Here is a 55,444-nt window from a genome sequence, read left to right as displayed (position 1 = left end):
CAGTCACCTTGTGGGTAATGCTCAGCGCAAGCGGGAGAGGGTCGGTCGGCATCACGCCGCGCGCGACTCAGTTAAGTCTGGATCGCATCACGAGGCTGAACCGCCTGTCGGAACCCCGCGGCTATTCCGTGCGCGAACCTTCGTAGCGCAGACAATAGCCGTAGGTGTTCCAGTCCGGTTCGCTGTTTTCGCTGTTGCGGAACACTTCATTGCGGGACAGGTTGGCTTCGAAGTTCGGACGCTTGCAATTCGCCGCCGAATCCACGCCGATCAGGTAGCCGAAGCCGTTGTCCTGAAACACATTGTGCTCGAAACGATTGCCGTGGCTCATGCTGTTGTCCCAGCACAGCACCGGATCGCGATAGCGGATCGAGCAGGTGAGGTAGATGCCGGCGCCGGCATTGTCCTCGAAACGATTGTTGCGGAAGGTGTTGCTGTTGGCATCGGCCAGATAGACGCCGTGAGAGCCGTTGCCGATGAAGCGGTTATCCTCGATCACGCTGTTTTCGAGAAACTCGGTGGTGATGCCGGCAGCCACATTGTCCTGCAACAGGTTGCCGCGAATCACGGTCCTGCCGCCGCGGTTGAGCGAGATGCCATCCCAGGCCGCGTGGCTCACCACATTGTCGACGATCGTGATCTGACTGCTGTGATATTCGGTGAGGATGCAGGCGCTGCGGCAATCGCTGACCTGCAACTCGCGCACGGTGACCCGTTCGCCGGCGCGCACCACCACCACGCTGTTGCGCAGATACGGGTATTCGGCGTGCAGCTCGCTGCCGTCAGAACCACTGCCGATCAGGCGCATCCTTTCCAGGGTCACGTCATGAATCCGGCGCCCCGGCGTCTCCTTGCGATAGTCGCCCACCACGATCGCCGGAGTCTCCGCGCCGTCGGGCAGACGAATCACCGTTTCGGCGCCCTGCCCGCGCAGCGTGAATCCGTCGCGCGTGATATTGACGAAATTATCCAGCAGGTATTCGCCGGCGGCCAGGCACAGCGTGGCCGGGTCGGCCTGCTTGCCTGCGCGGTCGATGGCGGCCTGTAGATCATCGCCAGGCGCGGCGTTGGCCGTGCACGCGCCGGCCTGCATCGATTGCGCCCAACTCGGCATCACTGCGATGAGGCTGAACAGCAGCAGGCAATGCCAGGCAGGCTTAGCAAGGTGTCTCACTTGGATGTCTTGAATGCCGAGCGCGTCGAAGTTGACGCCACCTCTTGATACCAACTGAAAACTGAAGGCTGCCTGAGCGCTTTCAAGCTCACAAGAGGAAGGGGGCCTGCGCCCCCTTCCCGACCACACATTTCACGCTACCGACTCAATCGAGTCATTGCTGATAGGTGAAGCCGAAGCCACGCTGCGTTTCCGGAGCCGGCTGCTGCTTCAGAGCAGGCGTGCCGCCAATGGCAATGGTCTTGACGATGGCGCCATCGAACGGCGTGGCAGCGAGCGCATGGCCGACCTCGACACGAGGCTGTTCCAGAAACGCGGCCATGTCGATCATCAGGATGGCCGGAGCGCTCGACAGCAGGAACCCGTAACTCTGACTATCGGCAATCGCCTGAACCACGCCGACGGCGTGCGGATCGCGCGAATAGCTGTATTCGCTGCCCGTCGGCGAGTACACCGCCCAGTCGGTCATGCCGGCCCAGGTATCGCCGGCCGGATTCATCGGATCGTCGAGTTCGCCAACCATGATGGTGGTCGAATACCCGGCCATGAACAGTGCGAGATGGGTCTGGGAGTCCACCGCCGCACCACTGAGAACCGGATAGGCGCTCTCATCCTGGGTGTCGAGCACCACCGTTAGCGTCGCGTCGCTGATACTGAAGGTCTCCGTGTCGTCATCAAACACAAAACTGGCGGGGTCGCTCATGTCCAGAAATGCGACGTACGAGGTGTCCTCGCCGGTCAGAATGCCGACATTGAACGTGCTGTCGACCGCACCGGCATCGACGATGCCGAACGGGTAGCCTTCGCCGCCGTTGGGTACCGCGAATTGTTCCTGGAACTGATCGTCGTCCATGGCGTAGGCACGCTTCTCCACGAGATTGACCAACTGCAGCCCGCCGCCGCTGCCGGCGCCGTAATTCGGGGAGAACAGCAAATCCGCGCCTGCGTTGCCGCCGATATTCTCTGCGATCAGCTGCTCACCGACGAGGTCGATCGGCGTGCCCAGTTCGAAGGTGGAATAGTCGAACGGATAGTAACCATCACCCGTGGCCAGCCACACCACACCGCGGGTCGGGTCCGGAATGCCGCTGGAAATATAGGCGCTGCCCCCCGAGAACCCCGTGATGGTCTCCAAGGAATCGGCCAAGTTGACGTCCGCCAGCACAGTCTCGCCGGCCACGTCGGCGAGCACGACTCGCGCCTGACTGTAGTCGTACAGCACCAACTGTGGCGTCGCCGCGCCAGGAACCGCGATCACACCACCGATATTGGTGAGTGGCGTATCGAGTGCCGCCAGGGACTCGTTGAGCTCGGTCAGCGGCAGCAGAACCGGATTCTCCGGATCGGTCATGTCGATCGCCTTGATCCCGTTTTCGCGAGCGGCAATATAGACAATCTGTGTCCCCGCCGAGGTGATCACCGTAACGGCGCCCGAGGAGCCGATCTGCAGTGCAGCCGATTCGGGCGCCGCCTCGACGATCGCACCGCGGACGTCCTCGACCACCGCTGGATCGAGTTCAACATCGTTGGCCGCCAGAATCGTCGCCAGATTGGCCGGATCGATGTAGGACGACAAGGCACCCAGGAAATCCGAGGTTGCGAGCGTGATCGGTGCGGGATCTTCCTCGCCGAACAAAACCGGCGCCTCGTGATCGCGCCCGTCGGGCTCGCCATCGCGCAGATCCTGCGCAATCGCTCTGAGGATTTCACCCGGGTCGCGCGCCGAGCGGCGGCCAAGTTCCTGAAACGAGCCAATCACCAGGCCAAGGTGCGCGCCGTTTCCGGCACCGCTCAGAAAGTCCGGGCGGAGGCCGGAAAACGCAGGGGCATCACCCGAGAATCCGTACAAGGATTTGATTTCGTCTTCGGCCTGGCCCGAAGCTTCGGAGAACGCCTTGGCCGAGCTGGCTTCGGACAGCAGCGCGCTGGCACGACTGTCCACCAGCGTGGTCAGGGGCGTGATCACGATGTCACTTAGGCCCGCTTCCGGAACCTCGTCCAGCATCACGCTCAGTAACTGGCTGGAGTAGGTCTTGGTGATTTCAGCTTCGCTGGTATAGGTGCCGCCCGTGGATTTGAGGCGTACCGCGCCGGTCGGAACGGCATCCAGTTCAAGAGAGAACGTGCCGTCAGCGGACGTGCTGGCCGTTCCGAGTTCGGCGCCGTCGCCACCGCCGCTTTCCACGGAATAGGCGACGACCGTCGCACCATCGACCGGACCATCCACGACCGTGCCCGAAATCGTGACACCTTCGTCGGGCGGTGGCGGCTCGTCCATACCGCCACCGTTGCTGCCCCCATCACATGCCGCAAGAATCAGGCACAAAGACAGACCCCCAAAAACCCTGCTGAAATGCTTATTCACTGCAATCTCCTTCACTGCAATCTCTCTGCGATATCCACGATTGAATCGCGGACTGACATTCCGCCGTCGCAATCAACAGCGGTTACCCCTTCTGCTGCTTCATGGGCTTAGGCTCATGGATTTACGGCGATTTCCTTCGAATCCGGACAGGATCCGGGAGATCCACACCAATTCAGCCAAAGCCGGCCATCGCGATAGACACGTCCGGTGCGGTTCAGATCGGTTTCCTCGTTTTCGATCCTGCGATGAACGTTCTGGATATCACCAAGAGCGAAATCGCGGCCCAGTTCAAAGTCCTGCAATAGCACCAAGGCGCGATAGGCCTTGTTCAGTTCGAGCGCCCGCTGCCGGGACGGAACGATCAGATCGCGGATGTCTCCATGGCCTTCGCGGCCAGCGGCGCGAAGGCGCGCCATGTCGAGATCGCCACCGGAGAAGAATCTCGCCAGCAATTCGTCGTTGGCTCTGAATTCGTCGCCGCCGCGCACGCGCTCGAAATAGGTCCGATATTCCCCGTGAGGCAGGCGTACCTGGGGAACATCCTGTATTCCGGCCAGGTTCTGGTGCGCCCATCCGTCCGCCCCTGGCACCTTGCGCGGAAATCCGAAGGTCTGATCCACCGTTACACCAAGCGTCGAATGGCAGCCCATGCAGTACATGTGCTCTTCGCGCGTCTGCAGCCGCAGCAGTCCGTCGCTGTCCTCGATGTAGCCTTGCAGCAACCAACCAAAGCTGTTGATAAGCCCGGTCTGCGCATTGCCGCCGAAGCGAGGCGGTGCACCGACATCCTTTTCGCGCTGTTCGGCCTCGTAGCGAATGCGCGTGATGGCCTCGCCGATCTCGTAACGCTTGGATGCGTAGCGCAGTTCCTTGAGCCGGGCACTCAACAGTGATCCTTCATCGGGATCAATGTAACGAACCGTATGTACGAACTCGGTTCCCAGCGGATATTGGTAGCGGCGCACTTTCACGTCGCCTGCGGCTCCCACGTATGCGGCAGGCAGTCCGTGCAAACGGGTGACCCGGGTTTCGAGGGTGCCGTCGCCGTCGAGATCCAGGCCGGCAACCACTTCGTTCAGCGGCTCGACGGTTCGCTGAACCGCGGCATTGCCGATACGCTCGTCCTGCGTCATCGCGAGTTCGAGAATCGCAAGGTTGATCTTGTAGATCTCTCGCGAATCAGTGCCTGACGCGGTCTGCCGAAACCGCTGCGGCAAGCGGATCAGAATGTCGTCGGTCGAGCCGTTGGTGGGCCAGAACGTACCCGGAAAGGGCTTGAACCGAAATGCGCGCCACTGAGTTCCGTCGACCGCGAAGCCCTCAGCATCGAATCCCTGAGCCAAGTCGATATCGGGGCGCCATCCCAAATACTTCGACCGCTCCGCGAGTGCTTCGCGCAATGGGCTGTAGTTGTCCTGCCTGATGTAGTCGAGGATCTCGCGATCGCTTATCGCATCGACGAGCTCGTGGCGACGGTCCGAGCCGAAAAGGTTGCTCCAGTGATTGGTCATGCCGGCCTCGCTGAATGCATAGGCCTCCTGTAGGCCGGCATCGGCCATGAAATTCTGACCGTTCGCATCGGTGTGGCAGGTCCAGCACGGATTCGAGACGCCCTCCGTCTTGGTGTAGCACTGCGGCGGAATCACGGCCTCGATATTGTCGATCTTGCGGTCACGCAGGCGCATGCGTTCGAGTGGGTCGTAGCGCACATCACGCAGTTCCGCACTCTCCATGGCCGCGACACGCGGCGTCGGCCAAAGCAGCGCGGATGCGATGCTGACCGCCAGCCCGGCCGACAACGACCAAGGAACGAATGCGGCACTCAGACGAAATTTCCTCACGCTCACAAAAATCCCCCTCGCCCTGCGGGACCGTCGAGTCGCAGGAAAGGGGTATTCTGGACACGAACGATTTCTTTGTATATCCCGTAGAAAGGGTAGCTCAATCGGTTTTTGTGACCTGAATCTCGAAAAATCGAGCCGCTCCTTGCGATGACACAATCAGCAGCTCGGGAAAACGGTGATCGTGAGCCCGTTCGAGACTCAGCTCACAACAAGCCCGGTCTGGTATTCGGGGCGCCGCCATATTTCCTGTCGCATCACACGGCTCAGTGCAGCCGCCGCGTCCCAAACGTCGCAATAGCGGGTGTACAGCGGCGTGAATCCGAATCGCAATACGTCCGGCGCGCGAAAATCGCCGACCACGCCCTGGTCGCCGGCGCGCTGCGGGATATCGACCCAGCCATTGCGGTTCCAGCTGCCGATCAGGTCCTGTCCCCATTCGCGACGGCTCACATCGGCCAGACGCGCGGCGGTAGCCTTGGGCAGCGCGCCCAGGGAGTTTCCGTCCAGGTAGATCAGCCCGGCCGGCAGTTCGAATCGGTCCCGAAACGGGCGGAGCGGGTCTTCCCGATCCAAGGCCTCGCAATCCTCGCGATTCATAGCTGCGTCCGCACTTCCCACAGTTCGGGAAACAGTACGGTATCGAGTGCACTCTTGAGATAGCCGACGCCGGCGGTGCCACCGGTGCCGCGCTTGAAACCGATGATGCGGCGCACGGTGTTCATGTGGCGGAAGCGCCATTGCTGGAACCAGTCTTCGAGGTCCACCAGTTTCTCGGCCAGTTCGTACAAGTCCCAGTAGCGCTTTGAATCCTGATAGATCGCCAGCCAGGCGGCCAAGACGGTGGCGTCGCTGCGGTGCGGCTCACGCAGATTCCGCTTCAGGAGTGCGCCGTCGATTTCGAAGCCGCGCCGGACCAACAGGCGAATCGCCTCGTCATACAGACTGGGGGCGACCAGCTCCGCATCCAGTCGCGCCGCCAGATCGGCGCGGTGCCGGTGCGGTTCGATCAGCTGCGCCAGCTTGTTGCCGAGCATGAATTCCAGCTCGCGGTACTGTGCAGACTGGAAGCCCGAGGACTGCCCCAATGCTTCGCGGAAGCTGCTGTAGTCGGCCGGCGTCATCGTCGACAGCACATCCCAAGACTGGATCATCTGCGCCTGGATGCGCGACACCCGTGAAAGGTTCTTGAAGGCCGGTTCCAGCTTGTCGGTGCGGATCGCCTCGCGCGCGGCGCGCAGTTCGTGCAGTGCCAGCTTGAGCCACAGTTCCGTGGCCTGATGAATGATCACGAACAGCAGTTCGTCGTGACGATCGCTCAGCGGCTTTTGCGCCGCCAGCAGCGTATCCAGCTGCAGGTAATCGCCATAGCTCATCGCCTGGCTGAAGTCGGTGTGAGCGCCGGCGCCTCGATCCGGGCCTATCGTGTCTGAAGTCATGTCAGCGCGTTCAATGGAATTGCGCCGAGGATACGCCAGCGGCATGTTGTGCTCGTAGGCTGTTGCGGAACCTTTTTCTGGTTTCGCGCGAAGACGCAAAGGGGCCAAGAAAAAGAGTTTGAACGATGAATGCTTTTGACTTTACTTTGCGTCTTTGCGTGAAACCCAAAAACCCTCTCGATCCGGCGCAAAATGGCCTACTGCAAACCCGCCTCGCGCAACCAGCGCCATAGAGTCGTGCGCGAGATGCCGAACTGCGCGGCCAGGTGGGCGCGATCGTCGGCGCTGCGTTGCAGCGCCTGTTGCAGTTGTGTGCGGTCCGGGCGCCGCGCGGAGCCCCGCGTCAGGCGGGCCGGCGCCGGCCGCGCAGTCAGCTCCGGCGCATGCCGTTGCAGCAGGCCGGCGTCGATCATGAGCTGGCCGCTGGCGCGCGTGATGACCGCCAGACGTTCCATGAGATTGCGCAACTCACGCACATTGCCGGGCCAGTCGTGCGCTTGGAGCAAGGCCAGCGCGGAGGCGTCCAGCTCCGGCATGACCTCGCCGGCCTGCTGAGCGCCGGCCTGCAGGAAGTGTTCGGCCAGCATCGCCACGTCCTGACGGCGCCGGGCCAGGCCCGGCAAGGCGATACGCAGCACATTGAGCCGGTAGTAGAGATCGCGGCGAAAGCCGCCCTCCTCCACCATCGCCTCGATAGGGCGATGCGTGGCCGCGATCACGCGCACGTCCACCGGCACCGGTCGCGATGATCCCACACGCAGCACCTCGCGCTCTTCGAGCACGCGCAGCAGGCGCGTCTGCAAGGGCAGCGGCATTTCGCCGACTTCGTCCAGGAACAGCGTGCCGTGGTGCGCGGACTCGATCAGGCCGATGCGCCCGCCGCGACGCGAGCCGGTGAACGCGCCCTCCTCGTAGCCGAACAGTTCGGCCTCCAGCAGCGATTCGGCGACGGCGCCGCAGTTGACGGCAACGAAGGCGTTGGCCGCTCGGCCGCTGGCCTGGTGCAGAGCCTGGGCCACCAGTTCCTTGCCGGTCCCGGTGTCGCCTTCGATCAGTACCGTGGCATCCGTGTCGGCGTAGATCGCCACCGCCTCGCGCACCTGGACCGCGACTTCGCTGTGTCCGAGGAAGCCGTCTGCCGCAGGCTTGGGTCCGCCGCCACGCCTTGGCGCGCGGCGCGGCGCCGGACGTTCGCGGCTGTCGATGCCGCGGACCAAGCCGGCGATGTCCAGCGCGGTCTCGAAGGCGGTGCGAATCGAATCCGCCGAATACAACAGCAGGCCGGAAACGCCGGCCTGCTCGGCCAACTCCACCACCAGCCCTGTGCCGACGATCGCCTTGACGCCGCGATTGACCAGTTCGGCGACGCGGTTGCGCGCGTCCTCGGCGGTGACGAAGGCGCGTTGCTCGATCGGCAGTTCGAACATGCGACGGAATTCGGCGAAGGGCGGCATGTCGGTTTCGTGCGTGACCACGCCGATACGGTCGGACAGCGAACGCGCGCGCGACAGCGCCTGCATCAGGTCGAAGCCACTGGCGCGGATCAACACCACAGGCTTGTCGACGCGGTGTTTCAGATAGGCGCCGTTGGAACCGGCCGAAATCAGCACGTCGCATTCCTCGCCGGCGCGACGGCGCACCTGGCGCACGGCGTCCTCGAAACCGAGATTGATCATCTCGATGCGCGCGCGGTCACCGAATTCCGGCACCACGTCGCCGATCAGCGTCGACAGGCGCGACACGCTGACGGCCCACAACACCGGATCGCGCGAGACCTCATCGGCACTACGCAGACGTTTACTGCTCTTGCTTGCGGCCACGGAAAGTCCTGAAACAGTGGAACACGCATGTTACACATGAAACATCAATGAAACGTCGACACCTCATCAATGAATCTCGAAAGCAACATGATCCGACTTCATATAGTTTCTTCATCCAATTGTTTTTGAACAATTTCACACTTCATGGAATCGCGCCTGATGACCCAAGCCCGCGCTGGCACGCTGCTTGACACTGTTAGGCGACAAACTCATTTCCGTCCTCCAGGAGCATTCCATGAGCGACATGACGTCCCCCGGCGCGCGTTTCCGCCAAGCGGTGGAAATCGAACAACCGCTGCAGGTTGTCGGCGCGATCACGGCCTACGCCGCCAAGCTCGCCGAGGCCACCGGCTTCAAGGCGGTCTACCTCTCCGGCGGCGGCGTGGCGGCGAACTCGCTCGGCGTGCCGGACCTCGGCATCAGCTCGATGGAAGACGTGCTCACCGACGCCGGCCGCATCACCGACGCCTGCTCGCTGCCACTGTTGATCGACATCGATACCGGCTGGGGCGGCGCCTTCAATATTGCGCGCACGATCAAGGCCTGCATCAAGACCGGCGTGGCGGCGGTGCATATCGAGGACCAGGTCGGCCAGAAGCGCTGCGGCCACCGCCCCGGCAAGGAAGTCGTGACCAAGGCCGAGATGGTGGACCGCGTGAAGGCCGCAGTGGATGCCAGGACCGATGCCGATTTCGTGGTGATGGCACGCACCGACGCCGCCGCCGTCGAAGGCATCGATTCGGCAATCGAACGCGCCATCGCCTATGTCGAAGCCGGCGCGGACATGATCTTCCCGGAAGCGATGAAGACCCTGGACGATTACAAGCGCTTCAAGGCAGCGGTTAAAGTACCGATCCTGGCCAACCTCACGGAGTTCGGTTCCACCCCGTTCTTCACCACCGACGAACTGCGCTCGGTGAACGTGGATATCGCGCTGTACTGCTGCGGCGCCTATCGCGCGATGAACGCGGCGGCTCTGAATTTCTACGAGACCTTGCGTCGCGAAGGCACGCAGAAAAACGTGGTCGACACCATGCAGTCCCGTGCGGACCTGTACAAGTATCTTGGCTATCACGCCTACGAGGACAAGCTCGACGAGCTGTTTTCGCAGGCCAAGAACAAGTAAAGGAGACATCTGATGAGCGATACCCCCGCCCCGAGCTTCAAGCCGAAGAAATCCGTTGCCCTGTCCGGTACCGCCGCGGGCAATACCGCGCTGTGCACCGTGGGCCGCAGCGGCAACGACCTGCACTACCGCGGCTACGACATACTCGACGTCGCCGAAGCCTGCGAGTTCGAGGAAATTGCCTACCTGCTGGTTCACGGCAAGCTGCCGACCGTCGCCGAACTGCGTGGATACAAGACCAAGCTCAAGGCCTATCGCGGCCTGCCGATCGCGGTGAAGACCGCGCTGGAACAGCTGCCGCCGTCGGCGCACCCGATGGACGTGATGCGCACCGGCGTCTCCGTGCTCGGCTGCGTGCTGCCGGAGAAGGACGATCACAACCATCCCGGCGCGCGTGACATCGCCGACCGCCTGATGGCCAGCCTCGGCTCGATGCTGCTGTACTGGTATCACTACGCCGTCAACGGCAAGCGCATCGAAGTGGAAACCGACGACGATTCCATCGGCGGGCACTTCCTGCACCTGCTGCACGGCGAGAAGCCCAGGGAGTCCTGGGTGCGCGCGATGCACACCTCGCTGGTGCTCTACACCGAGCATGAGTTCAACGCCTCCACCTTCACCTCGCGCGTGGTCGCGGGCACGGGTTCGGACATGTACTCCGCGATCTGTGGCGGCATCGGCGCGCTGCGCGGACCCAAGCACGGCGGCGCCAACGAAGTGGCCTTCGAGATCCAGAAGCGCTACGACAATCCGGACGAAGCCGAGGCCGACATCAAGGCTCGCGTCGAGAAAAAGGAAGTCGTGATCGGCTTCGGCCACCCGGTCTACACGGTGTCCGATCCGCGCAACAAGGTCATCAAGAAGGTCGCCAAGCAACTCTCCGAGGAAGAAGGCGCGATGAAGATGTACAACATCGCCGAGCGCCTGGAAACCGTGATGTGGGACATCAAGAAGATGTTCCCCAACCTGGACTGGTTCAGCGCCGTCAGCTACCACATGATGGGCGTGCCCACCAACATGTTCACGCCGCTGTTCGTGATTGCCCGCACCGCCGGCTGGAGCGCGCACATCATCGAGCAGCGCATCGACGGCAAGATCATCCGCCCGTCCGCGAACTACACGGGGCCGGAAGATCAGAAGTTCGTGCCGATTGGCGAGCGCGTTTAAGTCACGCCAAGCGCTTCCCTTCACCCCAAGGGAGAAGGTGTCCCGAAGGGACGGATGAGGGCGCTGTTTCTTCGTATGGCCAACCACCGTTGTGACGAAAAGCGCCCTCACCCCCAGCCCCTCTCCCGGTGGGAGAGGGGAGATTTTTATTAAGACGTCCACCCGGATGCGCCCATGAATACAAAGTTTCGAAAACCCCTCCCCGGCACCCAGCTGGACTATTTCGATACCCGCGCCGCAATCGACGCGATCGAGCCAGGCGCCTACGACAAGCTGCCCTACACCTCGCGCGTGCACGCCGAGAACCTGGTGCGCCGCGCCGATCCCGAAATGCTGGACGCCTATCTGGGCCAGCTGATCGGCCGCAAGCGCGACCTCGATTTCCCGTGGTTTCCGGCCCGCGTGGTGTGCCACGACATTCTCGGCCAGACCGCGCTGGTGGACCTGGCCGGCCTGCGCGACGCGATCGCGGACATGGGCGGCGACCCCGCCAAGGTGAACCCGGTGGTGCCGACGCAGCTGATCGTGGACCACTCGCTGGCCGTGGAGCATGCCGGCTTCGACAAGGACGCGTTCGAGAAGAACCGCGCCGTCGAGGACCGCCGCAACGAGGATCGCTTCCACTTCATCAACTGGACCAAGAAGGCGTTCAAGAACGTCGACGTGATTCCGCCCGGCAACGGCATCATGCACCAGATCAATCTGGAGAAAATGTCGCCGGTCGTGCACGCGCGCGACGGCGTCGCCTTCCCGGATACCCTGGTCGGCACCGACAGCCACACCCCGCATGTGGACGCCCTGGGCGTGATCGCCGTCGGCGTAGGCGGCCTGGAAGCCGAAAGCGTGATGCTCGGCCGTGCCTCGTGGATGCGCCTGCCGGAGATCTTTGGTGTGGAACTCACCGGCAAACCGCAGCCGGGCATCACCGCCACCGACATCGTGCTGGCGATCACCGAATTCCTGCGCAAGGAAAAGGTCGTCGGCGCCTATCTGGAGTTCTACGGCGAAGGCGCTTCCGCACTGACCCTGGGCGACCGCGCCACCATCTCCAACATGACGCCGGAATTCGGCGCCACCGCGGCGATGTTCTCGATCGACGACAAGACGCTGGACTACCTCAAGCTCACCGGGCGCGAGGACGAGAACGTCCGGCTGGTCGAGATCTACGCCAAGCAGGCCGGCCTGTGGTCGGACAGCCTCAAGACCGCCGAATACGAGCGCGTGCTGAGGTTCGATCTTTCGAGCGTGGTGCGCAACATGGCCGGCCCATCCAACCCGCACAAGCGCCTGCCAACCTCGGCGCTGAGCGAACGCGGCATCGCCGCCAAGTGGGAAGAAGTGCCGGGTGAAATGCCGGACGGCGCCGTGATCATCGCCGCCATCACCAGCTGCACCAACACTTCCAACCCGCGCAACGTCATCGCCGCGGGCCTGCTGGCGCGCAATGCCAATGCCAAGGGACTGAGCCGCAAGCCCTGGGTAAAATCCTCGCTGGCGCCCGGCTCCAAGGCCGTGCAGCTGTACCTGGAAGAGGCCAGGCTCTTGTCCGAGCTGGAGAATCTCGGCTTCGGCATCGTCGCCTTCGCCTGCACGACGTGCAACGGTATGAGCGGCGCGCTGGACCCGAAGATCCAGCAGGAAATCATCGACCGCGACCTCTACGCCACCGCCGTGCTCTCCGGCAACCGCAACTTCGACGGTCGCATCCACCCCTACGCCAAACAGGCCTTCCTCGCCTCCCCGCCCCTGGTCATCGCCTACGCGATCGCCGGCACCATCCGCTTCGACATCGAAAAGGACGCGCTGGGCACGGACACCGATGGCAAGCCGGTCTATCTGGCGGACATCTGGCCCGACGATGCGGAAATCGATTCCATCATCGAACAGAGCGTCAAGCCCGAGCATTTCCGCTCGGTCTACGACCCAATGTTCAACTTCAAGTTCGTCGAGGACGAAGGGCTGAGTCCGCTCTACGACTGGCGCCCGCAGAGCACCTACATTCGCCGCCCGCCGTACTGGGAAGGCGCGCTGGCCGGCGAACGCTCGCTGACCGGCATGCGGCCGCTGGCGGTGCTGCCGGACAACATCACCACCGACCACCTGTCGCCCTCGAATGCGATCCTGCTCGACAGCGCCGCCGGCGAGTACCTGCACAAGATGGGCTTGCCGGAGGAGGACTTCAATTCCTACGCCACCCATCGCGGCGATCACCTCACCGCGCAGCGCGCCACCTTCGCCAACCCCAAGCTCATCAACGAAATGGCGGTGGTGGACGGCCAGGTCAAGCAGGGTTCGCTGACCCGCATCGAGCCGGAAGGCCAGGTCGTGCGCATGTGGGAAGCCATCGAAACCTACATGCAGCGCAAGCAACCGCTGATCATCATCGCCGGCGCCGACTACGGCCAGGGCTCCTCACGCGACTGGGCCGCCAAGGGCGTGCGTCTGGCCGGGGTGGAGGCCATTGCCGCCGAAGGCTTCGAGCGCATTCACCGCACCAACCTGATCGGCATGGGCGTGCTGCCACTGGAATTCCAGCCCGGCACCACGCGCAAGACCCTGGGCCTGGACGGCACCGAAACCTACGACGTGGTCGGCGCACGTACCCCGCGCGCCACGCTCACGCTGGTGGTGCATCGCAAGAACGGCGAGACCGTGGAAGTGCCCGTCACCTGCCGTCTGGATACCGGCGAAGAAGTCTCGATCTACGAAGCCGGCGGCGTGCTGCAACGATTTGCCCAGGATTTCCTGGCCTCGTCGAAAGCGGCTTAGTCGCCCCCATCGGGTCATTCCCGCGAAAGCGGGAATGACCCGATTCGGCGATCGATCAAACGAAGCGCTGGCCGCACGCTTGCGCCGGGTCAGGGCCTCGGTTAGCGTTGATGGCAATCTTTGCCAAACCGGAAGTAGCCATGGCCACGATGAACATCTCCCTGCCCGAGGAACTCAAAACCTTCGTCGACACGCAGGTGGCCGAGCACGGCTACGGCTCCACCAGCGAATACCTGCGCGACCTGATCCGCAAGCAACGCGACATCGAAAAGCTGCGGAACATGCTGCTGGAGGGGGCAAACTCCGGCCCCGGGCGTCTGGTGGACGATGCGCTTTTCGCCGAGCTGCATGAAATTGCCAAGGGGCAGGCGTGACCTTGCCCAAGCCCGTAGTCGCGCGGCCGCAAGCGGAACTCGAAATCCGAAGCGCAACCGTCCACTACCGGAATGCAGGCCGCGAAGCCTTGGCCCTGAAGTGGGCCGCCGCGGTTGCAAAGACGCTCAGCCACATCGCGGACTTCCCACAGACGGGGTCTACGCGCTATGCCGTGTCGCTCAACCTTGCCGGCTTACGCTTCTGGCCGGTGAATGACTCCCCGTACCTGGTTTTCTACGTCGAACGCGAGACACAGGTCGATGTGTGGCGGGTACTGCATGCACAGCGCGACATCCCGGCGTGGACAGGAGAATCCGGATGAGTCCGCTGGACCAACGCAGGCACACCAACATCCCCGCACTTCCGCCCCCAGCGGATACAGGCAATCGCGCACAACCACCCTATACCTGCCCAGCACCGCACTGATCATCATGACCCACAAGCCCCAAATCAAAATTCCCGCCACCTACATGCGCGGCGGCACCTCCAAAGGCACGTTCTTCAAGCTCACGGACCTGCCCGAGCCCTGCCAGGTGCCGGGCCAGGCACGCGACAAGCTGCTGCTGCGCGTGGTCGGCAGCCCGGACCCCTACGGCGCGCAGATCGACGGCATGGGCGGCGCCACCTCCTCGACCAGCAAGACCGTGATCCTGTCCAAGAGCGAGCAGCCAGGCCACGACGTGGACTATCTGTTCGGTCAGGTTTCGATCGACAAGGCCTTCGTCGACTGGAGCGGCAACTGCGGCAACCTGTCCGCCGCCGTGGGGCCGTTCGCCATCAGCAACGGCCTGATCGACCCCGCGCGTGTGCCGAAGGACGGCCTGTGCGAAGTCCGCATCTGGCAGGCCAACATCAAGAAAACCATCATCGCCCAGGTGCCGATGAGCAATGGCGAGGTCCAGGAAACCGGCGACTTCGAACTCGACGGCGTGACCTTCCCCGCCGCCGAAATCCAGGTCGAATTCGTCGACCCGGCCGACGACGGTGAAGACGGCGGCTCGATCTTCCCCACCGGCAAGCTGGTCGACGATCTGGCAGTACCCGGCGTCGGCACGCTCAAGGCGACGATGATCAACGCCGGCATCCCCACGATCTTCATCAACGCCGACGCCATCGGCTACAGCGGCACCGAACTGCGCGACGCGATCAACAACGACGCCAAGGCCCTGGCGATGTTCGAAACCATCCGCGCCTACGGCGCCGTGCGCATGGGCCTGATTCAGGACATCGCCGAAGCCGCCCAGCGCCAGCACACCCCCAAGGTCGCGTTCGTCGCGCCGGCCAAGACCTACACCAGCTCCAGCGGCAAGGCCGTGGAGGCCGGCGACATTGATCTGTGCGTGCGCGCGCTGTCCATGGGCAAGCTGCATCACGCCATGATGGGCACCGCCGCCGTGGCCATCGGCACCGCCGCCGCCATCCCCGGCACCCTGGTCAACCTCGCCGCCGGCGGCGGCGACCGCGAAGCCGTGCGCTTCGGCCATCCGTCCGGCAGTTTGAAGGTCGGCGCCGAAGCCAAGCTCATCGACGGCGAATGGGTCGTCAAGAAGGCCATCATGTCGCGCTCCGCGCGCGTGCTGATGAGCGGTGCGGTGCATGTTCCGTGGGATGCGTTCTGAGGTCGGTTCGAGACGCTCAGCCCGCGCAGCCGGCCGGCTGTGACCCGAGCCCGGATGGCCCCCGGCTATCCGGTTCCTTTTATGTTCAAAGTCCCGGTTCCTTGTCGGTTGAGGGGCAGAAACCGCCGCTCGCAATTGAAGAACGACGACTGGCTCAAAATCTTCCCGCCTGCTGTCGAATAGGGCAGTATTCATTGAGCGGGTGTGCTGTGACTTCGACACTCCCATCATGCCTTCAATGGCAACACCCGCGCTTCTGTTTTTCGCCGAAATCGCCGGTGAGAAAATCAGCCTCGTTCGGGAATTTCGCAAGAGGCTCTACTGTTTCCTTTTCTCCGGAAGAATTCATGCTGATCGATCGTAACCTGAAGCAGTACACTACGCGCGACACCGCCTCGATCCAGGAAGTCGCGCAGCTGATCGCGCAGAAGAAGGGGCGCATCGCACTGGTGGTCGATCACAACGGGGTGCTGCTCGGCACGGTCTCCAACGGCGACCTGATCCGCTGGCTCGGCGCGGGCGGTCCCGACGGCCTGCAGACGACGGCGCTGTCGATCGCCAATCGCGTGTTCAAGGCGGTCGGCCCCAATGATTCGCGCGAGCGCATCAAGGCGCTGCTGGAAGATGTGCTGTACGTGCCGATCCTCGATTCGCGGGGACGCCTGGAGGCGGTCGCGCGGCACCGGGTTCCCGCCGAAGGCGTGGTGATCGGCAACCGGCGTATCGCCCGCGATGCTCCGGTGTTCACCATCGCCGAGATCGGCAACAATCACAACGGCAGCCTGGAACTGGCGCTGCGCCTGATCGATGCCGCCGCGGATGCCGGCGCCGACTGCGCGAAGTTCCAGATGCGTGACATGGAGACGCTCTATGGCGGTGCCGAGGACGGCCGCGCCGCGGGCGAGAATCTGGGCACGCAGTACGTGCTCGATCTGCTGGCGCGCTATCAGCTGCCGGCCGACGATCTGTTCCGGTGCTTCGACCACGCCGGCCGGCGTGGCCTGGTGCCGCTGTGCACGCCCTGGGACCAGCCGAGCATGGAGAAGCTGGACCGCTACGGGCTGCCGGCGTTCAAGATCGCCTCCGCGGACTTCACCAACCACGGCTTCCTCAAGGCGCTCGGCAGCATCGGCAAGCCGCTGATCTGCTCCACCGGCATGAGCACCGAGCAGGAAATCCGCCAGAGCGCGGAACTGCTGCAGCGCAGCGGCGCGCCGTATGTGCTGCTGCATTGCAATTCGACGTACCCGACGCCGTTTCGCGACGTCAACCTCAGTTACCTGCGCCGGCTCGAGCAGCTCGGGCAATGCACGGTCGGGTATTCCGGCCACGAGCGCGACATCTTCGTGTCGATCGCCGCGGTGTCGGTCGGCGCCCGGGTGATCGAGAAGCACCTGACGTTCGACCGCAACATGGAAGGCAGCGACCACCGCGTCAGCCTGCTGCCGGACGAATTCGCGCGCATGGTCGAGGGCATTCGCCAGATCGAGCTGTCGATGGGTACCGATGCGCCGCGGCGCGTGACCCAGGGCGAGATGATGAACCGCGTGACGCTTGCCAAGTCGGTGTTCGCCAATGTCGACATCCCGACCGGGCAGGTGATCGAGGAAGGCATGCTCGAGGTGCGCAGCCCTGGCCGCGGCCTGCAGCCCAATCGCATGCTGGAGCTGATCGGCCGGCGGCTGCCGCGGGCGGTGCGTTCGGGCACGCCGTTCTTCGCATCGGATCTCGATGGCAGCACCACGGCGTTCGGCAGCGGCAAGCGCACCTATCGTTTCAGCCGCCCCTGGGGTCTGCCGGTCCGCCATCACGACTACGCCAAGCTGCTCGAGCGCTGTGCGCCGGATTTTCTCGAGTTCCATCTCAGCTACCGCGACCTCGAACTCGAGGACGGGAAATACTTCCCGCAGCGGCTGTCGCAGGATCTGGTCGTCCACGCGCCGGAGCTGTTCGCCGGCGATCACGTGCTCGACCTGTGTTCGCCCGACGAGGCCTATCGGCAGCAGTCATTGCGCGAGATGCGACGCGTCATCGACAAAACACGTTCGCTGCGGCGCTTCTTCGGCACCCGCGGCGTCACCGGCATCGTCACCAATGTCGGCGGCTTCTCGATCGACCGGCCGCTGACGCCGTCGGAACGGCAGCAGCGGCGCCAGACGCTGAAGCGCAGCCTCGCCGAGCTGGACAGCGTCGACGTCGCGATCTGGCCGCAGACGATGCCGCCGTATCCCTGGCACTTCGGCGGCCAGCGCTTCCACAACCTGTTCGTCGAGGCCAATGAAATCGACGAGCTGTGCACACACTTGAAGCTCGGCCTGTGCCTCGACGTCTCGCACTCGAAGCTCGCCTGCAACCTGCTCAAGCACTCCTTCGACGACTTCGTGCAGATCGTCGGTCGGCATACCCGTCATCTGCATGTGGCCGATGCCGCGGGCATGGACGGCGAGGGCCTGCAGATCGGCGACGGCGAGATCGATTTCCGCAGCTTGTACCGACGTCTCGACGAAATCACTCCGGATGCGTCGTTCCTGCCCGAGATCTGGCAGGGGCATGAGAACGAAGGCGAGGGTTTCTGGATCGCGCTGGACCGGCTGCAGCAGACGCTGGGCACGGCGGCGGCGCGGTAGGCAACGCGACCGGCGTGATTAGCCGCCTGATCGGGTGCGTTCGATCAGGCGCTCGACGAGCGTCCAGTCTTCCGGCTCGTCGATCTCGACGGCGCTGTCGGCGGCCATCTCGTGCATGATGATTTTGCCGCCGAGCCGGCAGTTGCCGCCTTCGAGCACGGCGCGGCGCGTGAAGTAGAACGCGCCGTTTTCCATCAGCGTACCGGCGAAATCCTGGCGCCGCGGGCGCTTCAGCGGATCGTAGTTCAGTGCGTGACCGTCATCGGTCCAGAAGAAGCGATGGATGCGCACCGCGGTCAGCAGCGAATCGGCATTGTGTTCCTCGAAACGCCCGCGGGCGGTCCGGAAATCGTCGATCCGTGTCAGCGGCGAGGTCGCCTGGAGCAGGCACAGCACGTCGAAGTCCTCGGCGGCCGCAAATTCGAGCAGCGCGCTCTCGGTGGAGGCTTCATCGGTGCAGGTCGCGGCGCTGCGGCGAAACAGCCGCACGCGGTCGCCGAAATGCGAGGCCACGGACTGCCGGATCGCATCGGCGTCGGTGCCGACCCAGACTTCGTCGAAGCAGCCGCTGTCGATCGCCGCGGCCAGCGACCAGGCGAACAAGGGGCGCCCGGCCAGCGGACGGACGTTCTTGCCAGGGATCGATTTCGAGCCGCCGCGCAGCGGCATGTAGGCGACCCAGCGCATCTCAGACGTCCTGCGCCGCGCCCTTGAGGCGCCGCTCGAGGCCGGCGAGGAAATCCAGCGCGTCGTCATGCCACTTGTCGTCCACGGCCAGATCGGCCAATGCGCCGGCTTCGAGTGCGCGGCGCCAGTTCACCGGGCTCGGCAGAAGACACAGGGTGGCGGTCAGGCGCGGCCCGCGGCTGGGGCTGATCCCGCGATGCAGCACCCGTGCCGGCTGGAACAGCACCGCTTCACCGGCCTGGCGGTCGCGCAACTCGGTCGACAGAGGGCGGCCGGCGAGTTCGGCGAGATGCCGGGTGTCTGCGGTCCGCGCCTTCGAGCGACCGAACAGGTAGCCGCGCTGCGCGACGGTCAGGGTGTCGTCGAGATCCATGAACTCGGTGTTGCCGCCGTGCCCGGTGGTGGGATTGAGATAGACGATCAGCTTCAGGTGCGCGCTGGGACCCTTGTCGCAGTGCCAGCGGAACGACACCGATTCCTGCTCCGGCGCCGCGCGCGTCAGCGAGAACGCGACCCAGTGCACCAGGTATTCGCTGCCGAAGAAGCCGGCGATGGCGCTGTCGACCGGATCGCGCAGCACCTGGTCGAGAAAGCCGGTCAGCCATTCGCGATCGTCGACGCGGAAGCCTTCGAGGTGCCGGCTGTCCTTCTTCAGCAACTGCAGCTGGTGGCCGGATTGCAGGGCCTCGATGCGGGCGCGCGCCGCTTCCGGCGTCAGCGCCCGCAAATAATGGAATCCGCGCTGCCCGAGTTCAGGCGCGCCCTCGGGCTTCGGCACGCGGCGGCAGGCGGCGCGGCAGCGCGCGAGGTAGGCATCGTAATGACGCTGCTCGTCGAACGTGCGCCAGATCTGCTGCGCGCGCTGCGCGTCGCGCTCGGGTTTGTGGAAGCGGCGGACGAAGGCCGGAAGTCTCATCGCGGCGTTCCGGCCTTCGAAAACACATCGAACAGGTGTTCGCTGCGCATCCGCACGTCCACCGAACCGAAGCGGCCGAGGGTGCGGCCGAGCCGTTCGATCCGTCGCGCGACGTCGTCGCTGCTGATCCGCGGGAAGCGGTGATCGTGATAATTGCCGGGCCGGCGCTGCTTGCGCTTTTTCAACAGCGAACGGGCGCGTACGTGCAGCGCGGCGCGCAAGCGCGTCGGCAGCGATACGCGGGGCAGGCCGTGCCCGCGGCGGTAGAGCGAGTCGAGAGTGTCGAGGATGCGTTCGCAGGCCAGCCGGCCGTCGCGGGCGGTGATGTAGCCGCCGATCAGATCGTCGCGCTCCGCGGTCGCGTGCCCGGCCTCGCCGGTGCCGGCGCCGATGATGCCCGTGAGCGTCTCGATCAGCTCGTCGAGGCTTCGGCATGGCACGCTCAGTCGGTTCGGCAGCCCCTGGAAATCCAGGTCGTAGCGGGCGTCGAAAGTCTTCAGGTAGGCCACCGCCGGCACGCCCATCGCGTAGCTTTCGATCGCGGTGGTGCAGCCGTTGTGGACCAGCGCGCGACACGCCAGCAGCCAGGGCAGCACATTGCCCTGGTGCGAGACGTGGATGCGGCTGCAGCGCGCGGCGAGTTGCTTGTAGATGTCGTGGTTCTCGCTGGGATGCGGTCGCAGCACCAGCGCCATGCCCGGCAGCGCCCGCTCCAGCGCCGGCAACATTGCGAGGAAGTCGTCGAGAATCGCCTGCTTGTGTTCGAGCAGGCCTTCGGCGAAGGCGCGCGGCATGCCCCTGCCGGCCTGGCCCATCGGCGGCGGCCGCGACGGATCCTTCGACGGCGCGAACAGCCCCAACCCCGGCCGGAACGGATTGCAGTCGGTGAAGTTGGTGTTGACCAGCAGAAAGTCGCCGTATTCCTTGCGCAGTGCCTGCACCTCGTCATCGAAGTAGGCACGCAGCTCGGGCCGCAGCATGTCGCCGCGCGGATTGCCAGTCAGGTGTATCGGCAGGCCCGTGGGCAGATAGGGGTAGCCGGCCAGCAGTTCCCGGTTCTCCTCGCCCCAGGCGAAGATGTGCGAGACGTAGGGCATCGTGCCCGGCGACAGGCGCAGCGGATAGAAGACCTCGGGCGGCGGATGCACCAGCGCCTCTTCTTCCCAGGCGATGATGTCGTGACCGAGCTGGCGGATCAGCTGGAACATCAGCTTGCTCAGCGCGCGCATGCTCTTGGCGACGTAGATGCCGCGCGGCAGCTCGGCCATCGCGTAGTGCACATAGGCGCGCGAGCCGATCACGACCCGGTAGCCGCGCTCCACCGCGCAGCAGGCGAGCAGCAGCTTGGCGTCCATCTCCCGTACCTGGCTTTCGACGGGGATGATCAACAGGGGCGCGTCGGACATGGGGCTCGTTTTAAGGGATCGTGCGCGAGGCTGCTTGCCAGAGCCGGTTCGCGCAGGGCACGAGGCGGCGTTCCTGCCGGTCGTTTGTGTATCGTCGGATTATATTATAGCGGACCGGGTGCTATAGTCGGGCCGAATCGAATCCTTCAAGCGGAACAGGCCCGGCATCGAGCCTTGGACGCCGCGTGAAAGTTGGCCCGTATCAATGCGAGTTGCTTTTCCGTGCGTATTTTCTTCTTGTCCGGTTCACTCTTGCCGTCGATGGAAGCCAGCAGCGTTGGCGTCGTGCGGATGTGCGAGGCGCTGGCGCGCTGCGGCCACGACGTCAGCCTGTTCGCGCGGCATAACGGCGTCGACGACGCATCGGCCGTTCTCGGTCGCTATGGCGTCGAGACTGAGTTCCGGCTGCTGCTGTTGGGCCACGCCGTCACCCATCAGGAACTCGGGGGCCGTGGCAGCGGCTTCGACAAGAAGATCCACTATCCCCTGGCGGTGCGGCGCGCACTGAAACGGCTGCCGGCTCCCGACCTGCTCTATGGGCGTCATCTCTACACGATGTTGCTGGCGGCGCTGACGCTGCCGAAGACGCCGCTGGTCTACGAACTGCACGAAGTGCGCGGCAACCGCGGGATGCGCTGGGCGGAACGCTGGCTGTTCCGGCATCGCAGCTTTCTCGGCGCCACCGCGGTGTGCGAAAGTGTGATCGCGGATTATCGCCGCCTGTATCCCGACATCAGTGATCTCGACCTGTTCCTCGCCCGCAACGGCGCGGACGTGCCCTGTGCCAAGCTGCAAGGGGCAGAAGTCGGCGGGCGCCCGGGCGCCCGCCGCTGCGGCTACGTCGGGTCGTTGTTCCCCGGCAAGGGCATGGAGACCGTTGCCGCGCTGGCGGCGCGGCTTACTGAAATCGATTTCCACGTGGTCGGCGGCAGCGGCGCTGATCTCGCCGATTGGCGCGCGCGGACGGGCGCGCTGGACAATCTCATCTATCATGGCTTCGTCGACAACGCGCGGGTGCCAGCCTATCTCGCCGCGATGGACGTGCTGCTGGCGCCGCCGCGCCCGGTCATGCGCTCGGTGAACGGTCGCAAATTCGGCATGTGGCAGGCACCGCTGAAGATTTTCCAGTACATGGCCGCGGGCAAGCCGATCATCGCCTCGGATCTTCCCCACGTGCGCGAAATCCTGCAGCACCGGGTCACTGCGTTGCTGGTGCCCGCAGAGGACATGGACGCCTGGGCGACAGCCCTCCGGGAACTGGAGGATCCGGGGCTGACGGAACGCCTGAAGGCCGCGGCCCATGCCGACCTGGTGCAGCGGTTCACCTGGACCGAGAAGGCCAAGGCGGTCACAGGGTATATTTCGCAGCGTTCCAAGCGCCTGGCACTCTGATCGCATGTCTTCACTGCGCCGCTGTGCTCGATTCCTGCAGATGATCGGAGGCGACCGGCTGGCGGCCGCGATGCTACTCAGGAGCGCCAGCCGATCCTTGAAGACCAAGGACGTGAAGGCGCTGTTTCGAGCCCTGGACCGGCTACCAGATGCGGCGGATCGGCGTCGATTCCTGGAAGGCTTGTGGCCATCGGTACCGAGCGCTGGCGAGCCCCGGCACCACGGGCTGCCAGGTCGACTCGTCGTCAGCCTGACGTCCTACCCCGGGCGATATTCGACACTGCACTACACCTTGGGCTGTTTGCTCGGCCAGAGCGTGCGCGCGGACCGTATCATTCTCTGGATCGCCCATCAGGACCGTGCTTCGTTGCCACCGAGCGTACTGGCACTGGAGCGACAAGGCCTCGACATCCGGTTCTGCGACGATTGGCGGTCCTACAAAAAGATTCTGCCCACGCTCGTCGACGAGTCCGACGCGTTCATCGTTACCGCCGACGATGATACTTGGTACCCCCCTGGCTGGCTGGCGCAGATCCTCACACATTCGCGTCGCCACCCAGAACAGATCGTCGCGCAGCGTGCACGGGCGATCAAAACCGACGAGGCTGGATTGCCTCGGCCGTATCAGTGCTGGGGTCTTATTTCCGGTGCGAACACGCCGGCGCGAGGAATCGCATCGGAGCGGATTCTTCCGAACGGTGTCGGTGGCGTGCTCTATCCGCCGGGAGCGCTGCAATCGAAAGCCGGGGTTCTGCAGAAAATCCTGCAACTCGCGCCGCACGCGGACGACCTCGGCCTCTATTGGCTTTGGCGCATGAACGGCCGACTGGCCAGCGTGGTCGACGGCGAGAAATTCGATGTCGCAAACTGGCCCGAAAGTCAGGGGTGGTCACTGATGAAAATCAACGTCCACGGGCACGGGAATGATCATCAGATGCAGGCCCTGGTTGCGCACTTCGGCAAGGCTGTGCTGAACCCAGAGCTCTCGGCCGTTCTAGCTGGCCGGGGGCACCCAATATAGGGGGCTTGACACCATTGCCCTCCAGCGCTGATCTAGGGCTTTGAACACCGAATCGTCGCGGGTGATCACCGCCAGCTCGTGATTCAGCCAGTACGACTGCGTTGTCCAGTTGAAACTGCCGAACACAGCGTGCCGCTCGCGTCCGTTTTCGGCCAGCACGAACTTCAGGTGCATCGGCACATTGGCATCGGCGCCGAGCCGCGCAAAGGCGAGGCCGGCGTCGGCCAGGCGCCGTTCGATGCGCCGCGGTACCCGCCGCTCGGTGTGCTCCGCCGCGATCTCCACCTGCGCGCCACGCCGCGCCAGACGGACCAGGCAGGCGACCGAAAACCGGTTGCTGAGGTGCGAGGCTGCGATGCGCACCCGGCTGCCGGCACCATAGCGTTCCAGCAGGCGCTCGACCGGGTGGGTGCCGCGCCGCGGCCACAGATGAACCTGGGTGTCGCCGACGTCGCAGTCACGGGCTACGCGGCGACCCAGGCCCAGCGGAAGCCAGGCGCCGTCGCGATACAGCGAACGCACGTGCTCCGAGAGAAAGCCGACGATCCGCGGATCGCGGATTCCCACCAGCAGATTGTGCGCGACGTGATGGTCGCCGATCTCTGCGACGATGTCGGGTGACGCTTCGGGATGGTCGCCGGAGGGGTTGAACGAGCCGACCAAGGCGATCGGCTCGGGGTCGGAAAAGCAATAGATCTTTTCGTGCAGCCGCTGTTTCCAGACCCTGCCGGGCAGGGGCGCCAGCCGTCGCACCTGCATCGGCTGGAACGTCGGACCCAGTCCGTCCTGTCCCGACAGCAACGCAATGACGGCCTGATTGGCATGCGGAGTTCGCGGGCGGGCTTCCAGCGCCAATGTGACCCGCACCCCACGCGCATGGGCGGCCGCCAGTTCCTTCGCCAGCGGGCGGTCGCGGAAGTAGTAGGTCGCCCAGTCGATAGATGCACCGGACGGCGTCGCGGCCACGTGGCCCGACAGCAGGTCGCGCAAGGCGCCAGGCCGTTCCCGCGGACCGCCGAAATGGACTTCGAAACGGGACGACATCGTGCGCATGTACAGGGAATGAAGCGTGCTTATCCGATCAACACACAATAGCCCCATGCGTAGTATTTTTCCATGCGGCTCGACCACCACAGATAGTGTCTTTGGGTACGAACCGGATAAGCACGGGAATTACGGTGACATTGCGCCAGGCGAAGCCTGGAGGAGAGGGAAGTGGAAATCTCCTTGAGGAATCCAGTCGGGTGGAAGTCCCGACCCGGCAAAGAGTAGCCGCCAGCCGGAAGCGAGTGTTGCGTGGACCCGGAGCGATCCGGGCTGCGAAGCGCGCGATGCGCGGCTCCAGATCCTCGATGTGGGCCATCAGTTCTCTGAGCACGAAGACATGGCTGGCCGTCAGCTCGCCTTGCACGGCATCGAACAGCGTCTCGCGGGTGGCCTTGAGCCGCCGACTGGCGTGGGCCAGCACCTCGGCGGGCGGTGCGCTGGCGATCAGCGCCTTGACCATGGCCCGTGCCGCGGGCCGAAGTCGGTGGACATCGCGCCGCCATCGAAATCGGCGCGCACCGTAAAGCCGGCGATGGAGGGAAAACGCAGCTGGGTCCGGGACTGATTCACTGGCGGTCTCGTCCATGCTTCGTCCGAAGCGTTATTTGAATAATTCCAGTTATATAAAAGTGATATACGAGATTCACCCGCTTTTATGAAAAATTCGGGTAGGCGTCAGATCTTTGCACCAACCTCTTGCGCGACCCGAAGTGATACTATAGTGTCACTTCATGCGTACAGAGCTGGTCACTACCCTTAAGCGTCAGGCCACTGAACTCCTCTCGGATATCGAGCGGGATAGGGAGCCTATCCTCATTACCCAGCACGGCCTGCCCAGCGCCTACTTGGTGGACGTTGAGACTTACCAACTCATGCAACAGCGCATGACAGTGCTTGAGGGCATCGCTCGCGGAGAGCAGGCGATTTCTGAGGGTCGCGTGGCTACCCACGCCCAAGCCAAGACGCGCCTCGCGCGATGGCTGAAATAGTCTGGTCGGAGCCGGCGTTAAGCGACCTGGACACTATTGCCGACTACATCGCGCTTGAAAATCCTGCTGCAGCCTCGGAGCTGGTCAAGCGCATCGTGGAGCACGTCGGGCAACTGGCAGCACACCCGGAGAGTGGTAGTCGCCCGCAGGAACTCAAACGGTCTCGCTACCGTCAGATCGTTGAGCCGCCCTGCCGCGTCTTCTGTCGCCATGACGGCCAAAAGGTCTTTGTGCTGCACGTCATGCGTTCTGAGCGTCTGCTTCGCAAAGGACGGCTTGCAGCTCGTGCCAAGCAGGCAAAGGTCTAATCGGGTAAGGGCTGACTTCTAAATCAGCCACCGGGTCACCGGAGGCGGTCGCCTGCCCCCCCCGGTTCCCACAGAACGTGACGTGCGGCTTTCCCGCACCACGCTCGTCAGAGCTTCAGAGCCCGTTCACGGCTTGCAGGCGCCCGCCCTAAGCGTTTAGGGTCGCAGCTGGCCTGCCCGAACAATATCTCCGATGGCGCTACGCAACGCGGTTCAGCTGATTTGCTACCCCAACCGCATGGGCAAGGATCTCAAGGATCTGTACGAGATCATCGAAGCTCATTTTTCCAAGGCCATCGGCGGCGTGCATATCCTGCCGCTCTATCCTTCGAATGCGGACGGCGGCTTTTCGCCGCTGACACACAAGGAAGTCGACCCGGTTTACGGCAGCTGGGAAGACGTCGAACGTATTTCGTCCAAATACGATCTGTGCCTGGATCTCACGCTCAATCACATCTCCGACGAATCGGTCGAGTTCAAGGATTTCCTCGTCAACGGCTACAAGTCCGAATACGCGGACCTGTTCGTGCACGTGGACCAACTCGGCGAAATCCGGCCCGACGATCTGGCCAAGATCCACATCCGCAAGGAGAAGGAGCCGTTCCGGGAAGTCACTTTCGCGGACGGCACCGAGGGCCGCGTCTGGTGCACCTTCACCGAGAAGCAGATCGACCTCAACTACGATTCCGAGCTGACCTACGATCTGATGGAGAACTACATCAGCTTCCTGACGGCGCGCGGAGTCAAGCTGTTCCGGCTCGACGCCTTCGGCTACACCACCAAGAAGCTCGGCACCAGCTGCTTCCTGGTCGAGCCGGACGTCTACGAAATCTGTTCATGGATCAACGGCGTGGCCGCCAAGTACGGCGCCGAGACCTTGCCCGAGGTCCACGACCACCCCAGCTACCAGTACGCGATCTCGCTGCATCACATGCGGCCTTACGGCTTCGCGCTGCCGCCGCTGCTGCTGTATTCCCTGCTCGACGGCGACAGCCGCTATCTCAAGCAGTGGCTGCGCATGTGTCCTCGCAACCAGATCACGGTGCTCGATACGCATGACGGCATCTGCATTCCGGATGTGGAAGGCGTGTTGCCGCACGACAAGATCCAGCACCTCATCGACAACGTGTCGGCCCGCAGCGCGGACCCGATCCTGCGCCGCTCCGCCGCCAACGTGCACAGCGTGGGCGCGATCTACCAGCTCACCTGCACCTACTATGACGCGCTCAAACAGAACGACGATGCCTACATCGCCGCGCGCGCCATTCAGTTCTTCGCGCCGGGCGTGCCGCAGGTCTACTACGTGGGCCTGCTCGGCGGCACCAACGACATCGAGCTGATGGAGAGCACCGGAGAGCTGCGTGACATCAATCGCCAGTGGTACGCCCGCGAGGATGTCGACGCCGCGATGAAAAAGACCGTGGTGCGCCGCCAGCTCAAGCTGATGGAGTTCCGCACCACTTACCCGGCCTTCGACGGCACCTTCCACCTGCAGTACTCGAACGAATCCAGCGTCTGCATCGAATGGCGCAAGGGCGAATTCATCTGCAATCTGTTCGTCGACCTGATCTTCAAGAAGACCACGATCCGCTACGTTGACCCGAAGTCCAAGCGCATGCTGACGATGACCTGCTGAGACATCCTCAGTCCGGAAAGTCGAGGCTGAGGTCTTCGCCATCAGCCAGCGTCGCGCTGGGACTTCGATAAAGTCCAGTCCATCGAGCGAAGCCGGGGCCTCGTCGTCAGCCTCGCAGGTCACCGCCACCGTGTAGTTGCCGCCGGGAAGAAAGCGGAACGTGAATGTGTAGCCGGTCCCGTCCGCCAGGGCGCTGACCGGCGCCGAGGCGGGCTGGACGGACGAGGAACGCGTGACCCGGTACAGCGCCGCCTGCCGCTGCCGACTGTCTTGACGATGCCGCAATGCCTCCAGACACGAGGCCCGACTATCCCCCCTGCCCTGGCGGCTGGGCATTGACTGCTCGCGCCAGAACGCGAGCCCGGGCTCAGTGCGCGCGCTGGCCCGGGAAGCCCGAAGCGAAATTGCGTGGCGGCACCCACTGCACACGTTCACGGATCAACGAAGCGCGCTCGGCGAACGGGCTGTGTCCGGTCCAGCGGCGGAAGGCTCGCGAGAACGCACTGGGCTCGGAATAACCCAGAGCCGCCGAGATATCGGTCAGGGTCAGATGCGGCTCGGCCAGGTAGCGTCGCGCCATCTCCAGACGCGTGTTGTCGACCAGGGCGTGGAAGGTCTGCCCGGATTCCTGCAGACGACGTTGCAAGGTGCGTTCGCTGAGCCCCAGCGCCGCGGCCACCGCCACGGCGCTGAGCATGCCGCTGCGCAGGCCACGCACGATCTGGCGTCGAACCTGGCCTTGGATGTCCTCGGCTGGCAGGCGCGGAAGCTGCTGTGCGGCGGCGCGCGCCAGCGCTTCCAGACTGTCGGGATCGCCGCCCGGCAAACGTGCGCTGAGCCAGTCCGTCGGGAACAGCAAGGCGTTGTAGGGTCTGGCGAAGTACACCGGCGCGCCGAAGAACTCGCGATGCAGGCTGGTGTCACGCGGTGCCGGATGCTCGAAGCAGACCGCGCGCGGTCGCCAGTCCGCCCGACCGCTGAGCGTGCGGGCGATGCGCAGGGCCTTGGCCATGGCCATCTCCGCGTCGTGGCGATAATCGATCACGCGTGCGTCCCGAATCGCGTAGCTGAGTATCGCGTCGCGGCCCTCGATCCGGATATCCAGTGCCGCACGCTCCTGGTGCATGAAGAAGAAGCGCGACACGCTCTGACCGACCGTGCCCAGATCCGGAGCCTGGCAGGACAGCTCGCCGAGCATCCCGAAGGTGCCGATCGACTGCGTCATGCCAAGCTTGAGCCCCAGCGACGGCTCTTCGCAGGCTCGCGCCGCCAGTTCCAGCACTTCGACGAAGCGCGCCACGTCGAGACGCGCCTCGGGATTGCGCAGGCATTCGATATCGACACCGAGCTGCCCACAGAATGCCACCACGTCAACATCGGCGGCCACCAGATTCGCTTCAACACCCTGCAGACCCGCACATCGAATCTGCGGCTGCAACTTTTCCCTATCTTCCATGACGCCTCCCGTACTGCACATATTTAGTCTTCAAGACCTTCCATCCGTGTCCTTGGCGGGAATGGTCTTGACGCGGCTTTTTTCTTGCATTTAGTGTGCCGACCAGTTGGTACATTAAATCAAATATGATCCAGACTCAAAGCTCCAAGGCCGCGCCGTCCTCCAACGGCCGCGGCCGCCCCAGTGCGCGCGAAGCCATGCTCGACGCCGCCGAACGCGTGGTGCTGCACGCCTCGGCAGCACGCCTGACCCTGGACGCCGTGGCCCAGGAAGCGGCCGTCAGCAAAGGCGGCGTGATGTACCACTTTCCCAGCAAGGACGCATTGTTGCGGGCCATGGTGGAACGCCTGGTGGAACGCTCGATCGCCGGTAGTCAGGCCGTGGCGGATTCGGCCGGCAATGGTCCGGGCCGCCAGATGCGCGCCTACGTCGCCGCATCCACCGGCAATCCGCTGGGCAATGATCAGGTCGCCGCGTCGATGCTGGCGGCTGTCGCCAACGATCCGGCGCTGCTGGAGCCGGTACGCGAGTTCTTTCAGGCACGATTCCCCAAACTGGCACAGGGCCTCAGCCTGGAACGCGCCGCCGTGGTGCACCTCGCCACGGAAGGGCTGTGGATGATGGAGCTGATGCAGCTGTCCCCGTTTTCCCCGACCCAGCGCGCGCGCCTGGTCAATGCGCTGCTCAGGCTGACAGACGAAGGAAGCGTCGACTGATGAACCAGGCGCAGGCACCGCAGGCCCGCTACGAGGCACTGGCCGATGCGATCGCGGGTCGGCCCCTGCCACTGGCGGTGGCCGACCTGGATCTGATCGAAACCAATGCGCGGACCATGCTGGCACGCGCCGGCATGCTGCCGATCCGGCTCGGCAGCAAGTCGATACGCTGCACCGAGATCATGCGACTCGTACAGGGGCTGGATCAGCGTTTCCGCGGGCTGCTGTGCTTTTCGGCGCGCGAAGCGGCCTGGCTGGCAACACAGGGTTTTGACGATCTGCTGATCGCCTACCCCACGGTGGAGCCGGTCGACCTGGCGGCCGTCGCCGAAAGTCCCGCGCGCATCGTGCTGATGATCGACGAGCCCGCCCACATCGATGCCCTGGTCGCGGCGGCGCGCCGATTTTCGGTGAGCTTCGACGTGGCGATCGATGTCGACATGTCGAGCCGTTTTCCGGCGGTGCATTTCGGTGTACGGCGGTCTCCGGTCGACACCCCGCAACAGGCGCTGGAGCTGGCCCGACATATCGAGAACAGCGAAGGCAAGGTGCGCCTGGTCGGTGTCATGGGCTATGAGGCACAGATCGCCGGCCTGCAGGACGACCTACCGGGCAAACGCATCAAGAACGCCATGATCCGGCGAATGAAGCGGCGTTCGATTGCCGAGATTCACAAGCGGCGTCAATCCGTGATCACGGCCCTGCGCGCCGCCGGACACGATCTGGAATTCGTCAACGGCGGCGGTACCGGCAGCCTGGAATCGACTGCAGCCGACCCCTGCGTCACCGAGGCCGCGGCCGGCTCGGGCCTGTATTCACCGGCGCTGTTCGATCACTTTCGCCAGTTCCGCCACGAACCGGCGCTGTACTTCGCACTGTCGGCGGCCCGCATTCCCTGCGAGGGCGTGCTCACCTGTGCCGGCGGTGGTTACGTCGCGTCCGGCCCATCGGGTGCCGACCGACTACCGCGTCCGTTTCTGCCGACTGGCGGCAAGCTGATCGAGCTGGAGGGGGCCGGTGAAGTCCAGACGCCGGTCCAGTTCCCGCCGGACCTCAAGCTCCCGCTGGGGGCACCGGTGTTCTTCCGGCATGCCAAGGCCGGTGAGCTGGCGGAGCGCTTCAAGTATCTGCTGCTGATGCGCGATGGTCGCATCGTCGATGAGGTGCCGACCTATCGCGGCGCCGGCCGCTGCTTCTTCTGATTCACGACCCGGGCCCGACACGATGGACAGCAAGGACTCTGCCGCCCTGATATCCGAAAGCCGCGCGCGCTGGCGCAACTGGTCGGGCCGGGTGCGCTTCACGCCCAAACGACAGGCGCGGCCGCAAAGCCTGGAACAGTTGCAGTCGGTGGTGCGGCAGACCGCCGAGGCCGGCCGCAGGCTGCGCGTCTGCGGCAGCGGGCATTCGTTCGTGCCACTGGTCGAAACCTCGGACACTCTGCTCGACCTGTCCGGCCTCAGCGGCGTGGAAGCGGTCGACGGCACGCGAGCGACGGTCTGGGCCGGGACTTCGCTCAAACCGCTGGGCGGCCTGCTGCGGGCGCAGGGCCTGGGCATGCAGAATCTCGGCGACATCAACCGCCAGGCGCTGGCCGGCGCAGTATCGACCGGCACCCACGGCACCGGCCTGGGGCTCGGCTCGATTTCCACGCAGGTGGTCGGCATGACGCTGGTGCTCGCCGACGGCAGCAGCCTGCACTGCTCGGCCACCGAGAATCCGGAGGTGTTCGCCGCCGCCCGCGTGTCCCTGGGTGCGCTGGGCGTGATCGCCAAACTGCAGCTGCAGTTGCAGCCAGCCTATCGCCTGCGTCTGCAGAAACTGGCGATGGATCTGGACGAATGCCTGGATCAGGCGCCCACGCTGGCACGGGATCACCGTCACTTCGAGTTCTACTGGTTTCCACACACCCGCAAGACCGGCGTCAAGCTGATGCAGCTCAGCGAGGAACCGAAATCGCGCACTGCGCTGACCACTGCCAGCGAAATCGTGATCGAGAACGGTGCCCTGGGATTGATCTCCAAGCTGGCGCGCGCCAATCCGGACTGGTGCGCGCCGCTGTCACGACTGATGGCCTGGTCGATGAAGGGCGATGCCGGCAGCATGGTCGCAGATGCACATCGCGCGTTCTCGACGGTGCGCTGGGTTCGCTTCAACGAAATGGAATACGAACTGCCGGCCGAAAACGGCGCCTGCGCCCTGCGCGAGCTGGCGGAATTCGTGGAACGGCGGTCGATTCGCGTGCACTTCCCGGTGGAATACCGCTATGTGCGCGGCGACGACATCTGGCTGAGCCCCTTTCACGGCCGCGATTCTGTCGCGATTTCCGTCCACCAGTACCAGGGCATGGACTACGGCGCCTATTTCGACGGCGCCGAGGCAATCTTCCGCAATCATGGCGGCCGCCCGCACTGGGGCAAGATGCACGCGCTGCGAGCCCCGCAGCTGGCCGCCCTGTATCCGCGATGGGACGACTTTCATGCCTTGCGCCGCCGACTCGACCCCGCCGGCGTATTCATGAACCCCTATCTGCAATCGCTGTTCGAAGACGCCTGATGATGGATGCGCCCTCGCCGTGCCGACCGTATTGCTGCTGCCCGCCGATCCGCGGGCGCCGAGCACGGCCGGCGGCGAAGGCTGGCGCAGCGTCGGCGCCCTGCTGAAACTGCCGCGCAAGCTGCCGCTGCTGGCGCTGATTTTCTGCGGAAACGGCTGTTTCAACTCGATCTTCACCTGGCTGAAACCGATCCTCGGCGGTGCCGGAATCGATGCCCCGCAGGCCGCCTGGGCCGGCCGGGCGATTCTGTTCGGCGGCCTCGCCAGCCTTGCCGTGGTTTCGATCAAGCCGCCACCCGTCGAACGCATCCGGACATTGCTGGTCGCCGCCACGTCCTGCGCCATCCCGCTGATACGCAGCGGCCTGTGAGTGGATTGTGGTTAGGGTTGTGGTGAGGCCGCCGGAGGCGTCGTAGTCAGCAAGTTTTCTGGGGCCATGGAGCAGAGCGAGGGCGCCGTCGGGATAGCGGTGCACGCGGACCTTGCCCTTGACGTAATGCATGCGGTGCTGATCGAGGGGGATCTGCGAGGTCTTATTGGTTGGCGCGCTCGACGCGCCGGCAGCGACGCCGACAGGCGCCGGTTGCCGGGCGCACCCCGCCGCCGCGACACCACGCCCGCATCGCCGTCCTGCCGATGCCGCGCCAGCAGCCGCTTGACCTGCCGCACCGTCAGCCCCAGCTCCTTCACCCTCATCGTCAATATCCCTTCGTCCATCACCAACCCCTCGAAAACCAGAACGGGACATTCGTACTTGGCACGAACGGGACATTACGACTTGGGGCTTTCACATCCCTGTCACGGCGCCGAGATATATATCGCCTTTCGTCTGTCGTCTTTCGTCGGGTGGGGGCTTGCTGGATTCATGGACCGTCGCACGTTCCTGCGGGGCTTGAGCCTCGTTTCGGGCAGCAGCCTGCTGCCGCTGTTGACCCACTGCGCGGAGTCGGACGCACCGGACGACGCCGGCGGCGCCGTTGCCTTCCGCCACGGCGTCGCCAGCGGCGATCCGCTGGCCGACCGCGTGATCCTGTGGACGCGCGTGACGCCCGAGGTCGAAGGCCCGGTGCGCGTGCGCTACCGCGTCGCCGCCGATCCGGAGATGACGCAGGCGCTGATCGACGAGCGCGTCGTCACCGACGGCGGCCGCGACTACACAGTCAAGGTCGATCCGGTCGGCCTGTCGCCGGGCACGACCTACTACTACCAGTTCGAGTCCGGCGGCGCGCGCTCGCCGGTCGGCCGCACCCGCACCCTGCCGGTGGGCGCGGTCGACCGCCTGCGGCTGGCGGCCGTGTCCTGCTCCAAATACTCCAACGGCTACTTCAACGTCTACCGCGCCGTCTCCGCACGCGCCGATCTCGACGCGGTGCTGCACCTGGGCGACTACATCTACGAAAGTGGCAGCGACGGCGAACTCGGGCGCGCGCACGAGCCGGCGCACGAGATCGTCACGCTCGCCGACTACCGCACGCGCTACGCGCAGTACCGCGGCGACCCGGACCTGCAGGAGTGCCACCGCCAGCATCCCTTCATCTGCGCCTGGGACGATCACGAGACGGCCAACGACAGCTGGTCCGGCGGCGCGGAGAACCACCAGCCGGACAGCGAGGGCGACTGGTTGCTGCGTGTCGCGGCGGCGACGCAGGCCTACCACGAGTGGCTGCCGATCCGCACGCCGGATCCGTCGCTGTTGACCCGCATCTACCGCCGCTTCGACTTCGGCGATCTGGCCGAGCTCGTCATGCTGGAGACGCGGCTGTTCGGCCGCAGCGAGCCGGCGCCGAGCCTGCTCAACGTCGGCATCGTCGAGGACCCGGCGCGGACCATGCTGGGCCTTGAGCAGGAGGCTTGGCTCGCCGCCGGGCTCGCGAAAAGCCGCGCCACCTGGCGCGTCTATGGCAACCAGACGATGTTCGCCCAGCTTCACCTGCTCAACACGCTGGGCCTGGTCTCCGGCGGCATTCCCGGCAACCCGGACCAGTGGGATGGCTATGCGGCCAACCGCAACCGCATCTTCGACCAGTGGGCGCAGGCCGGCCAGCGCAACCACATCGTGCTCTCCGGTGACATCCACACGTCCTGGGCCAGCGAGCTGACGAAATATCCGGGGAACCCGCTGAGCTACACGCCGCGCACCGGCGTCGGCTCGGTCGGGGCGGAGTTCGTCTGCCCTTCGGTGACCAGCGGCAACTCGGCGCAACTGGACCCGATCGCCGACGTCGTGCGCCTGCTCAACACGCACATCAAGTACGTCGAGCTGGCCAGCCACGGCTACGTGCTGCTCGATCTCACGTCGTCGCGGGCGCAGGGCGAGTTCTGGTTCGTCGACACGATCGATACGCCGGAATTCGGCGAGCGCTTCGCCGCCGGCTACGCGACGCCGGACGCCGGCGACGAGGGCGGCGGCCACAACCCGCTGACTGCGGTCGACGCGCCCAGCGCGCCCCGGCCGGACGCGCCGCCGCTCGCACCCTGATCTGCCCCATACCCACCGCCGGAGTTGCACAATGTTTCGCCCCCTGCCGCACCGCTTTTCGCGTCCCAGCCCGCACGGCCTCAGCCGCCGCGACTTCCTGTGCCGCAGCCTCGCCACGTCCGGCATCGTCGCCACCGGGCCGCTGCTGTGGAGTTGCAGTGACTCTGGCTCCGGTCCGGGAGGCACTGTACTGGCGCCGTCGCTGACGAAGCTCGGTGCGCTGCGCGAGCCCGATGCGAACGGCATCCGGCTGCCGGAGGGCTTCACCTCGCGGGTCATCGCCGAGTCGGGGCTGCCGGTGGTGTCCGATCTGCTCGGCAACCTGCTCGCCCCGCTGCTCGGCTACAACTGGCACACCTTTCCCGATGGCGGCGCGACCTTTCCGGCCGACGACGGCGGCTGGGTCTACGTGTCGAACAGCGAGTCCGTGCCCGGCGGCGTCGGCGCGATCCGCTTCGATGCCCAGGGCAACCGTGTCGATGCCTACCGCATCCTCGCCGGCACGATCCTCAACTGCGCCGGCGGCCCGACGCCCTGGGGCAGCTGGCTGTCCTGCGAGGAGATCGCGACCGGGCGCGTGCACGAATGCGATCCGTTCGGCAGCATCCGGGATGCACGCGCGCTGCCGGCGCTGGGCACCTTCGATCACGAAGCGGTCGCGGTCGATCCGGTGCGCCGCCAGCTGTTCCTGACCGAGGACTCCGGCGACGCGACGTTCTACCGCTTCGTGCCGAGCGCCGCCGACTGGCCGGCGGACGCCGCGCGCCCCGCGCTGCAGGACGGCGTGCTACAGGTCATGGTCGTGCCCGGCATCGCGGATTCGCGCGACATCCCGCTCGATTCCCCGCCGCTGGCCGTGCAGTGGATCGACGCGCGCAATCCCGACCGCCCCCAGAACAACAACCGCATCGCCGAGGCAACCGTGTTCGCCGGCTCCGAAGGCATCTGGTACGTCGACGACCTGGTCTACTTCACCTGCAAGTCCGGCAACCGCGTCTGGGCCTATGACGCGGCGGCACAGACCATCGAGCTGATCTACGCGGCCGAGTTGTACGGCGGGGACGAAGCGCCGCTGCGTGGCGTCGACAACTGCGTGGTCTATGGCCCGACACGCGATCTGGTGGTCGCCGAGGACGGCGGCGACATGCGCATCTCGGCGATCGCGCCGGACGGCACGGTCGTGCCGATCCTGCAGGTCACCGGCCAGGACAGCTCGGAAATCACCGGCCCGGCGTTCTCGCCGGACGGCACGCGCCTGTACTTCAGCTCCCAGCGTGGTGGGCACCTTTCCGGCGGCATCACCTACGAAGTCAGCGGACCGTTCACGGCAGCGTGACCGCAGCGCAGACGGAGAAAGCGAAATGAGTCCGCCGATCGATCGCCGCGGGTTCATCCGCGCCAGTACCGCACTCGGCGCCTACGCCGCGCTCGGCGGCCTGAGCGCCTGCGGCGACAGCGCGGACGCGCCGGCCGACGCCGCGCCCGTAGTCGACTTCGTGCCGCCGCCGGACTGGGATTATCCGGCCGCGGTCGAGCTGCTGCCCTTCGGCCACGGTGTCGCTTCCGGCGATCCGCTGGCCGACCGCGTGATCCTGTGGACGCGCGTCACCGTGCCGGACGCGCGCGGCTGGGCCGTTGCCGATCCGCAGGGGCTGACCGAGATTGCGGTCGACTGGCTCGTCGCCACCGATCCCGCGCTCAACGACATCGTCAGCCGCGGCACGGTCAAAACCGACCGCGGCCTCGACTGGACCGTGAAGGTCGATGTCGCCGGGCTGCGCTCGGCGACGACCTACTACTACGCCTTCGCAGCGCTCGGCCACCGCTCGATCACCGGCCGCACGCGTACCGCGCCGGCGCCGGGCGACGCGGTGGCCGAGCTGCGCATCGCGCACGCCGCCTGCTCCTCGTACTGGTCGATGGACTTCCATGCCTACGCGCGCATCGCCGAGCGCGACGACCTCGACCTGTTCTGCCACGCCGGCGACCACGTCTACGACTACCCCGACGACAAGCAGTGGTACCGCGCGCGCAAGGATGTCTTCGACCCGGAATACGTCGACTTCCGCGACTGGCGCAACGCTGACGAGTGCGGCCGCCGCTACGCGCTGTACTACGCCGACCCGGACCTGCTCGAGGCGCACCAGTCGGTCGCCTTCGCCGTCATGCCGGACCAGCACGATGTCGACGAGGCCACCGATCCCGACACCGGCATCGAATTCACCCGTGCCGAGGCGGCTCGGGTGTTCTGGCTGTGGACGCCGTCGCGGCCGCCGCTGCCCGACGGCTCGGGTGAATTCGGCCCGCCACCGTCGCCCGACACCAATATCGCCCACGTGGCGCGCGAAGCCGCAGAGCTGTTCCACCGCTATCTGCCCTACGGCGACCTCGCCGACGTGATCCTGATCGACCTGCGCCGCCACGGCGATCCCGCAGCGCCCAGCGAAATGGGCAAGCTGCTCGGCGAGTCGCAGGCCGCCTGGCTGCAGCGCGTGCTGCTGGAGTCCAAGGAACAGCGCGGCGCGGTGCAGCGCGTGATCGTCAACCAGATCAACATGGCGCAGCTGCTGCTGTTCACCGCGCCGCTGCCGGGCCTGTTCGAGACGCTGGGCCTGAACCCCAACGGCCCCGAGCTGTACAGCAGCGGCTGGGGCGAATATCCGGCGGCACGCGACGAGCTCTACGGCTTCCTGCGCGACAACGGCATCATCGACAATCTGGTCATGTCCGGCGACAGCCACGGCTGGTTCGCCGACGACCTGGTCGAGACCGCCGGCCTGCCGGCGTACAACCCGGTCAACGGCGGCGGCACGCTGGGCGTGGTCGGCGTCGAGATCGTGCCCTCGGCGATCGGCCGCGCCAGCGGCGTCGAGGTCGTGGCTGGCGCGCTCCACGCGGCGGCCCACGGCGGGCAGCCGCCGTACGCGGACTACGAGACCTACGCCCGCGTGTACCTGCCACTGGCGACGCCGATCATGGTGCTGGTCGAGGACGCCGCGCGCCTGGTCAATCCGCAGCTGCGCTACTTCAACTGGCGCACCTACGGCTACGCGCTCGCGCACCTGACCGCGGAGGCGCTGGTCTGCGAGCTGTGGGAGGTTCCGGGCCCGCAGACGTCGCCGGAGCAGACGCTGCTGCGGCAGTTCGTCTCCCAGGTCGGAGCGCCGCATCTGGAAACAGTGGCCAGCCCGCAGCCGACGCAGGGCAGCCGACGCGCGCCGGCGCCGGCCACCGCGCATCGGGGGGCTTGAGGATGCGCACACGCAAGGCGCTGCGCAGGCAATGTGCGCCGCGCTGGCGCTGGCCACGGCCGGCTGCGGCGGCGATGGCGCGCCGCCCGCCGGCGCGCCGCTGACCGATTTCGTCGCGATGACCTTCAACACCGGCATCCCCGACTGTTCGCGCGCGGCTGGCGCGGCTGCGAAGCCGATCTGTGCCTCGATCATCTCGCCGGCGCGCGCGTCGAAGGCTGCGGCGGCGGTTCGCGCATCGGCCGCGGCGTGCTGGACCTGGCCAACGGCAAGGAGTTCACCGTCGTCAACGTGCACGGCAAGTCCGGCATCACCCGCGCCGACCAGGATTGCCGTGCGCGCCAGTTCGATCAGGTGTTCGCGGACATCGGCGGCGGTAGCGGCGCGCCGGCGGCCAACAGCGCCCGCACCCTCGTGCTCGGCGACCTCAACGTCGATCCGGCGCGCATGTTCTGGGACGCCAGCGCGGCGACCTGGAACCGCTACGTCGGCGAGGGCCTGCGCTTCCACCTGCTCACGGCCGCCGGCCCCGACGCCGAGCCGACTTACGCCAGCCTGTTCAACATCGATCACCTGGCCAGCGACGTGTTCGACGGTGACTGCGCAGCCGCAGAGGTCACCGACATCGTCGCCTTCGATCACCAGCCGATCGTCTGCCGCCCGCGGCGACCGCCCCATCCCACTTCGGAACATGACCATGCCCACGAACAGAAAACCGCTCCCCCTGATCGCCCGCCCACCGGTGGACCTGCGGCGCCGATTCCTGCTGCGCGCGGGCGTCGGCCTGGCCGGCCTGCCCTGGCTGCCGGGTTGCGGCAGCGGCTCGGACGCAAGCTCGGGCGGGGCCGGCGAGCCGCAGGGCTGCGCCGTGCCGACCGCGGCGGCAGCACCGCGCGGCCTGCACGCCAGCTTTACCGGCGATCCGGTCAGCACCCGCACGCTGAGCTGGTTCACCGACGGCCTCGACGATCCTGGCACGTTCGTCGAGTACGGGCCGGTGCCGCCGGACATGAGCGGTCAGCAGATTGCCTGCGAGCCCTTCCCGGCGCGAGCAGGCGGCCAGGCGCAGCAGACGCACGGCGTCGACGCCCTGACCCACGCGGCGACGATGGTCGGCCTGCAACCGGGGCTGCCGGTGCGCTACCGGGTCGGGGCCCCCGGCGCCTGGTCCGACGTGCGCGTACTGCCGGCAGCGCCGCAGGGCGCCTTCCGCTTCTGTCACTTCGGCGATCATGGCCGCAACGAAGCCAGCCTGGCGGTGCTCGATGGCGTGCAGGCCGTGCAGCCGGACTTCTTCATCATCGCGGGCGACCTGTCCTACGCCAACGGCGACCATCCGGCCTGGGACGACTGGTTCAACCGCCTCGATCCCTGTGCCTCGCGCATTCCGATGCTGAGCGCGCCCGGCAACCACGAAGAGGAAGACAATGGCGGTGCAGCCTACAAGAACCGCGTCAGCCAGCCCGGGCTCGGCTATCGCTACAGCTTCGACTACGGCAACGTCCACTTCGTGTTCAGTACCGGCGGCAGCCTGGTCGGCCGCAACATCGCTCAGGATGCGGACCTGATCGCGGAACTCGCCTGGATGGAGCGCACACTGGCGCAGGCCTCCCAGCGGCGCGCCAGCGGCGAGATCGATTTCATCGTGCTGGTCCAGCACTACACGATCTGGACCGACCAGGAAGGTCGCGAACCCGCCAATGCCTCGCTGGTGCTGCTCGAAGAGGGCAAGCTGCTGCGCTACGGGGTGGACCTCGCCCTCGTCGGACACGACCACATCTACCAGCGCTCGGTCCCGATGGGGCGCAACCGCCCACGCGAGGACGGCTACATCCAGGTGGCGGGCGGCGCCGGCGGCTCCAGCCTGCGCGGCTTCGGCTCGATCAGCGAGTGGTCGGCGACCGAGGCCATCCGTTACTGCTTCACCGAGTACCTCGTCGACGGCCCGCGGCTGACCGCCGTCACCTGGGCGGTCGACCGCGAGGACAATAGCCTCGCCGGCGGCGAGCTGACCGAGATCGACCGCTTCGAAATCCAGGCACGCGATTCCACGGCGCGGCGCCTGTTCGCGCTCGAGCCGCAGCCCGACCTCGGCGCGGAGGAAACCGGAAAAGTGCTCGCGCACACGCGCCTGCGCAACGCCCTGCACCACCGCAGCGAACCCCTTTGAAAGGCCCTGTCCTCATGTCTCCGACTCCTGATTGGGCCGGGAAGGCACGCGCTGCCGCGACGAGCGTGCTCCTGTGCGTCGCGCTGCTGGCCGGCTGCGACGGCTCCAGTGACGATTCGCGCGGGTCTGGCCCCACGCCCGCCGACCCGCTGAGCCTGCAGCTCACGGTCGAGGGCGAGGGGCAGGTCTCGAGCTCGCCGCGCACTCGCGACTGTTTCGCCAGCTGCACGCTGGACTTCGCCGCCGGCACGCTGCCCACGCTGCTGGCCGTGCCCGCGCGCGGCGGGCGCTTCGCCGGCTGGGACGGCGCCTGCGCCGACAGCACCACGACCGTCTGCACCCTGAGCACCTCCGGCAGCCTGCAGGCGACGGCGCGCTTCGAGCCGGTCCCCGCGCAAGCCGCGGACTGGTACGAGGGCGACCTGCACACCCACTCCGACCACAGCTCGGACGGCAGCCTGCCGCGCCAGACCCTCGACGACCGCGCGCCGGGCAACATGCCGATCAGCGACATCCTGCGCCTGGCCGGCAATCTGGGCGCGGATTTCCTGCCGATCACCGACCACCGGACCTATGACCAGCACTACGATCCGCAATGGACCTCGGACCGCGTGCTGCTGATTCCGGGCGAGGAGGCCAATGGCCGCCCGCACGCCACCGTGCACGGCGCGGTCGACATGATCGACCAGAACGCGGCCCTCGAAGGCGCGCCCGAGAGCCGCGTGGTCCAGGAATCGATCTGGCTCGCGCACAGCCAGGGCGCGGCCTGGGTCACTGCGCACCCGGATCGGGACTCCGCGAACGACGACGGCAGTCCCAGGCCGCACGCCGATGCCGTCGGCGTGGATCTGGTCGAAGTCTGGAACCGCGCCGAGAACCCGGAAGCCGAGATCGACTACGCCGAAAACCGCTGGAACGCCGGCTGGCGCTTCGGCATCGCCGGGGCCAGCGACAACCATTTCAAGGAACTCTGGGCACTCGGCGGAACGCCGCTGCGGCCGGCCACGGCGACGCTGACGCCAATGCTGAACGAACGCGCGGTACTCGACAGCCTGCGCGGCGGCAGCACCATCGTGTACTCGAACGGGCCCACAACGCCCCGCGTGACCCTGGACGCGGACTTCGACGGTGACGGCACGTTCGAGGCACTCGCCGGGCAGGAGGTGCTGGTGCCAGCCGGGATCCGGGGCCGCCTGCGCGCCCGGGTCGAAGCCGGGCTCGGCAGCCGGCTGCTGATCTATGCGGCGCCCGGGCGCAGCGCCGGGCCGATCGCCAACATCGCGCTGGCCGGTGCGCCCGGCGGCGATACGCATCTGATCGACGTCGTCACGCCGCAAGAACCGACCTGGTATCGCGCCGAACTGCGCAGCATCGGACTCGCCGAACCTGCCAGCCTGCTGACGGGCCTGTTGCTCGGACCTTACGAAATCGAGAACCTGTTCCAGGAACTACTGTCGCAACTGCGCGCGGCGACTTCGCCGATCTTCGTCTCGGCGGCATCGGTGGAGCCGGTCGGCGAATTCGTGCCGCCGCCGGACGCGGGCCGGGACGACGGCGCCGAGTACGCGCTGGGCGCGCCCGGCGAGTTCGCCGGCTTCCCCGATGCAGCCTTCGACGCGGCCGCCGGCAGGCTGCACCTGGTCGCCGAGGTGCACGACCCATTGGCCACGCGCGTGCAGTATCTCGCGCGCAGCGCCGACGGCCGCTGGTCGGCGCCGCAGACGCTGTCCGATTCGACCAGCGCGCGCTTTCCCAAGGTCGCCGCGCACGATGGGCGCATCGTCGTCGCCTGGCAGGACGAGCGCGCCGGACAGATCCCGCGGCGACCGGCGATCTGGCTGCGCGTGAGTGAGGACGGCGGCCTCAGCTTTGGCCCCGAAATCCCCGTGCGGGGTAGCGACGGCCGTGCGATGCACCCGGACCTCGCGCTCGCCGCCGACGGCGCGGCGCATCTGGTCTGGCAGGAGATCACGAGCGGCGCACCCTTCGACGTCTGGTACACCACCGTGGGTGCCGACGGGGTCGTCGCCGAAGCGGTGAACCTGAGCCGCGCGGACAAGGACATCGACGCCGGCTCGCCGCTCGATGCCCGCAGCGCGCGTTACCCGGCCTCGGTGTGGCCGGCCATCGCGCTCGACGGCGCCACGCCGGTCGTCGCCTGGCAGGATAACCGCAGCGACCTCGATCCCTTGTGGACCGGTGGCGTCGGCTACGGCGAGGGCACCAGCCCCGACGACTGGCAGATCGCCGTGATGCGGCTGGGCCGCGATGAAACGCCGGTGTTTCTTGGCGCCGCCGACACCGCCGACCGCCATCCCGACCTGATCGTCGATGCCGCCGGCCGCACGCATGTCGTCTGGGACAGCAAACCCCTGCGGTCTTCCGGCGCGAACCTGCGCCTTCTGGCAACGGCACGCCAGCCGGCGACGCACGACTTCATCGAGCCGCAGTCTGTGGCCGAGGAAGCTGCGGCCTCGGCCCATCGCCCACGTCTGGGGCTGGATGCGGCCGGAGTGCCGCGCCTGAGCTGGTTCGACAGCCGCAGCGCGGACTGGCGCTGGCGCGTGATGCACGCGGCCTACGACGGCGCGCAATGGGGTGCCGCAAGCCTGCTCGACAGCCGCGGCATCAACACCTGGCCGGTGCCGGCCGGTCCCTACACCGTGCTCGCCAGCACCCGCAACGCGCGCCGGCTGCAGCGCGACCGCAGCCAGCAGATCTTCGTCGTCGACTCCGCACAGCCGGCGACGCGTGCCGCAACCGTCGCGGCGGCGGCGCTCCCCAAGACATTGCGGCTGGCGGCACCCGTGGAGCAGGACGAGGACTGCCTGCACATCCCAATTCCCGTTGCGCCACCGGCGATCCTGCCATGAGCACTGCCCCACTGCCGCCGCCACTCCCGAAGCCCCGGATGTTGCGCCCTGCACTGCCGCGGTACGCGGCGGCCCTGGTCCCGGTCCTGGTCACCCTGCTGTGCGGCTTCGCGGCGCCGGCATGGGCCGCCGAGCGCCTGCCGCATCACGGCTGGATCCTCACCCAGGACGACACCGCCTACAACCTCACGGTGATCGCGCGGATGCGCGAATACGGGGTGACGCATGCCCAGCTTTCGCACCGCATCGTCACCCGCGTCGACCAGTTCGAGGATCCGGAAGTCGTCGAACGCGTGCGCCTGCTTGCCAGCGCGATCCATGCCGAGGGCACCCAGGTGCTGGTCTGGGCCCAGGAGTTGGGCGAAGAGCGCCTGAGCTTCTGCTTCGACCCCGAGGGCGCCGACATGCAGGCGCGCATGCAGCGCTACCGCGACCTGCTGACCCGCATCCCGGAGATCGACGGCGTGGTGATCAGCTTCGGCAGCGCGCCTTCGGAACTGAGTACCGTCCTGCCCAGCTGCCAGGCGGCGCAGTACGCCCGCATCGCCGAGCGCTACAAGGCGATGATCGAGGCGGTGTCGCGCGTGGTGATGGACGAGTTCGGCAAGCAGGTGTTCGTGCGCAGCTTCTACCACAAGGGCCTGGAGATTCCCTTCCTGCGCGCGGCGCTGGCCCAGACGCAGCGGCCGATCACGGTGATGACCAAGTCCGAGCCCAACGACTTCGAGCCTTACTACCCGCTGGATCCGCTGATCGCCGATGTCGGCGCGCATCCGCAGTTCCTGGAGCTGGACTGCGCCGGCGAATACTGGGGCCGCAGCACCATCCCCTTCGTGGCCGCGGAGTATTTCGCGCAGCGCTACCGCGAGACCCGTGAGAAATTCGCCGCCGGCGCCGAGGGCCGCTTCATCGGCAGCGCCTGTCGCGTGGACCGCTACGAACACCCGGCCTTCGGCACGCTCAACGAAGCCAACATCGACGCGCAGGCCCTGCTGGTGCAGGACCCGGACACCGACTGGCGCGAGATCCTCGCCGGCTTCGTCAGCACCCGCTTCGGCCTGGCCCAGGGCAGCGCGGCAGCGGCCGAACTGGTCGGGATCCTCCAGCGCAGCTACTGGATCGGGCGCAAGATGTACTACGCCAAGGGCGACTGGGCCTACAAGAAAGGCAGCACGCTGCCCGAGAGCGGCCTGGACGCCCTGACCCTGCTGCTCGACAAGAACATCGCGCAGTGGAATGCCGACTACCAGCCGGTCACGCAACAGCTGCTGGCCCCGAACCGCCAGACCCTGCTCGAACTGCTGCAGGAGAAAAGCGAGGCGGTGGCGCTGGCGGACCGCAACCTGCAGGCGCTTGCGGGCCTGCGCGAGAACCTCGATGCAGCAGCCTACGCGCAGCTCGAAACCCTGCTGCTCAAGCAGCGGCTGGCCACCGAAATCTGGCTGCACATGAGCGGCGCGATCTTCGGGCAGCGCCACAACAGCAGCCATCTCGAATCGGCCGCGCGGCCCTGGCTGCCCTGGCACCTGGGCGAGCTGGAACGCCTGGCCGCCGCACTGGAGAACGGGGACTATCCGCAGATCAGCGATCCCTACCCGTTCCCACCCGGCGACATCCGCGAGCTGATCGATAACACCCGCGACCCGCTGCTCTACATGGGCACCGGCAGCGCGCCGCAGTGGCTGGCGATCGACGGCATCCGCCTCGTGGAGGCCACGGCGGACAGCGTGACCGTGGGCTGGGACGCCGTCGCCGGCGTGCGCTACCAGGTCGAGCTGACGCAGACGCTGCCCGCGTATCCGCAGGCCTACGCGGGGCCGGCCATCGCCGCCGACGGCCCGGTCACGCTGCGTATCGCCGATCTTCAGCCATACACGCCCTACGCTTTCCGTCTCCGCGCCGAAGCGGACGGCCAGAGCATGGTCTCCGGCGACTACCCCTTCTGGACGCACCAGACCGCCGCAGCCGGCGGCGACACTCCCGGCCACTCCGGCTCCGGCGGCGGCGCGATGCCCTCGGCGGCGCTGCCGCTGGCGCTGCTTCTGGCCCTGTGGCGCCGCCACGCAGGCCGGCGCGCTGCTGCCGGGCTGCGACGATGATGACCATCCCGGCGGGGCCCGTCCGGCGCCGCGCCCGAACCGTCGACCACCGGCCGCTTCCTGCACGGCGTGGCCAGCGGCGATCCGCTGCCCGACGCGGTCATCCTGTGGACCCGGGTCACGCCGGACGATGCGGCGGCCGCCAGTGCCGACTGCCACTGGAGCCTGTACGCGGACGCCGGCCTGCGCGAACTGGTGGCCGAAGGCGCGATGCCCGCACTGGCGGCACGCGACTCGTGCGTGAAGCCGGACCTCAGCGGCCTGCTACCGGACCGTCACTACTGGCGATGACGTGCGCGCGCACGATCCGCCGCGCGAGCTGCTGAGCCTGGACGACTACCGCCGGCGCTATGCGCAATACCGCAGCGACGCGGACCTCCAGGCCCTGCACGCGGCGCATCCGATGATCTGGATCTGGGACGACCACGAAATCATCAACGACGCCTGGAAGGACGGGGCCGACAACCACGATGCGCAGACCGAAGGCGACCACCTGCTGCGGCGCGCGACGGCCGCGCAGGTCGCGCACGAATGGCTGCCGATCCGCTCGCCGTCCGCGGACGAGCCGATCCGCGCCACGCGCAACGTCGTGATCTTCACCGGCGACGCGCACGAGTCCTACGCCTTCGACGTCACCGACGATCCGAACAACCCCGCCGCCTACGCGCGGCTCGGTGGCGACGGCGCGGCGGCGGCCGAGTTCGTCGCGCCCTCGATCACCTCGCGCGGCGACGCGGAGCCGCTCAACAGCCTCAGTGGCGTACTCGACGCTGTTGCCGATGGTGCCGAGCGGCTGCTGCGTGTGACCAATCCGCACCTCAGGTTCTTCGACAACCGCCACAACGGCTACGTCTACGCACGGGTGGCTGCGGACCGCCTGAGCGCCGAGTTCTGGCACGTGCCGCAGGTCCGCGAACCCACCGACGAGCAGGTGCTAGCCGCGCGATTCGACGTGCAGGACGGGCGGCCGGGCGTGGTGCGGGCATAACCGGTCCGCAAGGGGCTGGCCGGCTCAAGCCGGCGGGTCGCGGCCTCGCGCAGTGCGCTTGCTTGCAGGTTTTCGCCCCGGGGCCGCCTGATTCCGGCTTCTTCCCGCGAAAAGATCCGCACGACAGCGCTTATACTCGCCGTGGCAACGCCGTCGTTCAGGTGGGAGCGGTAACCGGCGTCATACCTGTGGCCAGATGAACGACTCGGATCGGCCAGGCTTCATTCCACTCCACGACAGACGCGAAACATGGCCCGAAGAAGGACTGCACCCCCGGAAGATGCACCGTACAAAATCAAGGGCTTGTCAGAGATCTCCGGGTTCAGGCGGGAAACCATCCGCTTCTACGTCCTGCAAGGGCTGCTGCCGCCGCCAGTCAAGACCTCGCCGAACATGGGCTGGTATACCGACCGGCACGTCAAGCTGCTGGCCCTGATCCGCAAACTGCAGAACGAGCGCTTCCTGCCGCTCAAGGCCATAAAGAGCCTGGTGCAGGGTTCCTCAGGAGAGTTCGAGTTTTCCGAGCAGCAGATGGCGTCACTCGGGGAGCTGCGGCGGGCGCTCGCCGCCGAGCATCAGGACGTTGTCGTGACCGAAGATCCCGGCGAGCTTGCGCCGAAAATCGGGCTCACGACCGCAGAGCTGGAGGAGCTGCGCTCACTGGGCTTTGCCGGCTCGGGCGCCGCCACGATCTCTGACCTGGAAGTGGCCCGGCTGTGGCTGCGGATGAAGGAAGCAGGCCTATCGGAGAAGCGCGGGTTCAGTCCCGCGGATCTGGGCTATCTCGTCAACCTAGTCGATTCCGCGGTGAACTGCGAGCTGGAGTTTTTCCTGCGCCGCATCGACTACATGGCGCCGGCCGAGATTCGCAAGCTCGTGGAGGTCATCATCCCCTCGATCAACGCCATTTTTTCCATCCTGCACGAACGTCGTCTTGATGCTCAGGTCCAAACCTATGTCGAGAACGCCCGGAAGCGAAGGTATCAGTGAAAATACGCAAAAATTGCCGGCTCGCAGGGTTAGCCCGGCATCGCTCCATGTGTTCGGATAGGCTCCTGCAGGTCCGGGTAAGGCTCACGCGTGCCTGCCCATCTTTCGTGATGACCCGGACGTGACTGACATCCTCGCTGACATCGGGGCCAACTGGCTTCTGTATGCCTCCATGCCGCTGGTCGCGGCCCTGATCGGCTACGGCACGAAGCTGGCCGCCATCTACATGATGTTCGAGCCGATCCGCTTTGTTGGCATCCGCCCGCCGTTTCTGGGGTGGCAGGGGGTGGTTCCGCGCAACGCCGAGCGCATGGCCGCCATTGCCTGCGACACGCTGACCGCACGGCTGCTCAAGCCAGAGGAGCTATTCGCGAGGCTGGAACCGTGGCGCGTCGCCCTCGAAGTTCAGAGGCCCCTGAGCGCCTCGGTCGAAACGATCGTTCGCGAAGTCTGCGCGCAGCAGGCCCCGGACCTGTGGTCACGCATTCCGGATGTCCTGCGCAGGACGCTGCTCCAGCGGATCGAGCAGCAGACACCTGCACTGGTCGAGGAGATGATGACGCAGATTCGCGAAAACCTGTCCTCCGTCTTCGATCTCAGGCACATGGTGGTGAGCCTGCTCAGCCGCGACAAACGACTCCTCAATCAGATGTTCCGGGAGGTAGGTCACGCCGAATTTCGGTTCATCCGCAGATCCGGAATCTACTTCGGGCTGCTAATCGGCCTGGTGCAGGCGCTGGCCTGGGCCTTGACCCATTCGGTGTGGATCATGCCGGTCTTCGGCGGGCTCACCGGATGGTTCAGCGACTGGCTGGCGCTCAAGTTGGTGTTCCGGCCCAAACAGCCGACGCGCTATCTCGGGCTGTTCACCTGGCAGGGCCTGTTCCTCCAGCACCGCCATGAGGTGGCCGCCAGTTACGCGCGTATGATCGCGCAGCGCGTGCTGACACCCGCCGCCATCCTCGACGCCGTGCTCAGCGGCCCCCTGTCGGACCGCCTGTATGCGATGATCCAGCGCGAAATCAGCGACGCCACCGACCGCGAAGCCGGCCTGGCGCAGCCCTTCGTGGTTTCGGCCATCGGCACGCAGCGCTTTCTCGACATCAAACGGGCCGTCACCGACCAGGTCCTGAGGCTGCTGCCCGAGGCCATGAGCCATGCAGAGCCCTATGTTGCAGAAGCGCTGGACCTGGAGAAATTGCTCACGGAGAAGATGCGCGGTCTCTCCGCCGACGAGTTCGAGGCCCTGCTGCGCCCGGCGTTCCAGCAGGACGAGTGGATCCTCATTGCCGTTGGCGCCGCGCTCGGTTTCCTGGTGGGAGAGATACAGGTACATGTGATGCTGGCTTTCGCCGACCTGCCAGGTTGATCCCGGACTCGGACTTGCGCGCCAGCGACAACAACTGCCACACTAACAACTGTTAGTTAGAGAATGCCGTTGCCGGGCATCAAAATGTCGGCTCTCCCCGAGAGCCTTTTGTCGGAGACTCCATGATCGGGATCACATCTTTCGGTGCCTACGTGCCGCGTGGGCGCCTGAACCGCGCGACAGCGGCGAAGGCCAATGCCTGGAGCAGTCCCGGACTGATGGCGCAGGCACGCGGGGAGCGTGCGATGGCGGGTTGGGATGAAGACAGCCTGACCATGGCGGTGGAGGCCGCACGCCATGCGCTCGCGGACCGGCAGACCACTCCGGGTGCTGTCTATTTCGGCTCGACCACACATCCGTTCGCGGACCGGCAGAACGCCGGAGTCGTCGCCGGGGCGCTGGACCTGCCGGAAACCGTCTTCACCACCGACCTCGGCGGGTCGCTGAAGGCAGGGACCGCAGCGCTGCTCGCCGCACTGAACCACGTTGCCGTGCAAGCGGACGACGAGGCGCTGGTCGTCGCTGGCGAGCACCGCCGTGCACGTTCGGCCAGCGCGCAGGAACTGATGTATGGCGACGCGGCCGCAGCGTTCACGCTCGGCAGCAGCGGCGTGATCGCCGAGTATCTGGGCGGTCACAGCGTTTCGACGGATTTCGTGGATCACTATCGTGCCGCCGGCCAGCCCTTCGACTATCACTGGGAGGAGCGCTGGCTGCGCGACGAGGCGTTCCAGAAGTGGGTGCCAGCAGCGGTTGCGGCCGCCCTGAAAAAACTGGACATCGAGGCCGGCGCCGTGGATCAGTTCCTGCTCGCCGAACCGGCCCCGAAACTCGCAGCGGCCGTCGCCAAACGTGTCGGCATCGCCGATGCTGCGGTGACGGACGGGCTGCTTGGCTCGGTCGGACACGCGGGGGCCGCGCACGCACCGCTGCTGCTGGCGAACGCCCTTGAAGCCGCTGCGCCGGGGCAAACCCTGATCCTGGTCAGCTTCGGACAGGGCTGCGATGTGCTTGTGTTCCGGACGACATCAGCGATTGCGCAGCTCGCGCCCCGCGTTGCTGTCAAGGCCTGCCTGGCTCGACGCAAGGAGATCACCGACTATGCCAAGTTCCAGGCTTTCAACGAGGTCGTGACGCTGGAGAAAGGGCTGCGCGCCGAAGCCAACCCGCAGACTGCGCTGTCGACGATGTATCGCAATCGGCGCATGCTGACGGGGCTGGTTGGTGGTCGCTGCCGCAAATGCGGCACAGCGCAATTCCCCCCCGCGCTGCGCTGTGTCAATCCAGGCTGCCACCACGCAGGCGAGATGGACCCGCACCGATTTGCCGACGAGCCCGCGCGCATTAAGACCTGGGCCTCGGACTGGCTGACTTACACACCCGAGCCGCCGGCGCACTACGGCATGATCGAGTTCGATTGTGGGGGCCGGTTCATGGCCGACATCACCGACTGGGATGTCGGTACGGTGGCCGTTGGCGAGCCGGTCCGCATGGTGTTCCGTGTGCGCGGTCGCGATCCGCAACGCGGAATGATTCGTTACTTCTGGAAAGCGGCGCCGCTTGCCGCGAAGGAGGCCTGAGATGGCCGACGGTATCCGAGACAAGGTGGCCATTCTGGGCATGGGGTGCTCGCAGTTCGGCGAGCGCTGGGACATGGGCGCCGAGGAGTTGATGGAGGAGGCATTCTCCGAGGCGCTGGCAGACGCCGGCATCGAAACCCGCGAGATTGGCGCGGCCTGGCTTGGCTCCTGCATGGACGAGGTCAACATCGGCAAGTCGGCAACACCTGCTTCGCTGACGCTGCGCCTCGACAACATTCCGGTGACGCGCGTCGAGAACTATTGCGCGACCGGCACCGAAGCCTTCCGCGGTGCGGTCTATGCGGTCGCCGCCGGTGCCTGCGACATCGCGCTGGCAATCGGCGTGGAAAAGCTCAAGGACACCGGCTACGGCGGGCTGCCGGGCCTGGAGATCGGCACCTTGCCGCCGCTGTGGTGGCCCAACCTCTCGGCGCCCGGCGTGTTCGCGCAGGTGGCCAGCGCCTACATGAGCCGCTACAAGGTTCCGCGCGACGTGCTCAAGCGCGCGCTGGCAGAAATCTCCGCCAAGAGCCACGCCAACGGCGCGAAGAATCCCAAGGCGCACCTGCGCAAGCCAGTCAGTTGCGACACCATCATGGCCTCGCCGATGATCGCCGAGCCGCTCGGCCTGTTCGACTGCTGCGGCGTCTCCGACGGTTCGGCCGCAGCCATCGTCACCACGCCGGAAATCGCGAAGTCGCTGGGCAAGCATCCGGACAACATGGTCACGGTCAAGGCGCTGCAGCTCGCGCTGTCCAACGGGTCCGAAGGCGGCTACAACGACTGGGATGGTTCCTACATTCTGACCACGCGCAAGGCTGCGCAGCGATCCTACGCCGAGGCCGGGATCGGCAAGCCACGCGAGGAGCTGTCGATGTTCGAGGTGCACGACTGCTTCTCGATCACCGAGTTGGTGACCATGGAGGATCTTGGGCTGTCCGCGGACGGTGGCGCGATCAAGGACGTGATGGACGGCTTCTACAACGCCGACGGCAAGATCCCCTGCCAGATCGACGGTGGCCTGAAATGTTTCGGCCACCCGATTGGCGCGTCCGGCATTCGCATGGTCTATGAGATGTATCTGCAACTGCAGGGCCGTGCCGGTGAGCGCCAGCTCAAGGATCCGCGTTATGGTCTGACCCACAATCTCGGCGGATTTCCGCACCAGAATGTGGTCGGCATCTCCATCGTCGGGCGTTACCGCTAGGAAGGCCGCAGGCATGAAGCCACTTGCCGCCATCGTCGCAGTTTCGGAGATGAAGCCGGGCCGCTATCCGCAGTACGACGGGATGGAAATGTACCGGCAGGTGCTCGGCCAGTTCCTGAGCGAGTGGAAGCTGCGTCCGCAGGACATCCAGGGCCTGCTGTCGGCGCCGGTCGGCATGGCCGCCACCGAGGTCGACGTCTTCGCGCATGAAAAGCTGTCCGAGGAACTCGGCATCCAGCCGACCTTCAGCGAGGCGATCAACGCCGGCGGGGGAACCTATGCGCTGATGCTGATCCGGGCGGCCTTGGCGATCGGCCAGGGCCTGTGCGACTCGGTGCTGTGCCTGGGCGCCGGCCGGTTCCCGAACGTGGGCAGCGGCATTTCCGAGCTGATGAGCAAGCTCATCAGCCATCCCCAGTTCGAGTATCCGTACGGCACCTACATCCCGCCGATCTTCGCGCTCGCCGCCGTGCGTCACATGCACGAGTTCGGCACCACGCGTGAACAGCTTGCCCAGGTGGCGGTGTCACAGCGCGAATGGTCGCTGCTGCATCCGGATGCGCTGATGGCGCCGCAGGGTCCGCTGAGCGTCGACCAGGTGTTGTCCTCGCGACCCATTGCCTACCCGTTCAACCTGTTCGACTGCTCGGTACCGAGCGAGGGCGGCTCGGCCGTGCTCGTGACCAGCCCGGAGAATGCCAAGCGCTTCCATTCGCAGCCCTGCTATCTGCTCGGCTATGGTGAGAAGCACACCCACGCCAGCATCAGTCAAGCCACGAGCCTGACGACGCTAGGCTCGCACGACACTTCGGCGCGCGCCTACCGCATGGCCGGGCTGACGCCAAAGGACATGGATTTCGCGCAGCTGTACGACTCCTTCAGCATCAATCCCATCATCTACGCCGAGGATCTCGGCTTCTGCCGCAAGGGTGAGGGCGGGCGGTTCTTCGAGGGCGGTCGGACGGGGCCGGGCGGCGAGTTTCCAGTGAACACCTATGGCGGCCTGATGTCCTTCGGACATGTCGGCGACGCGTCCGGGCAGACCATGATCGTCGAGGCCGCCCGCCAACTGATGGGCGACGCCGGCCAGCGCCAACTCCCCGGCGCCCGCACCGGCATCGTCCACTGCTACGGCGGCATGATGTCCGAACACGCCACACTGATCCTCTCGAACCAGTCATGAGCGCCACCGGAAAGCCCGTCCCCGAAGTCCTGCCCGACGCCCGCCCCTACTGGGAGGCCGCACAGCGCGGCGAGCTGATGATCCAGCGCTGCCGCGGCACCGGCAAGGCCTTCCTCTATCCGCGCCGCTGGAGCCCCTACGACTACTCCCCGGACCCGGCCTGGGAGAAGGCCAGCGGCCGCGGCACGCTCTACAGCTACAGCATCGTCTATCAGCCTCCCTACGCCGCGTTCAAGGACGACTGCCCCTACGTTCTGGCGATCGTGGAACTGGAAGAAGGGCCGCGGATGATGGCCAACATCCTCAACTGTCCGCCGGAATCCGTTCGGATCGGCATGGCGCTGAAGCTGTGTTTCGAAACACGCGGCAGCGGATTCCGGATTCCGCAGTTCGAGCCGGCCTGAGCACAAGATATACAGCCCGCCGCAGGAGAGACCAGGATGAGCGAAGACACCAACGCCGCCGTCCGCGAAGCAGCGGAGGGCCTGACGCGTCGCATCACCCGACACCGCCCGCGCCGGCATCATCTCGCTGTTCTTCGTGCTCGGCAGCTTCGCGCGCATGCCGATAGTCCGGCACGGTACGCCCGAGCAGATCCGCAAGTTCGTCACACCCACGGCTACCGGCGAAGCCAGGATGTGCTTCGGCGTGACCGAGCCCAATGGCCGTTTGCCCGGCTCATGCGCGTGGCGTCCGTCAACAACGAAATGATCCTAAACTACATCGGCGAGCACGTCCTCGGACTGCCCCGCTCCTATTGACCTGAATTTTCCACAAGCTCCCATGCCGAACGACACCTCTCCCGCAGTGGCCCCGTATTTGTTCAAAGACAACTGGGACGCCAGTCCCTTCATGACCGCCCAAGGGCTGACCTCAGAGGAGGTTTCAACTGGCGAGGTCGCCCTGTTCCTGAGAAACCCGACCCCGGCCCAGCGCGGTGCCGGCGGCCCGCCGGACGCCATCAACGGTGGCGTCATTTCCTACATGTTCGACGGCGCACTGGGCTACGCGATCGTGTCAGCCCAGATGCCGCAGCTGCGGGCGGCTGGCGCCGATCTCGCTGGTTATTCACAGGTGACGATCAATCTCGACATCACCTACCTGACGGCCGCTCGCGGCAGCGCGTTCAAGGCCGCCGGTCGCGTGTTGCGCGTGGGCCGCGGTACCGCCTTCGCCGAAGGCGAACTGCTCAACGACCAAGGCGAAGTCTGCGCCACGGCCAAGGGCATCTGGCGCATTTTCTGGCCGCGCGGAGCGGCCTCCACCTCCGGAGATACGACCCTATGACCCGCACTTCTCTGCGCATCGGCTGCGCTTCCGGCTTCTGGGGCGATACCGAGTATGCGGCCACCCAGTTGGTGCACGGCGGCAAGCTCGACTTCCTGGTCTTCGACTATCTGGCCGAAATCACGATGTCGCTGCTGACCCGTGCCAAGGCCAAGGACCCGGCGGCCGGCTACGCGCCCGACTTCGTCACCACGCTGCGCCCACTTCTGCGCCAACTCAAGGAACGCGGCATCCGCGTGGTGAGCAACGCGGGCGGCGTGAACCCCGGCGCCTGCCGGCAAGCCCTCGCCGAGGCCGCCAGGGCTGAAGGCCTTACGCTTAAAATCGCCGCAGTGACCGGTGATGACCTGATGCCGCAGGTCGAGGCCATGCGCGCAGCCGGCGTGCGCGAGATGTTTTCAGGCGCCGATCTGCCGGCGCGCCTGATGAGCGCCAACGCCTATCTGGGCGCCTTTCCCATTGCTGCTGCGCTCGACGCCGGCGCCGACATCGTTGTGACCGGCCGCTGCGTGGACAGCGCGGTGGTGCTCGGCCCACTGATCAGCGCCTTCGGCTGGGAGTCGACGGATTACGACCGGCTGGCCCAGGGCAGCCTCGCCGGCCATATCATCGAGTGCGGCACCCAGACCACGGGCGGCAACTACACCGACTGGCACCGCGTGCCGGGCTGGGACAACATGGGCTTTCCGATCGCGGTGTGCGAGCCCGACGGCAGCTTCGTGGTGGAAAAGCCGCCCGGTACCGGCGGCCTGATCGTGCCCTCCACCGTCGGCGAGCAGATGGTCTACGAGATCGGCGATCCACGCGCCTACCTGCTGCCGGACGTGCGCTGCGACTTCACCCAAGTGCGGCTGGAGCAGGCCGGCGACAACCGCGTGCGCGTCAGCGGCGCGCGCGGCGGACCGGCCACCACGCAGTGCAAGGTCAGCGCGACTTATGCCGACGGCTTCCGCGCCATCGCCATGCTGATGATCGGCGGTGTCGACGCCCAGCAGAAAGGCGAGCGCGTGGCCGAGGCGCTGTACACGCGCTGCCGGCGCCTGTTCGCCGAACGCGGCCTGGACGACTTCACCGAGACCTGCACGGAAGTGCTCGGCGCTGAAGCCACCTACGGCCCGCACGCGCGCGCCGTCACCCGCGAGGTGATGGTCAAGATGGGCGTGCGCCACTCCAGCAAGGACGCGCTGGAGATCTTCTCGCGCGAGATGGCGCCAATGGCGCTGGCCACCGCGCCGGCCATCACCGGCTTCGTCGGCGGCCGGCCCAAGGTGCAGCCGGTGGTGCGGCTGTTCTCCTACCTGTGGGACAAGTCGCGCATCCCGGTACGCCTGGAGCTGGACGGCCAGGCCATCGCCTGCCCGCAGATGAGCGGCGAGCGCTACGACCCTGCCACCCTGCCCGTCGTCTCCGGGCCGCTGCCGGCCGCCGATGCCTTTGAGGGCGGCTCGCGCGAAGTGCCACTGCTGCGCCTGGCCTGGGCGCGCAGCGGCGACAAGGGCGACTCCGCCAACATCGG

General features: G+C 66.0%; 42 protein-coding genes and 4 pseudogenes (1 of these 46 running past the window's edge). 33 read left to right on the top strand and 13 right to left on the bottom strand.

Features of this window, described 5'->3' with window-relative positions; translation table 11 throughout:
- Positions 1 to 121: 121 nt before the first annotated feature.
- The 7 genes and pseudogenes from RM530_RS03635 to prpR form a co-directional block, all read right to left on the bottom strand.
- Positions 122 to 1,174, bottom strand: coding sequence for a right-handed parallel beta-helix repeat-containing protein (locus tag RM530_RS03635; RefSeq protein ID WP_311363847.1), 1,053 nt, complete (start codon positions 1,172 to 1,174; stop codon positions 122 to 124).
- Positions 1,175 to 1,328: 154 nt separating this feature from the next.
- Positions 1,329 to 3,539 carry a carboxypeptidase-like regulatory domain-containing protein gene (locus tag RM530_RS03630; protein WP_311363846.1) on the bottom strand — a complete coding sequence of 737 codons (2,211 nt, stop codon included), beginning with the start codon at positions 3,537 to 3,539 and terminating at the stop codon, positions 1,329 to 1,331.
- Between the two features lie 113 nt (positions 3,540 to 3,652).
- Entirely contained in the window at positions 3,653 to 5,380 is a 1,728-nt protein-coding gene (locus RM530_RS03625; RefSeq protein ID WP_311363845.1) for a hypothetical protein, read from the bottom strand.
- Between the two features lie 201 nt (positions 5,381 to 5,581).
- Positions 5,582 to 5,749 (bottom strand): annotated as a pseudogene (locus RM530_RS18935) (kynureninase/PvdN C-terminal domain-containing protein); the annotation flags it as partial.
- A pseudogene (locus tag RM530_RS18930) lies at positions 5,747 to 5,980 on the bottom strand (kynureninase); the annotation flags it as partial. The pseudogenes RM530_RS18935 and RM530_RS18930, both read right to left, overlap by 3 nt.
- Entirely contained in the window at positions 5,977 to 6,819 is an 843-nt protein-coding gene (kynA, locus tag RM530_RS03615; protein WP_311363843.1) for a tryptophan 2,3-dioxygenase, read from the bottom strand. The gene kynA and the pseudogene RM530_RS18930, both read right to left, overlap by 4 nt.
- Before the next feature lie 197 nt (positions 6,820 to 7,016).
- Positions 7,017 to 8,639 carry a propionate catabolism operon regulatory protein PrpR gene (gene prpR, locus RM530_RS03610; RefSeq protein ID WP_311363842.1) on the bottom strand — a complete coding sequence of 541 codons (1,623 nt, stop codon included), beginning with the start codon at positions 8,637 to 8,639 and terminating at the stop codon, positions 7,017 to 7,019.
- 235 nt (positions 8,640 to 8,874) lie between these two features.
- Here prpR and prpB point away from each other — a divergent pair, with 235 nt between their 5' ends.
- The 7 genes from prpB to RM530_RS03575 all read left to right on the top strand — a co-directional run bounded on the left by prpB (position 8,875) and on the right by RM530_RS03575 (position 18,322).
- Positions 8,875 to 9,765, top strand: a complete 891-nt coding sequence (gene prpB, locus RM530_RS03605; protein WP_311363841.1) for a methylisocitrate lyase — start codon at positions 8,875 to 8,877, stop codon at positions 9,763 to 9,765.
- A gap of 12 nt (positions 9,766 to 9,777) precedes the next feature.
- Positions 9,778 to 10,932 carry a bifunctional 2-methylcitrate synthase/citrate synthase gene (gene prpC / locus RM530_RS03600; protein ID WP_311363840.1) on the top strand — a complete coding sequence of 385 codons (1,155 nt, stop codon included), beginning with the start codon at positions 9,778 to 9,780 and terminating at the stop codon, positions 10,930 to 10,932.
- A gap of 174 nt (positions 10,933 to 11,106) precedes the next feature.
- On the top strand, positions 11,107 to 13,701 hold the full coding sequence (gene acnD, locus RM530_RS03595; protein WP_311363839.1) for a Fe/S-dependent 2-methylisocitrate dehydratase AcnD: 2,595 nt from the start codon (positions 11,107 to 11,109) through the stop codon (positions 13,699 to 13,701).
- A gap of 140 nt (positions 13,702 to 13,841) precedes the next feature.
- Entirely contained in the window at positions 13,842 to 14,075 is a 234-nt protein-coding gene (locus RM530_RS03590; protein ID WP_311363838.1) for a type II toxin-antitoxin system ParD family antitoxin, read from the top strand.
- Positions 14,076 to 14,077: 2 nt separating this feature from the next.
- The gene (locus RM530_RS03585; RefSeq protein WP_311363837.1) at positions 14,078 to 14,398 is read left to right on the top strand and encodes a type II toxin-antitoxin system RelE/ParE family toxin; all 321 of its coding nucleotides are present in this window, start codon (positions 14,078 to 14,080) and stop codon (positions 14,396 to 14,398) included.
- A 109-nt stretch (positions 14,399 to 14,507) separates the two neighbouring features.
- Positions 14,508 to 15,695, top strand: a complete 1,188-nt coding sequence (gene prpF, locus RM530_RS03580; protein WP_311363836.1) for a 2-methylaconitate cis-trans isomerase PrpF — start codon at positions 14,508 to 14,510, stop codon at positions 15,693 to 15,695.
- A gap of 347 nt (positions 15,696 to 16,042) precedes the next feature.
- A complete protein-coding gene (locus RM530_RS03575) occupies positions 16,043 to 18,322 on the top strand; it encodes an N-acetylneuraminate synthase family protein (RefSeq protein ID WP_311363835.1) in 2,280 nt (759 codons plus the stop codon).
- Positions 18,323 to 18,340: 18 nt separating this feature from the next.
- Here RM530_RS03575 and RM530_RS03570 read toward each other — a convergent pair whose 3' ends face one another.
- Genes RM530_RS03570 through RM530_RS03560 form a run of 3 tightly spaced genes read right to left on the bottom strand, consistent with a single transcriptional unit; the run spans position 18,341 to position 21,331 of the window.
- Positions 18,341 to 19,009 (bottom strand): acylneuraminate cytidylyltransferase family protein, encoded by a 669-nt coding sequence (locus RM530_RS03570; protein ID WP_311363834.1) that lies wholly within the window; start codon positions 19,007 to 19,009, stop codon positions 18,341 to 18,343.
- Position 19,010: 1 nt separating this feature from the next.
- Entirely contained in the window at positions 19,011 to 19,925 is a 915-nt protein-coding gene (locus RM530_RS03565) for a hypothetical protein (RefSeq protein ID WP_311363833.1), read from the bottom strand.
- The gene (locus RM530_RS03560) at positions 19,922 to 21,331 is read right to left on the bottom strand and encodes a surface carbohydrate biosynthesis protein (RefSeq protein ID WP_311363832.1); all 1,410 of its coding nucleotides are present in this window, start codon (positions 21,329 to 21,331) and stop codon (positions 19,922 to 19,924) included. Before RM530_RS03560 ends, RM530_RS03565 begins: the two co-directional genes overlap by 4 nt.
- Positions 21,332 to 21,523: 192 nt before the next feature.
- Here RM530_RS03560 and RM530_RS03555 point away from each other — a divergent pair, with 192 nt between their 5' ends.
- Together RM530_RS03555 and RM530_RS03550 are read left to right on the top strand one after the other, a co-directional pair.
- Positions 21,524 to 22,723, top strand: coding sequence for a glycosyltransferase family 4 protein (locus RM530_RS03555; protein WP_311363831.1), 1,200 nt, complete (start codon positions 21,524 to 21,526; stop codon positions 22,721 to 22,723).
- Positions 22,724 to 22,763: 40 nt separating this feature from the next.
- The gene (locus tag RM530_RS03550; protein WP_311363830.1) at positions 22,764 to 23,744 is read left to right on the top strand and encodes a glycosyltransferase family protein; all 981 of its coding nucleotides are present in this window, start codon (positions 22,764 to 22,766) and stop codon (positions 23,742 to 23,744) included.
- Here the strand turns inward: RM530_RS03550 and RM530_RS03545 are convergent.
- Positions 23,718 to 24,788: a phospholipase D-like domain-containing protein gene (locus tag RM530_RS03545; RefSeq protein WP_311363829.1), complete on the bottom strand. Its 1,071-nt coding sequence runs from the start codon at positions 24,786 to 24,788 to the stop codon at positions 23,718 to 23,720. The two genes, RM530_RS03550 and RM530_RS03545, sit on opposite strands and share 27 nt — an antisense overlap.
- Before the next feature lie 265 nt (positions 24,789 to 25,053).
- A pseudogene (locus tag RM530_RS03540) lies at positions 25,054 to 25,263 on the bottom strand (IS110 family transposase); the annotation flags it as partial.
- A 259-nt stretch (positions 25,264 to 25,522) separates the two neighbouring features.
- On the opposite strand from RM530_RS03540, the gene RM530_RS03535 reads away from it, so the two are divergent.
- The 3 genes from RM530_RS03535 (at position 25,523) to gtfA (ending at position 27,724) form a co-directional block, all read left to right on the top strand.
- A complete protein-coding gene (locus tag RM530_RS03535) occupies positions 25,523 to 25,780 on the top strand; it encodes a type II toxin-antitoxin system prevent-host-death family antitoxin (protein ID WP_311363828.1) in 258 nt (85 codons plus the stop codon).
- Entirely contained in the window at positions 25,768 to 26,088 is a 321-nt protein-coding gene (locus RM530_RS03530; protein WP_311363827.1) for a type II toxin-antitoxin system RelE/ParE family toxin, read from the top strand. The genes RM530_RS03535 and RM530_RS03530 overlap by 13 nt, the downstream gene beginning before the upstream one ends.
- A gap of 193 nt (positions 26,089 to 26,281) precedes the next feature.
- Positions 26,282 to 27,724, top strand: a complete 1,443-nt coding sequence (gene gtfA, locus RM530_RS03525; protein ID WP_311363826.1) for a sucrose phosphorylase — start codon at positions 26,282 to 26,284, stop codon at positions 27,722 to 27,724.
- Between the two features lie 367 nt (positions 27,725 to 28,091).
- Here the strand turns inward: gtfA and qhpR are convergent, their stop codons facing one another.
- Complete coding sequence (qhpR, locus tag RM530_RS03520) at positions 28,092 to 29,180, bottom strand: AraC-like transcriptional regulator QhpR (protein WP_311363825.1); 1,089 nt, start codon at positions 29,178 to 29,180, stop codon at positions 28,092 to 28,094.
- Positions 29,181 to 29,305: 125 nt separating this feature from the next.
- Between qhpR and RM530_RS03515 the strand changes: the two genes are divergently transcribed.
- The 21 genes and pseudogenes from RM530_RS03515 to RM530_RS03415 all read left to right on the top strand — a co-directional run.
- Positions 29,306 to 29,896, top strand: a complete 591-nt coding sequence (locus RM530_RS03515) for a TetR/AcrR family transcriptional regulator (RefSeq protein WP_311363824.1) — start codon at positions 29,306 to 29,308, stop codon at positions 29,894 to 29,896.
- Complete coding sequence (locus RM530_RS03510; RefSeq protein ID WP_311363823.1) at positions 29,896 to 31,098, top strand: amino acid deaminase/aldolase; 1,203 nt, start codon at positions 29,896 to 29,898, stop codon at positions 31,096 to 31,098. Before RM530_RS03515 ends, RM530_RS03510 begins: the two co-directional genes overlap by 1 nt.
- Before the next feature lie 22 nt (positions 31,099 to 31,120).
- Complete coding sequence (locus RM530_RS03505; protein WP_311363822.1) at positions 31,121 to 32,452, top strand: D-arabinono-1,4-lactone oxidase; 1,332 nt, start codon at positions 31,121 to 31,123, stop codon at positions 32,450 to 32,452.
- A gap of 19 nt (positions 32,453 to 32,471) precedes the next feature.
- A complete protein-coding gene (locus RM530_RS03500; RefSeq protein WP_311363821.1) occupies positions 32,472 to 32,822 on the top strand; it encodes a hypothetical protein in 351 nt (116 codons plus the stop codon).
- Positions 32,823 to 32,888: 66 nt separating this feature from the next.
- Entirely contained in the window at positions 32,889 to 34,931 is a 2,043-nt protein-coding gene (locus RM530_RS03495) for an alkaline phosphatase D family protein (RefSeq protein WP_311363820.1), read from the top strand.
- A 31-nt stretch (positions 34,932 to 34,962) separates the two neighbouring features.
- Positions 34,963 to 36,267, top strand: coding sequence for an alkaline phosphatase PhoX (locus RM530_RS03490; protein WP_311363819.1), 1,305 nt, complete (start codon positions 34,963 to 34,965; stop codon positions 36,265 to 36,267).
- 25 nt (positions 36,268 to 36,292) lie between these two features.
- Positions 36,293 to 38,182, top strand: coding sequence for an alkaline phosphatase D family protein (locus tag RM530_RS03485; protein WP_311363818.1), 1,890 nt, complete (start codon positions 36,293 to 36,295; stop codon positions 38,180 to 38,182).
- Between the two features lie 697 nt (positions 38,183 to 38,879).
- On the top strand, positions 38,880 to 40,352 hold the full coding sequence (locus RM530_RS03480; RefSeq protein ID WP_311363817.1) for a metallophosphoesterase family protein: 1,473 nt from the start codon (positions 38,880 to 38,882) through the stop codon (positions 40,350 to 40,352).
- 65 nt (positions 40,353 to 40,417) lie between these two features.
- Entirely contained in the window at positions 40,418 to 43,225 is a 2,808-nt protein-coding gene (locus RM530_RS03475) for a CehA/McbA family metallohydrolase (protein WP_311363816.1), read from the top strand.
- Positions 43,222 to 45,324, top strand: coding sequence for a fibronectin type III domain-containing protein (locus tag RM530_RS03470; RefSeq protein ID WP_311363815.1), 2,103 nt, complete (start codon positions 43,222 to 43,224; stop codon positions 45,322 to 45,324). Before RM530_RS03475 ends, RM530_RS03470 begins: the two co-directional genes overlap by 4 nt.
- A 48-nt stretch (positions 45,325 to 45,372) precedes the next feature.
- Positions 45,373 to 45,615, top strand: a pseudogene (locus RM530_RS03465) (PhoD-like phosphatase N-terminal domain-containing protein); the annotation flags it as partial.
- A 1-nt stretch (position 45,616) separates the two neighbouring features.
- Entirely contained in the window at positions 45,617 to 46,312 is a 696-nt protein-coding gene (locus RM530_RS03460) for an alkaline phosphatase D family protein (RefSeq protein ID WP_311363813.1), read from the top strand.
- A 249-nt stretch (positions 46,313 to 46,561) separates the two neighbouring features.
- Positions 46,562 to 47,302, top strand: a complete 741-nt coding sequence (locus tag RM530_RS03455; RefSeq protein WP_311363812.1) for a MerR family transcriptional regulator — start codon at positions 46,562 to 46,564, stop codon at positions 47,300 to 47,302.
- Positions 47,303 to 47,474: 172 nt separating this feature from the next.
- Positions 47,475 to 48,671, top strand: coding sequence for a DUF445 domain-containing protein (locus RM530_RS03450; RefSeq protein WP_349256167.1), 1,197 nt, complete (start codon positions 47,475 to 47,477; stop codon positions 48,669 to 48,671).
- Between the two features lie 218 nt (positions 48,672 to 48,889).
- Entirely contained in the window at positions 48,890 to 50,251 is a 1,362-nt protein-coding gene (locus RM530_RS03445; protein WP_311363810.1) for an OB-fold domain-containing protein, read from the top strand.
- A 1-nt stretch (position 50,252) separates the two neighbouring features.
- Positions 50,253 to 51,458 (top strand): acetyl-CoA acetyltransferase, encoded by a 1,206-nt coding sequence (locus RM530_RS03440; protein WP_311363809.1) that lies wholly within the window; start codon positions 50,253 to 50,255, stop codon positions 51,456 to 51,458.
- 13 nt (positions 51,459 to 51,471) lie between these two features.
- The gene (locus RM530_RS03435) at positions 51,472 to 52,641 is read left to right on the top strand and encodes a thiolase C-terminal domain-containing protein (RefSeq protein WP_311363808.1); all 1,170 of its coding nucleotides are present in this window, start codon (positions 51,472 to 51,474) and stop codon (positions 52,639 to 52,641) included.
- Positions 52,638 to 53,045, top strand: a complete 408-nt coding sequence (locus tag RM530_RS03430; RefSeq protein WP_311363807.1) for a Zn-ribbon domain-containing OB-fold protein — start codon at positions 52,638 to 52,640, stop codon at positions 53,043 to 53,045. The genes RM530_RS03435 and RM530_RS03430 overlap by 4 nt, the downstream gene beginning before the upstream one ends.
- Positions 53,046 to 53,081: 36 nt before the next feature.
- Positions 53,082 to 53,402, top strand: a complete 321-nt coding sequence (locus RM530_RS03425; protein WP_311363806.1) for a hypothetical protein — start codon at positions 53,082 to 53,084, stop codon at positions 53,400 to 53,402.
- Between the two features lie 22 nt (positions 53,403 to 53,424).
- Positions 53,425 to 53,928, top strand: coding sequence for a PaaI family thioesterase (locus tag RM530_RS03420; protein ID WP_311363805.1), 504 nt, complete (start codon positions 53,425 to 53,427; stop codon positions 53,926 to 53,928).
- Positions 53,925 to 55,444: the 5' portion of an acyclic terpene utilization AtuA family protein gene (locus tag RM530_RS03415; protein WP_311363804.1), read on the top strand. The gene runs 265 nt beyond the window's last position; the window shows 1,520 of its 1,785 coding nt (coding positions 1–1,520); the start codon lies at positions 53,925 to 53,927; its stop codon lies off the right edge, out of view. The genes RM530_RS03420 and RM530_RS03415 overlap by 4 nt, the downstream gene beginning before the upstream one ends.

It is taken from the genome of Banduia mediterranea, assembly GCF_031846245.1.
GTDB lineage: Bacteria > Pseudomonadota > Gammaproteobacteria > Nevskiales > Nevskiaceae > Banduia > Banduia mediterranea.
The sequence above is the reverse complement of the archived record's forward strand: the minus strand, read 5'-3'. Positions and strand labels throughout refer to the sequence as shown.

Bases quoted from the DNA above. Each gene is read 5' to 3' on its own strand.
- kynA (WP_311363843.1), bottom strand. From the start codon at position 6,819: ATGACTTCAGACACGATAGGCCCGGATCGAGGCGCCGGCGCTCACACC.
- prpB (WP_311363841.1), top strand. From the start codon at position 8,875: ATGAGCGACATGACGTCCCCCGGCGCGCGTTTCCGCCAAGCGGTGGAA.
- prpC (WP_311363840.1), top strand. From the start codon at position 9,778: ATGAGCGATACCCCCGCCCCGAGCTTCAAGCCGAAGAAATCCGTTGCC.
- acnD (WP_311363839.1), top strand. From the start codon at position 11,107: ATGAATACAAAGTTTCGAAAACCCCTCCCCGGCACCCAGCTGGACTAT.
- RM530_RS03590 (WP_311363838.1), top strand. From the start codon at position 13,842: ATGGCCACGATGAACATCTCCCTGCCCGAGGAACTCAAAACCTTCGTC.
- prpF (WP_311363836.1), top strand. From the start codon at position 14,508: ATGACCCACAAGCCCCAAATCAAAATTCCCGCCACCTACATGCGCGGC.
- RM530_RS03575 (WP_311363835.1), top strand. From the start codon at position 16,043: ATGCTGATCGATCGTAACCTGAAGCAGTACACTACGCGCGACACCGCC.
- RM530_RS03570 (WP_311363834.1), bottom strand. From the start codon at position 19,009: ATGCGCTGGGTCGCCTACATGCCGCTGCGCGGCGGCTCGAAATCGATC.
- RM530_RS03565 (WP_311363833.1), bottom strand. From the start codon at position 19,925: ATGAGACTTCCGGCCTTCGTCCGCCGCTTCCACAAACCCGAGCGCGAC.
- RM530_RS03560 (WP_311363832.1), bottom strand. From the start codon at position 21,331: ATGTCCGACGCGCCCCTGTTGATCATCCCCGTCGAAAGCCAGGTACGG.
- RM530_RS03550 (WP_311363830.1), top strand. From the start codon at position 22,764: ATGATCGGAGGCGACCGGCTGGCGGCCGCGATGCTACTCAGGAGCGCC.
- RM530_RS03545 (WP_311363829.1), bottom strand. From the start codon at position 24,788: ATGTCGTCCCGTTTCGAAGTCCATTTCGGCGGTCCGCGGGAACGGCCT.
- RM530_RS03535 (WP_311363828.1), top strand. From the start codon at position 25,523: ATGCGTACAGAGCTGGTCACTACCCTTAAGCGTCAGGCCACTGAACTC.
- RM530_RS03530 (WP_311363827.1), top strand. From the start codon at position 25,768: ATGGCTGAAATAGTCTGGTCGGAGCCGGCGTTAAGCGACCTGGACACT.
- gtfA (WP_311363826.1), top strand. From the start codon at position 26,282: ATGGCGCTACGCAACGCGGTTCAGCTGATTTGCTACCCCAACCGCATG.
- qhpR (WP_311363825.1), bottom strand. From the start codon at position 29,180: ATGGAAGATAGGGAAAAGTTGCAGCCGCAGATTCGATGTGCGGGTCTG.
- RM530_RS03515 (WP_311363824.1), top strand. From the start codon at position 29,306: ATGATCCAGACTCAAAGCTCCAAGGCCGCGCCGTCCTCCAACGGCCGC.
- RM530_RS03510 (WP_311363823.1), top strand. From the start codon at position 29,896: ATGAACCAGGCGCAGGCACCGCAGGCCCGCTACGAGGCACTGGCCGAT.
- RM530_RS03505 (WP_311363822.1), top strand. From the start codon at position 31,121: ATGGACAGCAAGGACTCTGCCGCCCTGATATCCGAAAGCCGCGCGCGC.
- RM530_RS03495 (WP_311363820.1), top strand. From the start codon at position 32,889: ATGGAGCAGAGCGAGGGCGCCGTCGGGATAGCGGTGCACGCGGACCTT.
- RM530_RS03490 (WP_311363819.1), top strand. From the start codon at position 34,963: ATGTTTCGCCCCCTGCCGCACCGCTTTTCGCGTCCCAGCCCGCACGGC.
- RM530_RS03485 (WP_311363818.1), top strand. From the start codon at position 36,293: ATGAGTCCGCCGATCGATCGCCGCGGGTTCATCCGCGCCAGTACCGCA.
- RM530_RS03480 (WP_311363817.1), top strand. From the start codon at position 38,880: ATGCCCACGAACAGAAAACCGCTCCCCCTGATCGCCCGCCCACCGGTG.
- RM530_RS03470 (WP_311363815.1), top strand. From the start codon at position 43,222: ATGAGCACTGCCCCACTGCCGCCGCCACTCCCGAAGCCCCGGATGTTG.
- RM530_RS03455 (WP_311363812.1), top strand. From the start codon at position 46,562: ATGGCCCGAAGAAGGACTGCACCCCCGGAAGATGCACCGTACAAAATC.
- RM530_RS03450 (WP_349256167.1), top strand. From the start codon at position 47,475: ATGCCGCTGGTCGCGGCCCTGATCGGCTACGGCACGAAGCTGGCCGCC.
- RM530_RS03445 (WP_311363810.1), top strand. From the start codon at position 48,890: ATGGCGCAGGCACGCGGGGAGCGTGCGATGGCGGGTTGGGATGAAGAC.
- RM530_RS03440 (WP_311363809.1), top strand. From the start codon at position 50,253: ATGGCCGACGGTATCCGAGACAAGGTGGCCATTCTGGGCATGGGGTGC.
- RM530_RS03435 (WP_311363808.1), top strand. From the start codon at position 51,472: ATGAAGCCACTTGCCGCCATCGTCGCAGTTTCGGAGATGAAGCCGGGC.
- RM530_RS03430 (WP_311363807.1), top strand. From the start codon at position 52,638: ATGAGCGCCACCGGAAAGCCCGTCCCCGAAGTCCTGCCCGACGCCCGC.
- RM530_RS03425 (WP_311363806.1), top strand. From the start codon at position 53,082: ATGAGCGAAGACACCAACGCCGCCGTCCGCGAAGCAGCGGAGGGCCTG.
- RM530_RS03420 (WP_311363805.1), top strand. From the start codon at position 53,425: ATGCCGAACGACACCTCTCCCGCAGTGGCCCCGTATTTGTTCAAAGAC.